The organism is Saccharothrix coeruleofusca (genome assembly GCF_014648515.1).
In the GTDB taxonomy this organism is placed as follows: domain Bacteria; phylum Actinomycetota; class Actinomycetes; order Mycobacteriales; family Pseudonocardiaceae; genus Actinosynnema; species Actinosynnema coeruleofuscum.
In genome coordinates this window covers 491,720-546,683 of record NZ_BMRG01000003.1, presented here as the reverse complement: position 1 = coordinate 546,683, position 54,964 = coordinate 491,720, and the positions used below count along the sequence as shown (strand labels likewise).

The 54,964-nt window shown below is 72.9% G+C and carries 57 protein-coding genes (1 of these 57 only partly in view); 17 read left to right on the top strand and 40 right to left on the bottom strand.

Annotated features, from left to right (window positions below; all coding sequences use genetic code 11):
• Positions 1-586, top strand: the 3' portion of a protein-coding gene (locus IEZ00_RS11145; RefSeq protein ID WP_189223102.1) for a LacI family DNA-binding transcriptional regulator. It extends 431 nt beyond the left edge of the window; the window shows 586 of its 1,017 coding nt (coding positions 432-1,017); the start codon falls outside the window, past its left edge; the stop codon is at positions 584-586.
• A gap of 162 nt (positions 587-748) precedes the next feature.
• Positions 749-2,623, top strand: coding sequence for a ricin-type beta-trefoil lectin domain protein (locus IEZ00_RS11140; protein WP_189223101.1), 1,875 nt, complete (start codon positions 749-751; stop codon positions 2,621-2,623).
• Positions 2,624-2,663: 40 nt separating this feature from the next.
• Here IEZ00_RS11140 and IEZ00_RS11135 read toward each other — a convergent pair whose 3' ends face one another.
• Positions 2,664-4,595 (bottom strand): sigma-70 family RNA polymerase sigma factor, encoded by a 1,932-nt coding sequence (locus IEZ00_RS11135; protein ID WP_189223100.1) that lies wholly within the window; start codon positions 4,593-4,595, stop codon positions 2,664-2,666.
• Positions 4,596-4,803: 208 nt separating this feature from the next.
• On the opposite strand from IEZ00_RS11135, the gene IEZ00_RS11130 reads away from it, so the two are divergent.
• Positions 4,804-6,192, top strand: coding sequence for an aminotransferase class V-fold PLP-dependent enzyme (locus IEZ00_RS11130; RefSeq protein WP_189223099.1), 1,389 nt, complete (start codon positions 4,804-4,806; stop codon positions 6,190-6,192).
• Between the two features lie 12 nt (positions 6,193-6,204).
• On the opposite strand, the gene IEZ00_RS11125 is transcribed toward IEZ00_RS11130, so the two are convergent.
• The gene (locus IEZ00_RS11125) at positions 6,205-6,786 is read right to left on the bottom strand and encodes a TetR/AcrR family transcriptional regulator (protein WP_189223098.1); all 582 of its coding nucleotides are present in this window, start codon (positions 6,784-6,786) and stop codon (positions 6,205-6,207) included.
• Positions 6,787-6,878: 92 nt separating this feature from the next.
• On the opposite strand from IEZ00_RS11125, the gene IEZ00_RS11120 reads away from it, so the two are divergent.
• Positions 6,879-7,580: an SDR family NAD(P)-dependent oxidoreductase gene (locus IEZ00_RS11120; protein WP_189223097.1), complete on the top strand. Its 702-nt coding sequence runs from the start codon at positions 6,879-6,881 to the stop codon at positions 7,578-7,580.
• A 2-nt stretch (positions 7,581-7,582) separates the two neighbouring features.
• On the opposite strand, the gene IEZ00_RS11115 is transcribed toward IEZ00_RS11120, so the two are convergent.
• Genes IEZ00_RS11115 through pyk form a run of 3 tightly spaced genes read right to left on the bottom strand, consistent with a single transcriptional unit; the run spans position 7,583 to position 10,540 of the window.
• Entirely contained in the window at positions 7,583-8,137 is a 555-nt protein-coding gene (locus IEZ00_RS11115) for a Uma2 family endonuclease (RefSeq protein ID WP_189223096.1), read from the bottom strand.
• Between the two features lie 43 nt (positions 8,138-8,180).
• Positions 8,181-9,107, bottom strand: coding sequence for an acyl-CoA thioesterase II (gene tesB / locus IEZ00_RS11110; RefSeq protein ID WP_189223095.1), 927 nt, complete (start codon positions 9,105-9,107; stop codon positions 8,181-8,183).
• Positions 9,108-9,115: 8 nt separating this feature from the next.
• On the bottom strand, positions 9,116-10,540 hold the full coding sequence (gene pyk, locus IEZ00_RS11105; RefSeq protein WP_189223094.1) for a pyruvate kinase: 1,425 nt from the start codon (positions 10,538-10,540) through the stop codon (positions 9,116-9,118).
• 82 nt (positions 10,541-10,622) lie between these two features.
• Here pyk and IEZ00_RS11100 point away from each other — a divergent pair, with 82 nt between their 5' ends.
• Complete coding sequence (locus IEZ00_RS11100; protein ID WP_189223093.1) at positions 10,623-10,964, top strand: VanZ family protein; 342 nt, start codon at positions 10,623-10,625, stop codon at positions 10,962-10,964.
• On the opposite strand, the gene IEZ00_RS11095 is transcribed toward IEZ00_RS11100, so the two are convergent.
• From IEZ00_RS11095 to IEZ00_RS11085, 3 genes are read right to left on the bottom strand one after another with little or no spacing between them, the layout of a single operon-like run.
• Positions 10,942-11,595: a DUF2461 domain-containing protein gene (locus IEZ00_RS11095; RefSeq protein WP_189223092.1), complete on the bottom strand. Its 654-nt coding sequence runs from the start codon at positions 11,593-11,595 to the stop codon at positions 10,942-10,944. The genes IEZ00_RS11100 and IEZ00_RS11095 overlap by 23 nt on opposite strands.
• A gap of 36 nt (positions 11,596-11,631) precedes the next feature.
• A complete protein-coding gene (locus IEZ00_RS11090; protein ID WP_189223091.1) occupies positions 11,632-11,811 on the bottom strand; it encodes a DUF397 domain-containing protein in 180 nt (59 codons plus the stop codon).
• A gap of 17 nt (positions 11,812-11,828) precedes the next feature.
• The gene (locus IEZ00_RS11085; RefSeq protein ID WP_189223090.1) at positions 11,829-12,689 is read right to left on the bottom strand and encodes a helix-turn-helix domain-containing protein; all 861 of its coding nucleotides are present in this window, start codon (positions 12,687-12,689) and stop codon (positions 11,829-11,831) included.
• A gap of 111 nt (positions 12,690-12,800) precedes the next feature.
• On the opposite strand from IEZ00_RS11085, the gene IEZ00_RS11080 reads away from it, so the two are divergent.
• Entirely contained in the window at positions 12,801-12,998 is a 198-nt protein-coding gene (locus tag IEZ00_RS11080; RefSeq protein WP_189223089.1) for a hypothetical protein, read from the top strand.
• Between the two features lie 119 nt (positions 12,999-13,117).
• On the opposite strand, the gene IEZ00_RS11075 is transcribed toward IEZ00_RS11080, so the two are convergent.
• A complete protein-coding gene (locus tag IEZ00_RS11075) occupies positions 13,118-13,426 on the bottom strand; it encodes a hypothetical protein (protein ID WP_189223088.1) in 309 nt (102 codons plus the stop codon).
• The gene (locus IEZ00_RS11070; protein ID WP_189223087.1) at positions 13,410-13,937 is read right to left on the bottom strand and encodes a hypothetical protein; all 528 of its coding nucleotides are present in this window, start codon (positions 13,935-13,937) and stop codon (positions 13,410-13,412) included. Before IEZ00_RS11070 ends, IEZ00_RS11075 begins: the two co-directional genes overlap by 17 nt.
• Positions 13,938-14,155: 218 nt before the next feature.
• Here IEZ00_RS11070 and IEZ00_RS11065 point away from each other — a divergent pair, with 218 nt between their 5' ends.
• Positions 14,156-15,061, top strand: a complete 906-nt coding sequence (locus IEZ00_RS11065; RefSeq protein WP_189223086.1) for an oxidoreductase — start codon at positions 14,156-14,158, stop codon at positions 15,059-15,061.
• 57 nt (positions 15,062-15,118) lie between these two features.
• Here the strand turns inward: IEZ00_RS11065 and IEZ00_RS11060 are convergent, their stop codons facing one another.
• The 3 genes from IEZ00_RS11060 to dctA form a co-directional block, all read right to left on the bottom strand.
• Positions 15,119-16,624, bottom strand: a complete 1,506-nt coding sequence (locus IEZ00_RS11060; protein ID WP_189223085.1) for a glutamate synthase subunit beta — start codon at positions 16,622-16,624, stop codon at positions 15,119-15,121.
• Entirely contained in the window at positions 16,617-21,155 is a 4,539-nt protein-coding gene (gene gltB / locus IEZ00_RS11055) for a glutamate synthase large subunit (RefSeq protein WP_189223084.1), read from the bottom strand. Before gltB ends, IEZ00_RS11060 begins: the two co-directional genes overlap by 8 nt.
• 390 nt (positions 21,156-21,545) lie before the next feature.
• Complete coding sequence (gene dctA, locus IEZ00_RS11050) at positions 21,546-22,898, bottom strand: C4-dicarboxylate transporter DctA (protein WP_189223083.1); 1,353 nt, start codon at positions 22,896-22,898, stop codon at positions 21,546-21,548.
• Positions 22,899-23,087: 189 nt separating this feature from the next.
• On the opposite strand from dctA, the gene IEZ00_RS11045 reads away from it, so the two are divergent.
• Positions 23,088-24,017: a TAXI family TRAP transporter solute-binding subunit gene (locus IEZ00_RS11045; protein ID WP_229795413.1), complete on the top strand. Its 930-nt coding sequence runs from the start codon at positions 23,088-23,090 to the stop codon at positions 24,015-24,017.
• Positions 24,018-24,062: 45 nt separating this feature from the next.
• On the opposite strand, the gene IEZ00_RS11040 is transcribed toward IEZ00_RS11045, so the two are convergent.
• The 9 genes from IEZ00_RS11040 to IEZ00_RS11000 all read right to left on the bottom strand — a co-directional run bounded on the left by IEZ00_RS11040 (position 24,063) and on the right by IEZ00_RS11000 (position 33,121).
• Positions 24,063-25,421 (bottom strand): sensor histidine kinase, encoded by a 1,359-nt coding sequence (locus IEZ00_RS11040; protein ID WP_189223082.1) that lies wholly within the window; start codon positions 25,419-25,421, stop codon positions 24,063-24,065.
• Between the two features lie 181 nt (positions 25,422-25,602).
• Positions 25,603-26,271, bottom strand: coding sequence for a response regulator transcription factor (locus tag IEZ00_RS11035; protein WP_189223081.1), 669 nt, complete (start codon positions 26,269-26,271; stop codon positions 25,603-25,605).
• 7 nt (positions 26,272-26,278) lie between these two features.
• On the bottom strand, positions 26,279-27,274 hold the full coding sequence (lgt, locus tag IEZ00_RS11030) for a prolipoprotein diacylglyceryl transferase (RefSeq protein ID WP_189223080.1): 996 nt from the start codon (positions 27,272-27,274) through the stop codon (positions 26,279-26,281).
• Positions 27,275-27,309: 35 nt separating this feature from the next.
• On the bottom strand, positions 27,310-27,816 hold the full coding sequence (locus tag IEZ00_RS11025; protein WP_189223079.1) for a Uma2 family endonuclease: 507 nt from the start codon (positions 27,814-27,816) through the stop codon (positions 27,310-27,312).
• A 104-nt stretch (positions 27,817-27,920) separates the two neighbouring features.
• Positions 27,921-28,706: a tryptophan synthase subunit alpha gene (gene trpA / locus IEZ00_RS11020; RefSeq protein ID WP_189223078.1), complete on the bottom strand. Its 786-nt coding sequence runs from the start codon at positions 28,704-28,706 to the stop codon at positions 27,921-27,923.
• Positions 28,703-29,935, bottom strand: coding sequence for a tryptophan synthase subunit beta (gene trpB, locus IEZ00_RS11015; protein WP_189223077.1), 1,233 nt, complete (start codon positions 29,933-29,935; stop codon positions 28,703-28,705). Before trpB ends, trpA begins: the two co-directional genes overlap by 4 nt.
• Before the next feature lie 10 nt (positions 29,936-29,945).
• On the bottom strand, positions 29,946-30,755 hold the full coding sequence (gene trpC / locus IEZ00_RS11010) for an indole-3-glycerol phosphate synthase TrpC (protein WP_189223076.1): 810 nt from the start codon (positions 30,753-30,755) through the stop codon (positions 29,946-29,948).
• Between the two features lie 181 nt (positions 30,756-30,936).
• Positions 30,937-31,539, bottom strand: a complete 603-nt coding sequence (locus IEZ00_RS11005) for a Trp biosynthesis-associated membrane protein (RefSeq protein WP_229795411.1) — start codon at positions 31,537-31,539, stop codon at positions 30,937-30,939.
• Positions 31,532-33,121: an anthranilate synthase component I gene (locus IEZ00_RS11000; RefSeq protein ID WP_189223075.1), complete on the bottom strand. Its 1,590-nt coding sequence runs from the start codon at positions 33,119-33,121 to the stop codon at positions 31,532-31,534. Before IEZ00_RS11000 ends, IEZ00_RS11005 begins: the two co-directional genes overlap by 8 nt.
• A 92-nt stretch (positions 33,122-33,213) precedes the next feature.
• Here IEZ00_RS11000 and IEZ00_RS10995 point away from each other — a divergent pair, with 92 nt between their 5' ends.
• Positions 33,214-33,849 (top strand): TetR/AcrR family transcriptional regulator, encoded by a 636-nt coding sequence (locus IEZ00_RS10995; RefSeq protein WP_189223074.1) that lies wholly within the window; start codon positions 33,214-33,216, stop codon positions 33,847-33,849.
• On the opposite strand, the gene hisI is transcribed toward IEZ00_RS10995, so the two are convergent.
• The 3 genes from hisI to hisF are packed head-to-tail and all read right to left on the bottom strand — an operon-like array spanning position 33,804 to position 35,298.
• Positions 33,804-34,157 carry a phosphoribosyl-AMP cyclohydrolase gene (gene hisI / locus IEZ00_RS10990; protein ID WP_189223073.1) on the bottom strand — a complete coding sequence of 118 codons (354 nt, stop codon included), beginning with the start codon at positions 34,155-34,157 and terminating at the stop codon, positions 33,804-33,806. The two genes, IEZ00_RS10995 and hisI, sit on opposite strands and share 46 nt — an antisense overlap.
• Positions 34,157-34,528 carry a hypothetical protein gene (locus IEZ00_RS10985; protein WP_189223072.1) on the bottom strand — a complete coding sequence of 124 codons (372 nt, stop codon included), beginning with the start codon at positions 34,526-34,528 and terminating at the stop codon, positions 34,157-34,159. Before IEZ00_RS10985 ends, hisI begins: the two co-directional genes overlap by 1 nt.
• Positions 34,525-35,298 (bottom strand): imidazole glycerol phosphate synthase subunit HisF, encoded by a 774-nt coding sequence (gene hisF / locus IEZ00_RS10980; protein ID WP_189223071.1) that lies wholly within the window; start codon positions 35,296-35,298, stop codon positions 34,525-34,527. The genes IEZ00_RS10985 and hisF overlap by 4 nt, the downstream gene beginning before the upstream one ends.
• 257 nt (positions 35,299-35,555) lie before the next feature.
• Between hisF and IEZ00_RS10975 the strand changes: the two genes are divergently transcribed.
• The 3 genes from IEZ00_RS10975 (at position 35,556) to IEZ00_RS10965 (ending at position 36,966) form a co-directional block, all read left to right on the top strand.
• Positions 35,556-35,759 carry a cold-shock protein gene (locus IEZ00_RS10975; protein WP_189223070.1) on the top strand — a complete coding sequence of 68 codons (204 nt, stop codon included), beginning with the start codon at positions 35,556-35,558 and terminating at the stop codon, positions 35,757-35,759.
• 71 nt (positions 35,760-35,830) lie between these two features.
• On the top strand, positions 35,831-36,205 hold the full coding sequence (locus tag IEZ00_RS10970) for a PPOX class F420-dependent oxidoreductase (protein ID WP_189223069.1): 375 nt from the start codon (positions 35,831-35,833) through the stop codon (positions 36,203-36,205).
• Positions 36,206-36,237: 32 nt separating this feature from the next.
• Positions 36,238-36,966, top strand: coding sequence for a Clp protease N-terminal domain-containing protein (locus IEZ00_RS10965; protein ID WP_189223068.1), 729 nt, complete (start codon positions 36,238-36,240; stop codon positions 36,964-36,966).
• Here IEZ00_RS10965 and priA read toward each other — a convergent pair.
• From priA to IEZ00_RS10940, 5 genes are all read right to left on the bottom strand, one after another.
• Positions 36,929-37,663, bottom strand: coding sequence for a bifunctional 1-(5-phosphoribosyl)-5-((5-phosphoribosylamino)methylideneamino)imidazole-4-carboxamide isomerase/phosphoribosylanthranilate isomerase PriA (priA, locus tag IEZ00_RS10960; RefSeq protein WP_189223067.1), 735 nt, complete (start codon positions 37,661-37,663; stop codon positions 36,929-36,931). The two genes, IEZ00_RS10965 and priA, sit on opposite strands and share 38 nt — an antisense overlap.
• Before the next feature lie 212 nt (positions 37,664-37,875).
• On the bottom strand, positions 37,876-38,508 hold the full coding sequence (hisH, locus tag IEZ00_RS10955) for an imidazole glycerol phosphate synthase subunit HisH (RefSeq protein ID WP_189223066.1): 633 nt from the start codon (positions 38,506-38,508) through the stop codon (positions 37,876-37,878).
• Positions 38,509-38,517: 9 nt separating this feature from the next.
• A complete protein-coding gene (locus IEZ00_RS10950) occupies positions 38,518-38,994 on the bottom strand; it encodes a hypothetical protein (RefSeq protein WP_189223065.1) in 477 nt (158 codons plus the stop codon).
• 130 nt (positions 38,995-39,124) lie between these two features.
• Complete coding sequence (locus IEZ00_RS10945; protein WP_209621747.1) at positions 39,125-40,000, bottom strand: transketolase family protein; 876 nt, start codon at positions 39,998-40,000, stop codon at positions 39,125-39,127.
• Entirely contained in the window at positions 39,997-40,686 is a 690-nt protein-coding gene (locus IEZ00_RS10940) for a thiamine pyrophosphate-binding protein (RefSeq protein WP_189223064.1), read from the bottom strand. Before IEZ00_RS10940 ends, IEZ00_RS10945 begins: the two co-directional genes overlap by 4 nt.
• 72 nt (positions 40,687-40,758) lie before the next feature.
• Here IEZ00_RS10940 and soxR point away from each other — a divergent pair, with 72 nt between their 5' ends.
• Positions 40,759-41,202 (top strand): redox-sensitive transcriptional activator SoxR, encoded by a 444-nt coding sequence (gene soxR, locus IEZ00_RS10935; RefSeq protein ID WP_244991775.1) that lies wholly within the window; start codon positions 40,759-40,761, stop codon positions 41,200-41,202.
• Positions 41,203-41,208: 6 nt separating this feature from the next.
• Here soxR and IEZ00_RS10930 read toward each other — a convergent pair whose 3' ends face one another.
• From IEZ00_RS10930 to hisD, 5 genes are read right to left on the bottom strand one after another with little or no spacing between them, the layout of a single operon-like run.
• Positions 41,209-41,769 carry a TetR/AcrR family transcriptional regulator gene (locus IEZ00_RS10930; protein ID WP_189223062.1) on the bottom strand — a complete coding sequence of 187 codons (561 nt, stop codon included), beginning with the start codon at positions 41,767-41,769 and terminating at the stop codon, positions 41,209-41,211.
• Positions 41,770-41,804: 35 nt separating this feature from the next.
• A complete protein-coding gene (locus IEZ00_RS10925; RefSeq protein ID WP_189223061.1) occupies positions 41,805-41,960 on the bottom strand; it encodes a CG2302 family histidine operon protein in 156 nt (51 codons plus the stop codon).
• The gene (gene hisB / locus IEZ00_RS10920) at positions 41,960-42,559 is read right to left on the bottom strand and encodes an imidazoleglycerol-phosphate dehydratase HisB (protein ID WP_189223060.1); all 600 of its coding nucleotides are present in this window, start codon (positions 42,557-42,559) and stop codon (positions 41,960-41,962) included. Before hisB ends, IEZ00_RS10925 begins: the two co-directional genes overlap by 1 nt.
• Complete coding sequence (locus IEZ00_RS10915; RefSeq protein WP_189223059.1) at positions 42,556-43,659, bottom strand: histidinol-phosphate transaminase; 1,104 nt, start codon at positions 43,657-43,659, stop codon at positions 42,556-42,558. The genes hisB and IEZ00_RS10915 overlap by 4 nt, the downstream gene beginning before the upstream one ends.
• Positions 43,656-44,972 carry a histidinol dehydrogenase gene (hisD, locus tag IEZ00_RS10910; protein WP_189223058.1) on the bottom strand — a complete coding sequence of 439 codons (1,317 nt, stop codon included), beginning with the start codon at positions 44,970-44,972 and terminating at the stop codon, positions 43,656-43,658. Before hisD ends, IEZ00_RS10915 begins: the two co-directional genes overlap by 4 nt.
• A gap of 151 nt (positions 44,973-45,123) precedes the next feature.
• On the opposite strand from hisD, the gene IEZ00_RS10905 reads away from it, so the two are divergent.
• Complete coding sequence (locus tag IEZ00_RS10905) at positions 45,124-46,437, top strand: M14 family metallopeptidase (RefSeq protein ID WP_189223057.1); 1,314 nt, start codon at positions 45,124-45,126, stop codon at positions 46,435-46,437.
• Here the strand turns inward: IEZ00_RS10905 and IEZ00_RS10900 are convergent.
• Both IEZ00_RS10900 and IEZ00_RS10895 read right to left on the bottom strand, forming a co-directional pair.
• Positions 46,418-47,593 carry an aminotransferase class V-fold PLP-dependent enzyme gene (locus IEZ00_RS10900; protein WP_189223056.1) on the bottom strand — a complete coding sequence of 392 codons (1,176 nt, stop codon included), beginning with the start codon at positions 47,591-47,593 and terminating at the stop codon, positions 46,418-46,420. The genes IEZ00_RS10905 and IEZ00_RS10900 overlap by 20 nt on opposite strands.
• Positions 47,594-47,603: 10 nt before the next feature.
• A complete protein-coding gene (locus tag IEZ00_RS10895; RefSeq protein ID WP_229795409.1) occupies positions 47,604-49,151 on the bottom strand; it encodes an ABC transporter substrate-binding protein in 1,548 nt (515 codons plus the stop codon).
• A 28-nt stretch (positions 49,152-49,179) separates the two neighbouring features.
• On the opposite strand from IEZ00_RS10895, the gene IEZ00_RS10890 reads away from it, so the two are divergent.
• Entirely contained in the window at positions 49,180-49,959 is a 780-nt protein-coding gene (locus IEZ00_RS10890; protein WP_189223054.1) for a carbon-nitrogen hydrolase family protein, read from the top strand.
• A 22-nt stretch (positions 49,960-49,981) separates the two neighbouring features.
• On the opposite strand, the gene nadC is transcribed toward IEZ00_RS10890, so the two are convergent.
• The 3 genes from nadC to nadA are packed head-to-tail and all read right to left on the bottom strand — an operon-like array spanning position 49,982 to position 53,453.
• Positions 49,982-50,818, bottom strand: a complete 837-nt coding sequence (gene nadC / locus IEZ00_RS10885) for a carboxylating nicotinate-nucleotide diphosphorylase (protein WP_189223053.1) — start codon at positions 50,816-50,818, stop codon at positions 49,982-49,984.
• A complete protein-coding gene (locus tag IEZ00_RS10880; RefSeq protein WP_189223052.1) occupies positions 50,815-52,437 on the bottom strand; it encodes an L-aspartate oxidase in 1,623 nt (540 codons plus the stop codon). The genes nadC and IEZ00_RS10880 overlap by 4 nt, the downstream gene beginning before the upstream one ends.
• On the bottom strand, positions 52,434-53,453 hold the full coding sequence (nadA, locus tag IEZ00_RS10875; RefSeq protein ID WP_189223051.1) for a quinolinate synthase NadA: 1,020 nt from the start codon (positions 53,451-53,453) through the stop codon (positions 52,434-52,436). The genes IEZ00_RS10880 and nadA overlap by 4 nt, the downstream gene beginning before the upstream one ends.
• A gap of 69 nt (positions 53,454-53,522) precedes the next feature.
• On the opposite strand from nadA, the gene IEZ00_RS10870 reads away from it, so the two are divergent.
• Together IEZ00_RS10870 and IEZ00_RS10865 are read left to right on the top strand one after the other, a co-directional pair.
• Positions 53,523-54,212, top strand: a complete 690-nt coding sequence (locus IEZ00_RS10870) for an NUDIX hydrolase (RefSeq protein WP_189223050.1) — start codon at positions 53,523-53,525, stop codon at positions 54,210-54,212.
• The gene (locus IEZ00_RS10865; protein ID WP_189223049.1) at positions 54,209-54,889 is read left to right on the top strand and encodes an LON peptidase substrate-binding domain-containing protein; all 681 of its coding nucleotides are present in this window, start codon (positions 54,209-54,211) and stop codon (positions 54,887-54,889) included. Before IEZ00_RS10870 ends, IEZ00_RS10865 begins: the two co-directional genes overlap by 4 nt.
• Positions 54,890-54,964: the final 75 nt, after the last annotated feature.

Below are 54,964 nucleotides of genomic sequence, written 5' to 3'. Positions count from 1 at the left end.
GTTCGTGGTGGTCGACCCGCGCACCGAGCTGCCGCGCGACGTGGCCTCGGTGTCCGCGGCGCACTTCGCGGGCGCGCGCAGGCTGATGGCGCACCTGGTGGAGCTGGGCCATCGGCGGGTGGGCGTGATCGGCGGGCCGGGCGACTGGCTGGCCAGCGACGGCAGGATGGCCGGGTACGCGGCGGCGCTGTCGGACGCGGGGGTGCTGCCCGCGCCGGAGCTGCTGCGCCACGTCGACGAGCCGACCACCGAGCTGGGCCACCGCGCCGCGCGCGAGCTGCTGGCGCTGGAGGACCGGCCGACGGCGCTGGTGGCGTTCAACGACAAGATGGCGGTCGGGGCCCTGCGCGCGGCGCGCGAACTGGGCCTGGAGGTGCCGGGGGACGTGTCCGTGGCGGGGTTCGACGACCTGGACCTGAGCCGGGCGACGCGGCCGGAGCTGACCACGGTCCGCCAGCCGCTGCAGGAGATGGGTCGGATGGCGGTCACCCTGCTGGTGCGGCTGCTGGAGCGGCACGAGCTGGAGGCGCTGCACGTGGAGCTGGCCACCGAACTGGTGGTGCGGGAGTCGACCGGACCCGCCTGAACCCCGGTGTTCCACAGCTTTTCAGCGCGTTTCCCGCGTCAGCGCGGCTCTTGACAGCCACCTGGGGGCATTGTTTCCTCTCTTCTGCGGGTTCGTTCCAGAAATGTTTCATTTGTTTCAGGACGACCATCCCTGTCCACACCGTCGTGAGAGGAGTCCGAGGTGTCCTCTGCCCACCGTCGGACCTTGATCAGCGCGGGCCTGGTCGCGGCGTGCGTCGCCGCGGCGGCGACCGCGCTGCCCCCGCCCACCGCCACCGCCGCGGGTGAGACCGTGAACGTCTGGCTCACCACCACGTCCGACCCCGGTGGCCGCACCGTCACCAGGGGGCTGCAGCAGCAGACGCCGGTGGCCTTCGGCACCGGTTCCGGCAACGCCGCCCACACCATCACCGTCGACGAGGGCACCACCTACCAGCGGTTCGAGGGCGGCGGCGCGTCGATCACCGACACCACCGCCTACCTGCTGCGCGGCGGCCCGGTCTCCGCCGCCACCCGCGACGCGGTGATGCGCGGGCTGTTCTCCCCCACCGAGGGCATCGGCCTGTCGTTCGTGCGCAACCCCATCGGCGCGTCCGACCTGTCGCGGCCGGGCCACGTGTCGCTGGACGACACCTGCTGCGACCTCGGCGACTTCGGCGCCAACGGCTACGACACCGACGTGCGGCTGCTGACCCAGCAGGCCAAGCGGCTCAACCCGGCCCTGCGGGTCAAGGGCGTGCCGTGGAGCGCGCCGGGCTGGATGAAGGACAACGGCCGGATGGACCAGATGGGCTGGCTGAAGTGGGAGCACTACCCCACCTACGCGCAGTACCTGGTCAAGTACGTGCAGAGCTACCAGGCGGCGGGCGTGCCGATCGACTACCTCTCGGTGCAGAACGAGCCCAACTGCTGCCAGGCGGCCAACCCCACCGCGATGGACTACCCCGGCATGAGCTGGAACCCGTCCGGGCTGGTGGAGTTCACCAAGAACCACGTCTACCCCGCCTTCCGCGCGGCGGGCATCACCACCAAGGTGCTCGTCCACGACTGGAACTACGGCGACTACGCCAACTTCGGCGCGGCGGTGCTGGCCGACCCTGGCGTGCGCGAGGACCCGCTGTTCGGCGGCATCGCCTGGCACGGCTACTTCGGCGACCCGGCGGTGGGCACCCAGGTGCGCGCCGCCTACCCGAACGTGCCGCAGTTCAGCACCGAGCACTCCGGCGGCACGTGGATCTCCAACCAGCACAACGAGGACATGGCCGACATCGTCAACTACGCCCGCAACTGGAGCGGCAGCCTGGTCAAGTGGAGCCTGGCGCTGAACCAGCACATGGGCCCGCACAACGGCGGCTGCGGCACGTGCACCGGGCTGATCACCGTGCAGGAGGGCGGTCCGAGGGCGGGCCAGGTCGACTACACCGTCGAGTACTACACCACCGGTCACCTGACCAAGTTCGTCAAGCCGGGCGCGCACCGGATCGACTCGACCGCCAACGGCGCCGTGCAGAACGTGGCCTACCGCAACCCGGACGGCTCCAAGGCGCTGATCGCCCACAACGGCGGCACCTCGGCGCAGTCGGTCAAGGTCGTCTGGGGCGGGCAGTCCTTCACCTACACCCTGCCCGCGCGCACCACGGCGACGTTCAGCTGGGCGGGCAACCCCGGCACCCCGACCGGCGGCGCGATCACCGGTCTGGCGGGCAAGTGCGTCGACGTGGCGGGCGGCAGCAGCGCCGACGGCACCCCCGTCCAGCTCCACACCTGCAACGGCAGCGCCGCCCAGCGGTGGACCCGGCCGGGCGACGGCACGCTGCGGGCGCTGGGCAAGTGCCTGGACGTCAAGGACCGGGCCACCGGCGACGGCGCGCAGCTGCAGCTGTGGACCTGCGGCGGCACCGCCAACCAGCAGTGGACCCGCACCGCCGGGCGCGACCTGGTGAACCCGGCGGCGGACAAGTGCCTCGACGTCACCGACCACAACAGCGTCGACGGGACGCGGTTGCAGATCTGGACCTGCACCGGCGCGGCCAACCAGAAGTGGGACGTGGCCTGAGCCCGGACGACCGGGGCCCCGCGCGGGGCCCCGGTCGCGCTCATCCCGTTGCCTTGTAAGCCTGTCCGGCCTGGTTGGGCGTTCCACCCGGCAGGTAGAGCCCGGTCCCCGGCTTGTCGGCGGGCAGCGCGAACCAGGCGTAGCGCTCCACGTAGGACAGACCTTCGAGCATCCGCGACGACTTGCCCGCGAAGTCCGCCAGCTCCGCGGCGCTGGGGTAGCGGACGCCACCGCCGGAGAAGTCCATCAGGGAGTACTCGGTGACCCAGATCGGCAGCCCGTACCGGGCGTGCACCGCGTCCAGGTAGTTCTTCAGGTGCCCCACCGCAGCCGGGCTGAAGTCCGAGCCGTACCAGTGCAGGGTGATGAAGTCGACCCGCAGGCCGCGCGCCCGCGCGCCGGACAGGAAGCGGTCGAGCCAGCCGCCCGGCTTGTCCCCGCTGTGCGCGACCGCCGGGCTGCCCAGGCGCATCCCCGTCGCCTGGAGCTGGGGCCACAGGTCCAGCGCCTGCTCCACGGTCATGTTCGACTGCTCGGCCAGGTCCGGCTCGTTGAAGCCGAGCAGGGTGGTGCCCTGCCCCTTGACCGCCCGCAGGTTCTCCGGGGTGACCGACTTGGCCCCCCAGATCATCGGCACGTACTCGACGCCGGGCGGCGCCTGGACGTTCTCGCGGGTGGCGGCCCAGTTGTAGAACCAGCCCGCGCCCACGTCGGACAGCGCGCGGTTCACGCCGTCGAAGTGCCAGGTGCTGACGCCCTTCTTCTTCGACCGCGCGGCGGGCGTCCGGGGTGCGGCGGCTTGCTGCTGCGTGGTCTGGACCGCCGTGGTGGTGGTCGTCGTCGGGACCGCGGTCGTCGTGGTGGTCGTGCTCGTCGTCGTGGTCGTGGCGCTGCTGGTGGGCGGGGCCGTGGTCGTCGTGGTGGTGGCCGCCGCCGCGATCGGCACGGGCTCGGGGGACCGGTCCTGCGGCAGGAACACCACCACGCCCGCCACGGTGCCCGCCACCGCGGCGACGGCGGCCGCGGCGACGAGCGGTTTGGCCGCCGCGTGCGCCCAGATCCCCTTCTTGACCACGGCCTGCTTCACAGCGGCCTGCTTCACAGCGGCGTTCTCCACAGCGGCGTTCTTCACGGCCGCGTTCTCCACGGCGTTCTCGGCCGCACCGGTCCGGTCCGGCAGCGCCGCGGTGGGCTCGGGCAGGGTGAGCAGACCGGCGGGCAGCGGCACCAGCGGCAGCCGCGCCACCAGCCCGTCTACGGCGGCCAGGTCTTCGAACCCGCGACCGCACCACGAGCACTCGCGCGCGTGCCGGACGATCCGCTTGCGCCACAACGCGCTGGGTTGGCCGTCCCAGTCCCGCACCACGGCGGCCAGCTCGCCGCAGCGGGGCGTGGCCGCCAGCACCCGGACCACCACGCGGGCCGCGTCCAGCTGGGCCTTCATCCGCTGCACGCGCACCGCGGTGTGCTGGGGGCTGAGCCCGACCGCCTCGGCGACCTCGGCGCGGGTCACCTGCCCCGCGGTCTCCATCCACCACAGCGACAGCAGCTCGCGCTCCTCGTCGCCCAGCCACCGGGTGGCCGCGACGACCTCGCGGCGCTGCCCGGTCAGGTGCAGCCGGGTGATGGCCAGGTCGACGAAGTCCGCGCCGGGGTCGGCCAGGTCGACCAGGTCCCGCTCGTCCACCGGCAGCGGCAGCTTGCGCCGGTGCCGCTCGCGGACCTGGTTCATGGCGATGACCAGCAGCCACGACCGGAACGCGGCCGGGTCGCGCAGGCCGCCCAGCCCGTCCAGGGCGCGCAGCATGGTCTCCTGGACCACGTCGTCGGTGTCGGAGTGGCCGCCGAGCGCGTGCCCGACGACGTTGTAGACCAGCGGCAGGTACCCCGCCACCAGCTCGTCCAGCGCTGACTGCTCGCCGCGCTGCGCGGCGAGCACCGTGGCGGCGCCCGGCTCCCGCGGTGTCCGCATCCCGATCCTCTCGGCCGTGTTGGGCTTCCCCACCGGAGACGGTTCGAAGGCCCGCACGATAACGAGAACCTCGGCATCGGCGAGCGCGGACTGGAGCGGGCACGTCGAGGCATCGCAGGCGGGCACCCACGGCGCGTGCCCGCCCACCCGTCGTGACCAGGGGCTACCGGCCCGCCGTCCGGTCCGCCCGCGCGGCTACATTGCCCGCATGACGCCAGAGGAGTTCCGCCGGATCGGCCACCAGGTGGTGGACTGGGTCGCCGACTACCGCTCGCGCATCGAGGACTTCCCGGTGCTGTCCCCGGTGGAGCCGGGCTGGGTCCGCGCGCAGCTGCCGGAGGAGCTGCCGGAGCGGCCATCGGACTTCGACGCGCTGCTGGCCGACGTGGACCGGGTGGTGCTGCCGGGCACCACGCACTGGCAGCACCCGTCGTTCTTCGGCTACTTCCCGTCCAACGCCTCGCTGCCCTCGGTGCTGGGCGACCTGCTGTCCACCGGCCTGGGCGTGCAGGGGATGCTGTGGGCCACCTCGCCCGCCGCCACCGAGCTGGAGCAGGCGCTGATGGACCAGCTGGCCACGGCGATGGGCCTGCCGGAGTCGTTCCGGGGCGGTGGCGTCATCCAGGACACCGCCTCGTCGGCCGCGCTGGTGGCGATGACCGCGGCGCTGCAGCGCGCGTCCGGCGGCAAGTGGCGCGACTCCGGGGTGGACGGGTCGGAGACCGTCTACGTCTCCTCGCAGACGCACTCCTCACTGGCCAAGGCGGCGCGGGTGGCCGGGCTGGGCGAGTCGGCGGTGCGGTCGGTCGCGGTGGACGCCGCCCAGGCCATGTCCGCCGACGACCTGGCCGCGCGGGTCCGCGCCGACCTGGACGCGGGCCGCCGCCCGGTGCTGGTGTGCGCGACGATCGGCACCACCGGCACGGGCGCGGTCGACCCGGTGCGCGAGATCGCCGCGATCTGCCGCGAGCACGGCATCTGGCTGCACGTGGACGCCGCCTGGGCGGGTCCGGTGGCGCTGTGCGAGGAGCACCGGGCGCTGTTCGACGGCGTGGAGCTGGCCGATTCGTTCGGGGCCAACGCGCACAAGTGGCTGCTGACCGCGTTCGACCTGTCGCTGTTCTGGACCGCGCACCCGGACGTGCTGGTGGACGCGCTGACGATCCTGCCGGAGTACCTGCGCAACGCGGCGTCGGAGTCCGGCGCGGTGGTGGACTACCGCGACTGGCAGATCCCGCTGGGCAGGCGGTTCCGGGCGCTGAAGCTGTGGTCGGTGCTGCGCTGGTACGGCCTGTCCGGGCTGCGCGAGCACCTGCGCGGCCACATCGCGCTGGCCGAGGCGCTGGAGGGCTGGGTGGCCGAGGACCCGCGCTGGGAGCTGGTGGTGCCCAGGTCGCTGTCGCTGGTCACCATCGCCGTGCGGGACGACGAGGAGGCCACCCGGCGGGCCATGGAGGTGGTCAACGCCAGCGGGTCGGCGTTCGTCACGCACACCTCGGTGAACGGCCGCTTCGCCATCCGCGTGGCCATCGGCGCGGAGGGCACGCGGGAGCGGCACGTGCGCGCCCTGTGGGACGCCCTGCGCGCGGCGGTGTAGCGGCGGCCGGGCTCAGGAGGGGATCGGCCGGGCGGCCTCGGCGCGCAGGCCGTCGAGGAAGAACGCCAGGCAGCGCCGCCACGCCAGGGGCGCCTCGTCCGCCGATTCCCTGATCACCTTGGACATCGCCCAGATCAGCGTGATGAAGTCCCGCTCCTCGAAGTCCGCGCGCAGCTGCCCGCTGTCCTTGGCGCGCGCGATGAGCCGCCGCGCGATCTCCAACCCGCCCCGGCAGGCCTCCGCCAGCCCGGCGGCTGTCGAGAAGCGCCCGCTCAGCGCGTCGTTGAGCCCGAAGTCCTCGGCCTGCAGGGCGAACACGCCCTCGACGAACCGGGTGAACCCGCGCCACGCGTCGTCGTCGGCCAGCGCCTGCGCGCCGATCCGCTCCAGCACCGCCACGCGCGCCGGGAAGATCGCGTCGATGAGCGCCTCGCGGGTCGGGAAGTGGTTGTAGAGGGTGCCGATGCTGACCCCGGCACGGCGGGCGATCTCCTCCAGCGGCGCGTCCAGCCCGCGTTCGCCGAACACCCGCGTGGCGGCGTCCAGCAGCTTGTCGCGGTTGCGCGCGGCGTCGGCGCGCAGTGGCTTGGGCATGGCTCCCCGATCGGAACTTGAGGGCGTCCTCGACCAATGCTAGCTTCGAAGAAGTTGAGGCATACCTCGACTTACTTCTCCCGGAGGAACCCATGAGCGGAACCGCTGTTGTCCTCGGCGTCGGCCCCGGCCTCGGCATGTCCATCGCCCACCGCTTCGGCCGCGAGGGCTACCGGGTGGCCCTGGTCTCGCGCAGCGCGACCAGGCACCCCGACTACCTCGCCGCCCTGGCCGCCGCCGGGGTCCAGGCCGGCTCCCACACCGCCGACGTGCGCGACGCGGGCAGCCTGCGCGCCGCGCTGGACGAGATCGGGCGGGTCGACGTGCTCTACTACGGCCCCGCGAGCGCGGACATCAGCCCGGTCCCGATCACCGAGACCTCCTCCGACGACGTGCGCGAGGCGATGAGCTGGGTCCTCCCGGCGGTCGACGCGGTGGGCGCGGTCCTGCCCGGCATGGTCGAGCGCGGGTCGGGCGGGCTGCTGTTCGCGGGCGGCCTGAGCGCCGTGGTCCCGATGCCCCCGCTGGGCAACCTGGCGGTCTCGTCGGCCGCGCTGCGCAACTACGCGCTGACCCTGAACGCGGCGCTGGCCGGCACGGGCGTCTACGCGGGCGCCCTGACCATCGGCGGGCTGATCGAGCGCGGGGACATCCACCGCATGATGACGGCGCAGCCGGAACTGCTGGGCGACCTGAGCGCGCACACGCTCGACCCCGACGGCATCGCCGACGCGGCCTGGGAGCTGTACACCAAGCGCGACCGCGCCGAAGAGGTCTTCAACGCCCTCGGCTGAGGTCAGTTGCGGATCAGCTCGGCGAGGTCGACGGTGATCGTGAAAGGGCTCAGGACCCGCACCTTCCCGCTGCCACCGGCCACGTGCTCGTAGTCGCCGTCGACGAGCGTGAAGGCGTCCAGCGAGGCGGGCGCGTCGAGGTCGACCAGCCAGTAGTGCGGGATGCCCGCGTCGGCGTACTCGGCGGGCTTGGTGACGCGATCGGTCCGCCCGGTGCCGGGCGACACGATCTCGACCGCCAGGAGCACCTCGTCCGCGGAGAAGCGAGCGGGGTACTCGTCGGTCGGCCTGCTCGGCACCACCACGACGTCGGGAGCGCGCAGCGTCGCGGGGTGGACCGGGTTGACCACGACCTCGACATCACCGAAAGCGGCGAACTCCTCCGGGAGGTGGGCCTCCAAGAGCCCGGTGAGCCGGTACGCCACCCGCTGGTGGATCGGCGCGGGGCGTGGAACGACCAGCGGAACCCCGCCGACCAGCTCACAGCGGTGCGATCCGCCCTTCGGGAGCGCGTCCCACTCCCCAAGGGTGAGCAAGCGCTCCGGCACTGCGATCATCACCTTCCACCAGCGGTCACCAGGGCGCCACAGCGTAGCGGGGTCAGTCCAGCACCCGGAGCAGTCCCTCCTGGACCACCGTGGCCACCAACTGGCCATCGGCCGAGAAGAACCGACCGGTCGCCAGGCCGCGCGCCCCCGACGCCGAGGGCGAGGCGCAGTCGTAGAGGAACCACTCGTCGGCGCGGAACCGGCGGTGGAACCACATCGCGTGGTCCAGGCTGGCCCCCAGCACCTTGTCGGTGCCCCAGTAGACGCCGTGCCGCACCAGCACCGAGTCCAGCAGCGTCATGTCCGAGGCGTAGGCCAGCACGCACACGTGCAGCAGGTCGTCGTCGGGGAGCTTGCCGTCGGCGCGCATCCACACCTGGCTGCGCGCCTCGGCGGGCCCGCCCTCGCGGGCCCGCCACGGCGGCTCGGTCACGTAGCGCACGTCGATCGGCCTGGGCAGTCGCGCCATGCCGACCTTGTCCAGGTACCCGGCGGCGGCCTGGGCGTAGGTGGGCAGCGACTCCGGCTCGGGCACGGCGGGCATCGGCTCCTGGTGGTCCAGGCCCGGCTCGTCGAGCTGGAACGACGCGGACAGCGAGAAGATCGCCTTGCCGCGCTGGACGGCCACCACGCGGCGGGTGGTGAACGAGCGGCCGTCGCGGATGCGGTCGACTTCGTAGACGATCGGGATCGTCGGGTCGCCGCCGCGGATGAAGTACGAGTGCAGCGAGTGGACCCGGCGCTCCGGCGGGACGGTCCGCCCCGCCGCCACCAGCGCCTGCCCCGCTACCTGCCCGCCGAACACCCGCACGGGCGACTCGGCGGGGGACACCCCTCGGAAGATGTTCTCCTCGATGCGCTCCAGGTCCAGCAGCGCCACGAGGCGGTCGAGCACGGGCTGCCCGTGCGGAACACCGTCGCTGTCCAGCGGAACGTCCTGGAGCGGGGCGGTCGCCGCGGCACGGGCAGCCTCTGTCACGTCATCTCCTAGGCGTGGTCTTCCTCCCCGAGCCGGTGGACCCGGATGAGGTTGGTCGAGCCGACGGTGCCGGGCGGGGAGCCCGCGACGACGACCATGAGGTCTCCCGGCTGGTAGCGGCCGATCGACAGCATGGAGGCGTCCACCTGGCGGACCATCTCGTCGGTGGAGTCCACCTTAGGCACCAGGAACGTCTCGGTGCCCCAGGTGAGAGCAAGCTGACTGCGCACGCTGGGCTCCGGGGTGAACGCCAGCAGCGGCAGGTGGGTGTGCAGGCGGGCCAGCCGCCGCACCGTGTCACCGGACTGGGTGAACGCCACCAGCGCCTTGGCGTTGAGCCGCTCGCCGATGTCGCGGGCCGCGTAGGAGATCACGCCGCGCTTGGTGCGCGGGACGTGGGTCAGCGGCGGCACCACCACCGACTCGGTCTCCACCGCCTCGATGATGCGGCCCATGGTCTTGACCGACTCGATCGCGTAGCGGCCCACGCTGGTCTCGCCGGAGAGCATCAGCGCGTCCGCGCCGTCGAGCACGGCGTTGGCCACGTCGGAGGTCTCCGCGCGGGTCGGGCGCGAGTTGGTGATCATCGAGTCGAGCATCTGGGTGGCCACGATCACCGGCTTGGCGTTCTCGCGGGCGATCTGGATGGCCCGCTTCTGCACCAGCGGCACGTGCTCCAGCGGCAGCTCCACGCCCAGGTCGCCGCGGGCGACCATGACGCCGTCGAAGGCCAGCACGATGGCTTCGAGGTTGTCGACCGCCTCGGGCTTCTCGATCTTGGCGATCACCGGCAGCCGTCCGCGACCGCTGCGGTCCATCACCTGGTGCACCAGGTCGATGTCGGCGGGCGAGCGCACGAAGGACAGCGCGATGAAGTCCACGCCCAGGCTGAGGGCGAACTCCAGGTCCTCGATGTCCTTCTCGGACAGCGCGGGCACGGACACGTCCATGCCGGGCAGCGACAGGCCCTTGTTGTTGCTGACCGGGCCGCCCTCGGTGACCTCGCAGACCACGTCCGGGCCCTCGATGTCGGTGACCACCAGGCCGACCTTGCCGTCGTCCACCAGCAGCCGGTCGCCGACCTTGGCGTCCTTGGCCAACTCCTTGTAGGTGGTGGAGACCCGGTCGTGGGTGCCCTCGACGTCCTCCACGGTGACCCGGACGATGTCGCCGGTGCGCCACTCGACGGGGCCGTGGGCGAACCGGCCGAGGCGGATCTTGGGGCCCTGCAGGTCGGCCAGGACGCCCACCGCGCGGCCCGACGCGTCCGCGGCGGCGCGGACGAGGTCGTAGACCTGCTTGTGGTCCGCGTGGCTGCCGTGGCTGAAGTTCATCCTCGCCACGTCCATCCCCGCCGCGACCAGCTCGTTGATCTTGTCAGCGGTGGCGGTGGCGGGGCCCAGGGTACAGACGATCTTCGCGCGTCGACTCACGTTCGGACAGAGTAGTCCTCTTCACTGGACCGATCAGGATGTACCCGGGGGTAATCTAGGGGAAACAGGCAAAATCGCTCCTGTGACCGCCAGATTCTTTCCTTTCGTGACCGCGGCGTTGCTCAGCGTTATCGTGCTGTTCACGCCCGAGTCGGGTGTCCCCAGCTCACCGCCCGGCACGGACAAGGTCGTCCACTGCCTGCTGTTCGCCCTGCTGGCGGGCACCGGCCTGTACGCCCGTCTCCCCCGCACCCCACTGCTGCTCACTCTTGTGGGTTACGCCGTCGCCTCGGAAGTGGTGCAGGAGTTGCTGACCGTGCTGGGTCGCAGCGGCGACCCGGTGGACGGGCTCACCGACGTCGTCGGGATCGCGCTGGGCTGGCTGGCGCACCGGCTGGTGTTCAGCGGAAGCCCTTCTCGGTGAGACCGACGTGGTCGGCGCACCACTCGTTGAGGGCGATCAGCTCGCGCCACCCCTGGCGCACCCGGTCCAGGCAGCCGGGCTCGTGCAGGGTGTCGTCGGGCTCCCACACCTTCGCCGCGTAGATCGCCTTGCGGCGCAGCAGGTCCAGCCGGGGGTGGTCGGGGTCGACGCCGCGCGGCGGGCGCTTGAGCTGCTCGCCGCGGATCTCCCAGCCCTTGCGGGCCAGCTTGGCGATGATCTTGACCAGCTCGCCGCCGCGCCGGTCGTCGGCGACCGACTCGCGGTAGCGGGCGAGCTGGTCCGACGCCATGGCGAACGACCCGCCCGCCACCATCAGACCCTCGGTGCCGACCTGCACGTAGTACCCGCCACCACCGCGGCCCAACTCCACCACGCCCCCGCAGTGGTCCTTGTAGGGCCGCTTGTCCTTGCTGAAGCGGACGTCGCGGTAGGGGCGGAACACCTTGCCCCGGCCGAACTCGGGTTCGAGCACGGCCAGCAGCGCCTCCATCGGGGCGCGCACGTCGTCGAGGTAGGTCTGCTTGTGGTCTTCCCAGTAGGCCTTGGTGTTGTCCACGACGAGGCCGTCGTAGAAGTCGATCGCGTACTCACCGAAGCCCTTGAACTCCATGGCCGGGCAGCTTAGGCGGCACCCCCGACAGCGCCGTCACGGCAGGTCGAAGCGCCCCCGCCGAGCAGCGGCGACGAACCGGCCGAACCCGGCGGGCGTCACGCCGAACCGGCACTCCGGTGCCTTGCTGTCGCGCACCGCCACCCCGACACCGGTGCGCGCCACCTCGACGCAGTTGTTGCCGCTCTCCGTGCTGTAGCTCGACCTGCGGAACATTCGCGCCTCCGGTTGCCTCAGCTGTAGTCGCCGGCAACCTTACGCAGAAATCGGCGGGTCTCCTCGAATCCCAGGGCCACCCCGGTCAGCCGGGCCCACACGGCGTCGAGCTTGTCCACGACCTTCTTGTCGTCCAGGTAGCGGAGTTCGGCCTCGTTCTCGGTGTAGGCGAACTCCAGCGGACCCGCCACGCCGGGCGACGGGATGCGCAGGAGCACGAAGCGGTCGCCGATCCAGCCGCTCTGCACCCTGGTCTTGAACGGCAGCACCTGCAGGCGGACGTTCGGCAGTCTCGACAGCTTGATCATGTAATTGATCTGCTCCCGCATGACCTCCGGCGGCCCGAACTGACGGCGCAGCGACGACTCCGAGATCACGAACGCGACGTGCGGCGGATCGGGCTTGTGGAAGATCTCCTGCCTGACCAGCCGGGCCTTGACGTGCTCCTCCAGGTCATCGCCGAAATTCCCGTGCGAGTACAGGGCTCGGACGAAGGACTCGCACTGGAGCAGTCCGGGGGGCACCTCGGACTCGACCGTGCGGATCAGGTCGCAGTTCTCCTCCAGGTCGACCATCGTGCGGAACTGCTCGCTGTACTTGGCCCGGACGCCGTTCCACCTGCCGCGCTGGTGGTTGTTGCGGCGCAGTTCGAGCAGCGCTTGCACGTGGTCCTCGTCGGCGACGCCGAAGCCCTTGAGCAGCAGGATGAGGTCGCCCGGCGTGATGCTGGACTGCCCGGCCTCCAGGTCGGCCATGCGGCTCTGGCTCTTCTCGACGATCGCGGCGGCCTGCGCCTGGGACATCCCGGCCCGCTCGCGCAAGTGCGCGATTTCCTTGCCCAGCAAAAGCTTCTTGGTCGTGGGCGTGATCTTCGCCATGGGCGCAACGCTACCGCCGGAACACTCGCCATTACATCACTCGATCAGGGAAATGTGTGCCTCCGATTATCCGGCTACCGTCCTCGCCATCCCAATTCAGAGGAGGAAGTCATGAGCAACGGCGTGCACCTGGAGTCGTGGGTGAAGATCGAGGGCGGGTGCCCGATCGCGGTCCAGGTCGTGGGCACCGAGACCCAGTTGCGCCTGGGCGGCCGAACGGACGGCCTCGACCTGGTGCTCACCTCGGAAGCGCTGCACAACCTGCTGGAGAAGTGCACCGAAGCCGCCCAACTCGTCTCCGCCGACTAGCCCCCATCGCGAATTCCGCGTTCAGACACCACGAACTGAGCGTTCGGGCACTGCGAACTGAGCGTTCGGGCACCGACCGGATACCCGAACGCTCAATTCAGGGTGCGCGAACGCGGAATTCACGATGTCCGCACGTGCGCTTCCCACCAGGGCACGCCCGCGCGCGCCGGTTCCGGCAGCAGCAGCCGCCGGAACCGGCGGTCGATCTCCGCCAGACGCTCCAGGCACCAGGCGGGCACGTCCGACTCCGCCAGACGTCGTTCGATCACGCCCCGAACAGCGATGTCGTGCCGGTACTCGTCGATGCCGAGCCAGTAGCCGTCCTCGACGGTGCCCACCACGCCGTCCCACGCGTCGAGGAGACGGCTCATCGCCACCGTCTCGCCCACCTCTGACACGACGCGGAATCCGTCACCGGTCGCGTCCACGGCTCTCCTCTTCCGCGACAAGTCTGGCCCAACCCCGTTCGCGCACGGCGGCGTACCGGTTCTCCCGGCCCTTGACCTCCGCCAGGGTCGGGTCGTCGAGCGCGCGGGCGACCGCCTCCAGCGCGAACCTCGGCTGCATTGTCGAGTCACCGTTGTGGTCGGCGAGTTCCAGCAAGCGCCGCAATAGTCCACTGTGGACGTTCTCGCGCAGGTACTCGCCGCTGGCCGAGATGGCGATCAGCCGCACGTCCCCCAGGTGGTCCCACTCGACCTCGCCCAGGAAGCGCTCCAACTGGTCGGTGTACCGATCCGCGAAACCCCAGAACGTGCAGAGGGTCTGCAACGCCAGCCTGGCCAGCATCGGGTCTTCCTCGTGGTCCAGGTAGCTCGCGACGAGCTGCTCGTATTGCGTGGCCGATGCCCTGGCGATGACGTAGAGCCAGTCGTAGGCGCGCTGGCCGCGTTCGTCGGGCAGCATCCGCGCCACCGCGTCCACCTCGCGCTGCGTCACCGTTCCCTCTTTGGCGCGGCGAACGACGTCGACGAGTTTCATGATCGGCCCCCCGACCTGCCGGGTAGTGGTCACCGGCCCGCGTGGAGGCGCCGGGTAGTACTCGCAGGCGCAGCTTAGGGGGTGGGTTTCGCAGACCCAGGTGGGCGGGGACGACCGAGCGGGGCTCGATCGCTCTTAGCGTCGGCTGCGACGTACCGACCCCACAGGAGCAGCAGATGACCGGATGGACCGCCGACCGCATCCCCGACCAGCGCGGTCGGGTCGCCGTGGTGACCGGCGCGAACTCGGGCCTCGGCCTGATCACCGCCACCGAGCTGGCCCGCCGCGGGGCCCGCGTCGTGCTCGCCGTCCGCGACACCGCCGCGGGCGAGGAGGCCGCCCGCCGGATCGGCGGGGACGTCGAGGTGCGCGAGCTGGACCTGGCGCGCCTCGACTCGGTGCGCGCGTTCGCCGCGAAGCTGGCCGCCGACCACCCGGCGATCGACCTGCTGGTCAACAACGCGGGTGCGGTCCTGCTCGGCCCGCGCCGCACCTCCGCCGACGGCTTCGAGCTGCAGCTCGCCACCAACGTGCTGGGGCACTTCGCACTGACCGGCCTGTTGCTGGACAACCTGGCGGCGGCGCGGGCGGCCCGCGTGGTCAGCCTCAGCTCGATCACGCACAAGACGGCGCACCTGGACTTCGACGACCTGATGTTCGAGCGCGGCTACCGGGGCTCCACCGCCTACGGCCGGTCCAAGCTCGCCGCCACGGTCTTCGGCGTGGAGCTGGACCGCCGCCTGCGCGCCGCCGGGTCGCCGGTCACCAGCGTGCTGGCCCATCCCGGCATGACCCGCACCAACCTGACCCCGCGAGCCTGGGAGCACCTCGGCCGGTGGGGGCGGGTGATCTCGTGGTTCGGGCTGCTGGTCACGCAGCCGGTGGAGCGGGGCGCGCTGCCGCAGCTGCGCGCCGCGACCGATCCGGACGTGCGGGGCGGCCAGTTCTTCGGGCCCGCCGGGCTCGGGGAGATGCGCGGCCGGGTCACCGAGGCCCGGCTCAGCCGGGAGGCGGCCGACCCGGCCGTCGGCAGGCGGCTGTGGGCGGCGGCCGAGGAGCTGACCGGCGTCCGCTACCTGTGAGCACGAGAAAGCCGCCCCCGGCGTCGTTGGCGGGGGCGGCCTGGTCAGGGGAACCGGTCAGACCACCGCGAGCGGCAGCTGGTTGGGGATGACCGGCGAGGGCAGGTCCGACGAGCCGGTGAGGTAGGTGTCCACGGCGTTGGCCACCGAGCGGCCCTCCGCGATGGCCCACACCACCAGCGACGCGCCGCGGTGGGCGTCGCCGCAGACGAACACGCCGGGCGCGGTGGTCTGCCAGTCCGAGCCGCACGAGATGGTGCCGCGCGAGGTCAGCGGGATGCCCAGGCCGTCGAGCAGCGGCATGTGCTCCACGCCCTCGAAGCCGATCGCCAGCAGCACCAGGTCCGCGGGCAGCAGCTCGACCTCCTCGGACATGGGCACCACCTTGCGGCGGCCCGAGGCGTCCTTCTCCACGCGCACCTTGCGCAGCTTGATCTGCCGCACGTGGCCGTCCTCGTCGCCGACGAACTCCTCCACCGCCACGGCGAAGCGGCGCTCGCCCGCCTCCTCGTGGGCCGGGTAGGTGCGCAGCACCCACGGCCACACCGGCCACGGGGACCGCGCGTCGTCGCGCTGCGACGGCGGCTGCGGGTACTGGTCGAGCTGCACGATCGACGCCGCGCCCTGGCGGGCGGCGGTGCCGTAGCAGTCCGCGCCGGTGTCGCCGCCGCCGATGATCACCACGTGCTTGCCCGCCGCGTCGATCCCGGCGGGGCCGTCGCCCTCGCAGGCGCGGTTGGCGGGCACCAGGTGCTCCATCGCCAGGTGGACGCCCTTCAGCGACCGCCCCGGCGTGGTGGTGTCGTCCCGGCCGCGCAGCGCGCCGACCGCCAGCACCACCGCGTCGAACCGCTCGCGCAACTGCTCCACGGTCAGGTCCACGCCGACCTCGCAGCCGGTGACGAACTTGGTGCCCTCCTTGCGGAGCTGCGCCAGCCGCCGGTCCAGGACCTTCTTCTCCATCTTGAACTCGGGGATGCCGTAGCGCAGCAGCCCGCCGAGGCGGTCGTCGCGCTCGAACACCGTGACCTCGTGGCCCGCGCGGGTCAGCTGCTGCGCCGCCGCCAGGCCCGCCGGGCCGGAGCCGACCACGGCGACCTTGCGGCCCGAGGACACCTGCGCCTGGGTGGGCCGCACGAGCCCCTGCTCCCAGGACACGTCCGCGATGGTCTGCTCGACCCGCTTGATCGCGACCGCGCCCCCGGCGTCCGGCGTGATGGCCAGCACGCACGCCGCCTCGCACGGCGCGGGGCACAGCCTGCCGGTGAACTCGGGGAAGTTGTTGGTCGCGTGCAAGCGCTCGCTGGCCAGCTCCCAGTCGCCGCGGCGCACCAGGTCGTTCCACTCCGGGATCAGGTTGCCCAGCGGGCAACCGGCGGAACCGGAGTGGCAGAACGGGATGCCGCAGTCCATGCAGCGGGTGGCCTGGGTGCGCACCTCGCTGTCGCGGGTCTGCTGGTCGAGGTCGAGGTAGACCTCGTTCCAGTCGGCGACCCGCTCGGCGACCGGGCGCTTCTTGGCCTCGGCGCGGGTGTGCTTGAGGAAACCGTACGGGTCAGCCACGAGAAGCCTCCATGATCGCCTGGTCGACGTCCCTGCCTTCCGCGCGGGCGAGCCTCATCGCTTCGAGCACGCGCTGGTAGTCACCGGGCATGACCTTGGTGAACGCGGCGGAACGCCGGGGCCAGTCGCCGAGCAGCGACGCGGCCACCGCCGATCCGGTGAGCTGGTGGTGGCGCTCCACCACCTCGCGCAGCCAGCGCAGGTCTTCCGCGCTGGGCCGCTGCAGCTGGACCATGTCCTGGTTGACCGAGGACGGGTCCAGGTCGAGCACGTACGCGATGCCGCCGGACATGCCCGCGGCGAGGTTGCGACCGGTCGGCCCGAGCACCACGGCGCGACCGCCGGTCATGTACTCGAAGGCGTGGTCGCCGACGCCCTCGGCCACGGCCAGCGCGCCGGAGTTGCGCACGCAGAACCGCTCGCCGACCCGGCCGCGCAGGAAGATCTCCCCGCCGGTCGCGCCGTAGCCGATGACGTTGCCCGCGATGACCTGCCGCTCGGCCGCGAACGGCGCGTCGGGGTGCGGGCGCACCACGATCCGGCCGCCGGACAGGCCCTTGCCGACGTAGTCGTTGGCGTCGCCGATCATCTCCAGCGTGATGCCGCGGGGCACGAACGCGCCCAGCGACTGCCCGGCCGAGCCGGTCAGCGTCACGTGGATGGTGTCGTCGGGCAGGCCGTCACCGCCGAAGCGGCGGGTGACCTCCGCGCCCAGCAGCGTGCCCACGGTGCGGTTGACGTTGCGCACCGGCAGTTCCAGCCGCAGCGGGTGGGCGTCCTCCAGCGCCGCCTCGGCGAGCTGGATGAGCGTGCGGTCCAGGGCCTGCTCCAGGCCGTGCTCCTGGTCGCGGACCTTGCGCTTGGCCGTGGGGTAGGGCGTCTCGGGCACGGTGAACACCGGCGTCAGGTCCAGCCCGCCCGCCTTCCAGTGCTCGATCGCGGTGTCGGTCTCCAGCAGCTCCGCGTGCCCGACGGCCTCGTCGATGGAGCGGAAACCCAGCTGCGCCAGCAGCTCCCGGACCTCCTGCGCGACGAACTCGAAGAAGTTCACCACGTGCTCGGCCTGGCCGGTGTAGCGCTTGCGCAGCTCCGGGTTCTGCGTGGCCACGCCCACCGGGCAGGTGTCCAGGTGGCAGACCCGCATCATCACGCAGCCCGCGACGATCAGCGGCGCGGTGGCGAAGCCGAACTCCTCCGCGCCCAGCAGCGCGGCCACCACCACGTCGCGGCCGGTGCGCAGCGCGCCGTCGACCTGCACGGTGATGCGGTCGCGCAACCCGTTGAGCAGCAGCGTCTGCTGGGTCTCGGCCAGGCCGATCTCCCACGGCGTGCCCGCGTGCTTGAGCGAGTTGAGCGGGGAGGCGCCGGTGCCGCCGTCGTGGCCGGAGATCAGCACCACGTCCGCGTGCGCCTTGGCCACGCCCGCCGCGACCGTGCCGACGCCGACCTCGCTGACCAGCTTGACGTGCACGCGGGCCTGCTCGTTGGCGTTCTTCAGGTCGTGGATGAGCTGCGCCAGGTCCTCGATCGAGTAGATGTCGTGGTGCGGCGGCGGCGAGATCAGGCCGACGCCCGGCGTGGAGTGCCGGGTGCGCGCGATCCACGGGTAGACCTTGTAGCCGGGCAGCTGGCCGCCCTCGCCGGGCTTGGCGCCCTGCGCCATCTTGATCTGGATGTCGCTGGCGTTGACCAGGTACTCGCTGGTGACGCCGAACCGGCCGGAGGCGACCTGCTTGACCGCGGAGCGGCGCTGCGGGTCGTACAGGCGCTCGGGGTCCTCGCCGCCCTCGCCGCTGTTGGACCGGCCGCCCAGCCGGTTCATCGCGATGGCCAGGGTCTCGTGCGCCTCGGCCGAGATCGAGCCGTAGGACATGGCGCCGGTGTTGAACCGCTTGACGATCGAGCTGACCGGCTCGACCTCCTCGACCGGGATCGGCGCGCGGCCCTCGGTGCGGAAGGAGAACAGGCCGCGCAGCGTGCCGCCCTGCCTGGCCAGCCGCTCCACCTCGTCGGTGTAGCGCTTGTAGACCTCGGCCTTGCGGGTGCGGGAGGCGTGCTGGAGCAGGAACACCGTCTCCGGGGTGAACAGGTGCAGCTCACCCTCGCGGCGGTAGGCGTACTCGCCGCCGACCTCCAGCCGCCGGTGCACGCGGTCGGTCGGGTTGTCCGGGTGCGCGCGGCGGTGCCGCAGCGCGACCTCCTCGGCCAGCACGTCCAGCCCGGCGCCGCCGAGCTTGGACACGGTGCCGGTGAAGTACTCGTCCAGCAGCTCCTTGGACAGGCCGACGGCCTCGAAGACCTGGGCGGCGGTGTAGGCGCCGACCGTGGAGATGCCCATCTTGGACATGATCTTCAGCACGCCCTTGACCAGGGCGGTGACGTAGTTGCGGATCGCCTTGCGCGGCTCGATGCCGGTGATCGCGCCCTGGCTGATCAGGTCCTCGATGGTCTCGAAGGCCAGGTAGGGGTTCACCGCGGCGGCGCCGTAGCTCAGCAGCGCGGCCACGTGGTGCACCTCGCGGGCGTCACCGGTCTCCACCACCAGCGCCACACGCAGCCGCTCCTTGGTGCGCACCAGGTGGTGGTGCACCGCGGAGACCAGCAGCAGCGACGGGATCGGCGCCATGCGGTGATCGGAGTCGCGGTCGGAGAGCACCAGCGTGCGCGCGCCCGCCGCGATGGCCTCGGAGGCCTCGCGGCGCACCCGCTCGATCGCCTCGGCCAGCGCCGCGCCGCCACCGTCCACCTCGTACAGTCCACTCAGGACGGTGCAGGCGAAGCCGGGCAGGTCGCCGTCGTCGTTGATGTGGATGAGCTTGGCCAGCTCGTCGTTGTCGATGACCGGGTAGGTCAGCTTGATGTGCCTGCACGAGGCGGCACCTGGCTCCAGCAGGTTCTGCTCCGGCCCCATCACGCGCGAGACGGAGGTGACGATCTCCTCGCGGATCGCGTCCAGCGGCGGGTTGGTCACCTGCGCGAAGGTCTGCGCGAAGTAGTCGTAGAGCAGCCGGGAGCGCTGCGACAGCGCGGCCACCGGGGTGTCGGTGCCCATGGAGCCCAGCGGCTCCGCGCCGTTGACCGCCATCGGCCCGAGCAGGACGCGCAGCTCCTCCTCGGTGTAGCCGAAGGTGAGCTGGCGGCGCACCACCGAGGCGTGGCTCTGCACCACGTGCTCGCGGTCGGCCAGGTCGGCCAGCTCCAGCAGGCCCGCGTGCAGCCACTCGTCGTAGGGCAGCTCGCCCGCGAGCTGGGACTTGATCTCCTCGTCGTCGATGATCCGCCCCTCGGCGGTGTCGACCAGGAACATCCGGCCCGGCGTGAGGCGGCCCTTGGCCACCACCTGGTCCGGCGGCACGTCCAGCACGCCGGTCTCGCTGGCCAGCACCACGCGGCCGTCGGCGGTCTGCCACCAGCGGGCCGGGCGCAGGCCGTTGCGGTCCAGCACCGCGCCGACCAGGGAGCCGTCGGTGAAGGTGACGCAGGCCGGGCCGTCCCACGGCTCCATCAGGCTGGCGTGGAACTCGTAGAACGCGCGGCGCTTGGGGTCCATCGAGGCGTGGTTCTCCCACGCCTCGGGGATCATCATCAGCACCGCGTGCGGCAGGCTGCGCCCGCCCAGGTGCAGCAGCTCCAGCACCTCGTCGAAGGAGGCCGAGTCCGAGCCGTCCGGGTCGCAGATGGGGAACAGCCGGGTCAGGTCGCCGGGGATGACCTTCGAGGCCAGCAGCGCCTCGCGGGCGCGCATCCGGTTGCGGTTGCCGCGCACGGTGTTGATCTCGCCGTTGTGCGCGACGAACCGGAACGGGTGCGCCAGCGGCCACGACGGGAAGGTGTTGGTGGAGAACCGGGAGTGCACCAGGGCGATGGCGCTGGCCAGCCGCTGGTCGCGCAGGTCGGGGAAGAACGCGGGCAGCTGGCCGGTGGTCAGCATCCCCTTGTAGACCAGGGTGCGCGCGGACAGCGACGGGAAGTACGTGCCCGCGCCCGCGGCCGTGCTCTCCCGCTCGACCCGCTTGCGCAGGCAGAACACCACGCGGTCCAGGTCGAGGCCGGTCTCGCCGCGCTCGCCCGCGACGAACAGCATGGCGAAGTGCGGCATGACCGAGCGGGCGGTGGGGCCGATGTCCGCGCCGTCGGGGTCGACCGGCACGTCGCGCCAGCCCAGCACCCGCAGGCCCTCCTCGGCGGCCACGCGCTCGGCCAGCTCGACGGCCTTGGCGCGCTCCTGCGGCTCGGCGGGCAGGAAGGCGATGCCCGCCGCGTACCCGTCGCGCTCCGGCAGGTCGAACCCGACGACGCCCCGGAGGAACTCGTCGGGCAGCTGCAGCAGGATTCCGGCGCCATCGCCGCTGGTCGGCTCCGCACCGGCGGCGCCGCGGTGTTCCAAGTTCGCCAACGCGGTCAGCGCGTCCACCACGATCGAGTGGGAGCGGCGGCCCTGGATGTCGGCGACCATCGCCACACCGCAGGCATCGCGCTCCGCACGCGGGTCGTAGAGCCCCTGCGGGGACGGGATGGCGGAGAAGATCACTGCGCAGACCTCCTTCGTCGTCCTCCGAGAGAACGAGTCCTCGTGCTCAGTGCTGAGTTTCCGGCTTCTGGGCACGGGACGACGGTGGCCCGCGTGTTGACGCGACTTTAACAGTCGCGAAACCAGGAGACACCATCCAATGGGTGATCCAGGTCATGGAAGCGTAACGATTGGGGGAGCTGGAGCGACATTGCGCCTGACGTTGTTACGCGTTGTTAAGCATAACCGAGCGACGGCCGGTGCGCGCTCCGGTGAGAGCTTGGCGACAGCCGTCGGCACCGGCTGCGTCGCAGGTCACACGGCTGGGCCCCGCCCCCGGCCGCGGTGTGCGGCGGGGAGCGGGGCCCAGGGTCGGGTCACCCCGACTGAGGTACCCGTACGGGTGAATTTTTAGCGAGCGCCCGCCCCCACGGCTTCCCGCTCGACGTCCTCCGGGTCGTCACCGTGCTGGCGGTCCAGCAGGTGGTCGACGTCGACGCTGTCCGGGTCGTCCAGGACCTCCCGCAGCCGCTCCCGGTCCAGCTGGCCCTGCCAGCGGGCCACCACCAGCGAGCCGACGCCGTTGCCGATGACGTTGGTGATGGCCCGCGCCTCGGACATGAACCGGTCGATGCCCACGATCAGCGCGATGCCGACCGCCGGGATGGCGCTGTTGGCCTCGAACGCCTGCAGCGAGGCGGCCAGGGTGACCAGGCCGGCGCCGGTCACGCCCGCCGCGCCCTTGCTGGCCAGCAGCATGAACAGCAGCAGCCCCACCTGGGTGGCCAGGCTGACGTCGTGGCCGGTGGCCTGGGCGATGAAGATCGCGCCCATGGTCAGGTAGATGCAGGTGCCGTCGAGGTTGAACGAGTAGCCGGTCGGGATGGTCAGGCCCACCACCGACTTGCCCGCGCCCGCGGCCTCCAGCTTGACCAGCATCCTGGGCAGCACCGACTCGCTGGAGGAGGTGCCCAGCACGATCAGCAGCTCGTCCTTGATGTAGCGCAGGAACTTCAGGATGTTGAACCCGGCGTAGAGCGCCACGCCGCCCAGCACCACGAAGACGAACAGCAGGCAGGTCGCGTAGAACGAGCCCATCAGCCAGGCCAGCTTGCCCAGGATCGAGCCGCCGAACTTGCCGATGGTGTAGGCGATGCCGCCGAACGCGCCGATCGGCGCCGCGTACATGACGATCTTGATGACGCCGAACATCACCTTGGCCACGGTGTCCAGCGCGGACACCACGCGCTCGCCGCGCTTGCCCATGCCCGCCACGGCCACCGCGACCAGGATGGCCACCACGAGCACCTGGATCAGCTGCCCGTCGGTGAAGGCGCTGAGGAAGGACTTGGGCACCAGGCTCAGGATGAAGCCGGTGACGCCGGTCTCCGCCGTCTTGGCGTCGGCCAGCGTCTTCTCCGCGGCGTCGTCGTTGATCGGGATGCTCGGGCCCTGGTGGCCCGGCTGCACCAGGTTGACCACGATCAGGCCGATGGCCAGCGCCAACGTGGTCATCGCGGTGAAGTACAGGATGGTCCGCAGCGCCAGGCCGCCCGCCTTGGCCAGATTGCCCAGGCCCGCGATGCCGACCACGACGGTGCAGAAGATGGTCGGCGCGATGACCACCTTGACCAGGTTCACGAACAGGTCGGCGAGCCACTTCATCCCCGACGCCTGCGCCGGGAACACGTAGCCCACCACGACGCCGAGCACGATCGACACCAGCACCCAGAAGTAGAGGTGCTTGTAGATCGGTTTGCGCACACGCGTTTCCGCGGTGACCACGTCTCCTCCTAGGGGCCGCGACGGTGGGGTTGCCGGGGTGAGCTTGAGCACGGCGCGCGTCCCGGACAAGCCGGGCGGCGGAAACTTCAGATCCCTCTGACGTAACGCCGCGTTCACGGGCGGGTCACCCCGCCCGCTCGGCCGGGTTCACCGGATTACCCTGCGCTGGTGGACCTGAGCAGGCGTGCGGTGCTGCTCGCCGCGCTCGCGGCGGGGGTACCCGGCTGCACCGGCGGCGACCCGCCCGCCCCCGCGGAGCTGGTGCTGGCCACCGGACCCGACGGCGCGGTGTTCCGGGAGATCGGCGCGGCGCTGGCCTCGGCGCTGGCCGACCAGCTGCCCGAGACCCGCGTGGTGACCAGGCAGACCGGAGCCTCGGTGGAGAACGCCAGGCTGCTGCAGGAAGGGCAGGTCCACTTGGGACTGTCCTCGCTGGACCCGCTGGCGGGCGCGCTGCTCAGCGCCGAGGACCCCGGCGGCATCAGCGCCGTCGGCAGGCTCTACGACAGCTTCCTGCACGTGGTGGTCCCGTCCGGGTCGCCGGTGCGGCGGCTGGCCGACCTGGCCGGGCTGCGGGTGTCGCTCGGGCCGGTGGAGTCCGGCACCGAGTTCACCGCCACCCGGCTGCTGGACCTGCTGGGCGTGCGGGTCCAAGCGCTGCGCATGGCGCACGCGGAGGCCGCCCGGCAGCTCGCGGCGGGCTCGATCGACGCACTGCTGGCGCTGACCGGCATCCCCACCCCGGCGGTCAGCGACCTGCTCGGGCCGACCCCGCCCCGGCTGGTCGACCTGCCCCAGGAGGCCGAGGCGCTGGCCGACGCCTATCCCGGCCTGTACGTGCCCGCGACCATCCCGGCCACCACCTACCGGCCGCTGCCCCCGTGCCGCACCTTCGCCGTGCCCAACCTGCTGCTGGCCCGCTCCGCGCTGGACCCGGCCGTGGTGGAGGTGGTGACCAGGACGGTGTTCACCGAGTCCGCCCGCATCGCCGCGCGGCACCAGGAGGCCAGCCGGATCAACGTGCGCACCGGCATCGCCACCGGTCAGGTGCCCCTGCACAAGGGCGCCGAGCGCTGGTTCCGCTCGGTGAAGCGCTGAGACCGGAAGCGCTGAGACCGGAAGCGCTGAGGTCGGGTGCCCGCGTCAGGTGTTCAGGCGGACCACCGCGTCCACGCCGTGCGGCCGCGCCGGGCGCAGCTCCAGCTCCCCACCCGCCGAGGCGACCAGCTCGGCGCAGATGGCCAGGCCCAGCCCGGTGCCGGGGGTGTTCTGGTGCCGGGGGGACCGCCAGAACCGGCGCAGCGCCTCCACCCGCTCGTGCTCGTCCAGCCCCACGCCGTCGTCGGTCACGTGCAGCTCGACCACACCGCCCTCCCCGGCGCGCCCCCACACCCGCACGCGGGTCGCCCCGGACAGCCGGACCGCGTTGCCCACCAGCTCGTCGAGCACGCTGCCCAGCCCGCCCGGCGGCGCCAGCACGCGCAGCCCCGGCGGCACCTCGACCTCCAGCGCGATCCCGCCCGCCAGCGCCCGCCAGCCGGGCGCGTGCGCGGCCAGCAGGCCGTTCAGCTCCACCGGCTCGGCCGCCGACGCGCTGTCCAGCCGGGTCGCGGCCAGCAGCGCGTCGAGCACCCGGCCCATCTCCTCGGCCTCGTCCGCGGCGATCCGCTGCGCCTCCCGGCCCAGCTCGCCGGACACGTGCGGGGCCAGGTTGTCCACCGCCAGCCGCAGGCTGGCCAGCGGGTTGCGCAGCTGGTGGGAGGCGTCCGCGACGAACTCCCGCTGCCTGCGCAGCGCCCGGCCCACCACGTCCACCATGGCGTTGAACGACGCGGCCAACCTGCGCAGCTCCGGCGGACCGCCCACCTCGTCGGCCCGCGCGTCCAGCTCGCCCTGCGCGACCGCCGCGGTCGCCTCGTCCAGGGTGCGCACCGGCCGCAGCACCCAGCGCGACATCGGCCAGGCCACGGCCACCACGCCCAGCAGCGGCACCAGGCCCAGCAGCGCCAGCACGCCCCACTGCCGCACCACCTCCGCGCGCAGCCGCTCGGTCGGCGAGATGGTGACCACCGCGGCCACCACCTCGCTGTCCCGCCCCACCGGCTCGACCACCACCATGTCGACGTCCTCCCACGGCCACACCGCGGGCGTGTGGTCGCCCCGGTAGCCGCCGAACGCCGCGTCCAGGCCCCGCCGCACCGCGTCCTCGCCCAGCTCGAACTCCTGCCGCGACCCGGCCACCACCCGCCCGTCGGTGCCGATCAGCGCGGCGGCGATGCCGTAGAGCCGGTCGTAGCGCACCAGCTCGTCGGCCAGCGCGGTCAGCCTGCCCGAGGCCAGCGCGTTCTCCGCCAGCGAGGCGAACCGGGCCGCGTCGCCCAGCCGGTCCAGGTAGGTCTGCTGGCTCTCCCGCTGCACCACCGCGAACGCCAGCGGCACGCCCAGCGCCGCCACCAGCGTCACCAGCAGCGGCACGAACAGGACCAGCAGTCTGCGGAGCACGGCAACCTCGCCGGGGTGGGGCGTGTCCCCACTGCGCGGACCGGACCCGCGCGGACAGGGGTTCGACGATGATGACACGCGGGAGCGCCCCGGACCGGACGGGTCGAGGTGACCGGTTGCCGGACGTTCCGGCAGGTCGCCCCGTGGCGGGCGTGCCCCACCCCCGGTGAGCCGATCCGCGTCAGGCCCCGGCCGCCACCCGGTAGCCCACGCCGCGGATGGTCTCGATCCGCACCGCGTCGCCGAGCTTGCCGCGCAGCGCGGCGATGTGGGTGTCCAGGGTGCGCGACGGCGCCTCCCAGTGCGCCTGCCACACCTGGTCCACGATCAGGTCACGGCTGACCACTGCGCCCGCCCGCCGCACCAGCAGGGCGAGCAGGTCGAACTCCTTGCGGGTCAGCGCCACCGGGACGCCGTCGACGCGCGCTTCGCGGGTGGCCTCGTCCAGCTCCAGCGGCCCCAGCGACAGGGTCTCCCCCGCGCCGGTGCCCGCGCGGGCGTTGCGGGTGCGCCGCAGCACGGCCTCGATGCGGGCCAGCAGCTCCGCGGTGCCGAACGGCTTGACCACGTAGTCGTCCGCGCCCGCGCGCAGGCCCAGCACCCGCTCCCGCTCCTCGCCCCGCGCGGTCACCGCGATCACCGCGGTGCCCGGCCGGTGGCGCAGCTCGCGCAGCACGTCCAAGCCGTCCTTGTCGGGCAGGCCCAGGTCCAGCAGCACGACGTCGGCGGCCGGGGCGGTCAGCGCGGCAGCGGCCGTGCCGACCCGGTGGACCTCGTAGCCCGCGTGCCGGAGGGCGATGAGCAGACCACGCGCCACCCGGTCGTCATCTTCGACGACGAGGATGCGCACGGCGGGCTCACTCGTCCGGCTTGTCGCCGACCTCGGTGCCGGTCCGCTCGGCCTTCACCTCGGCCGCCGGGACGGTGGTGGTGTCCCGCTCGGCCCCCGCCGACTCCCCTTCCGACTCCGCGTCCGACTCCGACTCCGGCTTCGCGGGCGGCTCGATGACCTCCCGCTCGCCCCGGCGCGCGGCCAGCACGAAGTACACGACCGCGCCGAGGAAGACCACTACCGAGGTGATGACGTTGATCCGCAGCCCGAACACCTGGGTGGCCGGGTCGGTGCGCATCAGCTCGATCCAGAACCGGCCCGCGGTGTACCCGGCGACGTAGAGCGCGAAGACCCGTCCGTGCCCGAGCCGGAACTTCCGGTCGGCCCAGACGATCAGCAGCGCCACGCCCAGGTTCCACAGCAGCTCGTAGAGGAACGTGGGGTGCACGATCGCGATCGGCGTGTGGTCCAGCGCCACGCCCGCCAGGTCGTCCTTGAGGCCGGTGGCCGGGTCGACCCGCTCGTAGATCTCCAGGCCCCACGGCAGCGTGGTGGGACCGCCGTAGAGCTCCTGGTTGAAGTAGTTGCCCAGGCGGCCGATGGCCTGCGCGGTGACGATGCCCGGCGCCAGCGCGTCGGCCATCGCGGGCAGCGGGATGCCGCGGCGGCGGCAGCCGATCCACGCGCCCACGCCACCCAGCGCGATGGCGCCCCAGATGCCGAGGCCGCCGTTCCAGATGGCCAGCGCGTCCAGCGGGTCGCGCCCGGCCCCGAAGTACTTGTCGTAGTCCGTGGCCACGTGGTAGAGCCTGCCGCCGACCAGGCCGAACGGCACCGCGAAGACGGCGATGTCGGTGACCGCCCCCTTCTCGCCGCCGCGCGCCACCCAGCGGCGCTCGCCCCACCAGATCGCCACGATGATGCCCGCGATGATGCACAGCGCGTAGGCCCGCAGCGGGACCGGGCCCAGCTGCCACACGCCCTGGTCCGGACTGGGGATCGTCGCGAGGTAAGTCGTCACCACGGCATCCACCGTAGTGGGTGGGCGGGAGCGGGCTAAGGCGACAGCTCGATTGTTACCGGGAAGGGTCGCGGGAGCTCGATGACACCACCCTCACCGCGCGCGATCTCGACGTACTCGGCCGCCTCCAGCTCGAACAGCGCCGCCGCGACCTCGGCTTCGGACGGGTCGACGACCAGGTGGTACGGCACCCCGGCCGCGGCGTAGAGCGGGTGCTTGAGGGTGCGGTCGACGACCTGCGTGTCCGGGGACAGCACTTCGCCCGCCAGCACCACGTCCTCCGCGGCGAGCGCGGTGCCGTCCCCGGCGAGGCGGTTGACGGTGAAATCGGGGATGACCAGCCTGCCGGGCGCGAGGTGGACGCCGACCGCGACCAGGGCCTCCCAACCCGGTGGGCAGGCGGCGCGCAGTGCCGCGGCGCAGCGCAGGAGCAGTCGCTGGTGGCCGGTGGTGCCGAGGGCTCTCACGACGAGCGTCCCGTCGACGCACTCGACCCGCTGCGAGCGGTACCTGGTCATGATGTCGTGCACGAGCTGGTTCATGCGGCCAGCTTCGCGATCACCACCGACAGTTCCGGGGGTTCGAGCGGCCCTGCGGCCACCAGTTCACCTGATCGAGTCGACCGGGGGGGCGACTCGCGGGTGGGTCAGGCGGGGGTGGGGACGGCGCGGACGCCCTGGGCCAGCTCCTCGGTCAGCGCGGCCACCGAGTCGGTGTCGACGGCCGAGACGAACGCCGAGCCGACGATCACCCCGTCGGCGAACGCGGCCAGCTCGGCCGCCTGCGCCCCGTTGCGCACGCCCAGCCCCACGCCCACCGGCATGTCGGTGTGCTCGCGCACCCGCCGCACCAGCGCGGGGGCCGCGGTGGAGACCACGTCCCGCGCCCCGGTCACGCCCATCACCGAGGTCGCGTAGAGGAACCCGCGCGAGGACCGCGCGGTCAGGTCGATCCGCTCCTCGGTCGAGGACGGCGCGACCAGGAAGATCCGGTCCAGATCGTGCGCCTCGGATGCGGAGATCCACTCCAGCGCCTCGTCCGGCACCAGGTCCGGGGTGATCAGCCCGAGCCCGCCCGCCGCGGCCAGGTCGCGCGCGAACGCGTCCACGCCGTAGCGCAGCACCGGGTTCCAGTACGTCATCACCACGGCCTTGCCGCCCGCCTCGGCCACCGACTCCACCACGCCGAACAGGTCCCGGACCCGGAACCCGCCGCGCAGCGCCCGCTCGGCGGCCCGCTGGATGGTCGGCCCGTCCATCACCGGGTCGGAGAACGGCAGCCCGACCTCCACCACGTCGCAGCCCGCCTCGACCATGGTGCGCAGGACGTCCTTGGAGCCCTCCACGGTGGGGAACCCGGCGGGCAGGTAGCCGATCAGCGCCGCCCGCGACTCCTCGCGGCAGCGCGCGAACACGCCTTCCAGCCTGCTCATGCCCGATCCTCCCGAACGCCGAGCCCGAACCAGTTGATCGCGGTGTCCATGTCCTTGTCGCCGCGACCGGACAGGTTGACCACGATCAGCCCCTCCGGCCCCAGCTCGCGCCCGATCTTGAGCGCGCCCGCGAGCGCGTGCGAGGACTCGATCGCCGGGATGATGCCCTCGGTGCGCGACAGCAGCGCGAACGCCTCCATCGCCTCCGCGTCGGTGGCGGGCCAGTACTCGGCGCGGCCGGTGTCCTTCAGGTGCGAGTGCTCCGGGCCGACGCCGGGGTAGTCCAGGCCCGCCGAGATGGAGTGCGCCTCGGTGACCTGGCCGTCCTCGTCCTGCAGCAGGTAGGACATCGCGCCGTGCAGCGAACCGGGCGTGCCCGCGGTCAGCGTCGCGCCGTGGCGCCCGCTGTCCAGGCCGTCGCCGCCGGGCTCGATGCCCACCAGGCGCACCGACGGGTCGTCGATGAAGCCGTGGAAGATGCCGATGGCGTTGGACCCGCCGCCCACGCACGCGACGACCACGTCCGGCAGCCGCCCGGCCTGCTCCAGGAGCTGCTGCCGGGCCTCCACCCCGATGACCCGGTGGAAGTCGCGCACCAGCACCGGGAACGGGTGCGGCCCGGCCGCGGTGCCCAGCAGGTAGTGGGTGTCCTCGACGTTGGCCACCCAGTCCCGCAGCGCCTCGTTGATCGCGTCCTTGAGCGTGCGCGCCCCGGTGGTCACCGGGATGACCTCGGCGCCCAGCAGCCGCATCCGGGCCACGTTGAGCGCCTGCCGCTGGGTGTCGACCTCGCCCATGTAGATGACGCAGTCCAGGCCCATCAGCGCGCACGCGGTGGCCGTGGCCACGCCGTGCTGGCCCGCGCCGGTCTCGGCGATGACCCGCTTCTTGCCCATCCGCTTGGTCAGCAGCGCCTGGCCCAGCACGTTGTTGATCTTGTGCGAGCCGGTGTGGTTGAGGTCCTCGCGCTTGAGGAACACCCGCGCGCCGCCCGCGTGCTCGGCGAACTTCTTCGCCTCGGTGAGCAGCGACGGGCGGCCCGCGTAGTCGCGCAGCAGCCGGGAGAACTCGTCGAGGAAGTCCGGGTCGACGCGCGCCTTCTCGTAGAAGGCGGCCAGCTCGTCCACCGCGGCGATGAGCGCTTCCGGCATGAACCGGCCACCCCACGGCCCGAAGTGACCCCGATCGTCGGGGTCGTGGGGCGTCGGAGCCAACTGGCCGCGCGACATGGCGCTCTCCTTACCGACTCGGCCGGGGGCACGCGGGGTGCGACCCCGCCGTCACCAGCTTGTTCACCGCGACCTTGGGGTCGCCGCTCGTGACCAGGCTCTCGCCGACCAGCACCGCGTCCGCGCCCGCCCCCGCGTACGCCATCAGGTCGCCCGGCCCGGACACCCCGGACTCGGCGATCTTGATGGTGTCGAAGGGCAGTCCGGGCGCGATGCGGCCGAACACGTCCTTGTCCACTTCCAGGGTGTGCAGGTTGCGGGCGTTCACCCCGATGACGCTCGCCCCGGCCTCCAGCGCCCGGTCGGCCTCCTCGGCCGTGTGCACCTCGACCAGCGCCGTCATGCCCAGCGACTCGACCCGGTCCAGCAGCGAGACCAGGGCGTTCTGCTCCAGCGCCGCCACGATCAGCAGCACCATGTCCGCGCCGTGCAGGCGCGCCTCGTGCACCTGGTACGGGCTGACGATGAAGTCCTTGCGCAGCAGCGGGACGCTCACCGCCGCGCGCACCGCGTCGAAGTCCGCCAGCGACCCGCCGAAGCGGCGCTGCTCGGTCAGCACGCTGATCACCCGCGCGCCGCCCGCCTCGTAGGCCGCCGCCAGCTCCGCGGGCTCCGGGATGTCCGCCAACTGCCCCTTCGACGGGCTGCGCCGCTTGACCTCGGCGATCACCCCGACCCCCGGCCCGCGCAGGATCGACAGCACGTCCTGCGGCGGGGGCACCTTCGCCGCCCGCTCCCTGAGCGCCTCGAAAGGCAACTGCGCCTCGCGCGCGGCGAGGTCCTCACGAACGCCTTCGATGATCGACTCGAGAACGGTCATCCGAACACCTCGCCCGTGTCCGCGGCCCTTCCTGGTTCGGTCGCAAGCTCCCGCACGTCATGCTCCCCTTCCCGCCACGAGGATGCTAACCCCGCAGGCACCCCGTCCCGGCCACCGGGTGGTGGCGTCCGCGCTGATGATCGGGGCCCTCTCGAGCCGACGTGCGCAAACGTGCGGCACGTCAGTCCCCCTCCGTGGGATCGTCCCCGCGCTCCAGCGCGTTCCACAGCTCCCGGTCGGGATCGGCGGACCGCTTGGCCGCGCCGGGCGTCTGGTAGCCGCCGCCCAGCTTCGGCATGGCCGCGCCGCGGACCACCAGCAGCCCACCCGCGCCGAGCACGAGCAGCGCGCCCAGCAGCGCCACGCCGCGCGCCGCGAGCGCGCCCTCGGCGCCGAGGGTCACCGCGGCGGTGGCCGCGCCCGCGCCCAGCACCACCACGCCCAGCAGCCGCCGGACCCAGCCGCCCAGCGCCACCACGGCGGCGATGGCGGCGGCGCACAGCAGCGCCAGCGGCACCAGCGCGGGCGCCGCCTGCCCGCCGGTCAGCGCGGCGGTGGACGACGGCCGCCCGTCCGCGCCGCGCACCCAGGTCATCGCGGAGGCGCCCCACAGCGCGACCGCCCCGAGGAGCAGCAGGCAGACCACGATCCACAGCGGACGCCGCCGCGCGCGCCGGTCGCGCTCGGCAGGCGAGTCCTCAGGCACGTCGGGGGGCACGTCCGGTGGCACCGGAGCGGGCGCGGACTCGGCTTCGGGACGAGCTTCGGGTTCCCGGTCAGACACGGGCCGAGCCCACCCCCGAGTCCACTGCCGAATCCGCTGCCGAATCCGCTGCCGAACGCGCGGCCGGGGCCATGGTCTGCGCGGTCGCGATCGCCGAGAGCACCGCGCCCGCCTTGTTCAGGCACTCGTTGTCCTCGGCCAGCGGGTCCGAGTCGGCCACGATGCCGCCGCCTGCCTGGACGTAGGCCACGCCGTCGCGCACCAGTGCGGTGCGGATGGCGATGGCGGTGTCCGCGTCGCCCGCGAAGTCCAGGTAGCCCACCACACCGCCGTAGAGGCCGCGCCGGGTCGGCTCCAGCTCCTCGATCAGCTCCATCGCGCGCGGTTTGGGCGCGCCGGACAGCGTGCCCGCCGGGAAGCACGCGGCCACCGCGTCGAACGCGGTGCGGCCCTCGGCCAGCTCGCCGCTGACCGTGGACACGATGTGCATCACGTGGCTGTACCGCTCGACCTTGAAGAAGTCGACCACGGTCACCGAGCCCGGCTTGCACACCCGGCCCAGGTCGTTGCGCCCCAGGTCGACCAGCATCAGGTGCTCGGCGCGCTCCTTGTGGTCGGCCAGCAGGTCCTTCTCCAGCAGGGCGTCTTCCTCGTCGTCCACGCCGCGCCACCGGGTGCCCGCGATCGGGTGCGTGGTGGCCTTGCCGTCCCGCACGGTCACCAGCGACTCGGGGCTGCACCCGACGATGTCGAAGCCGTCCAGCCGCAGCAGGTACATGTACGGGCTGGGGTTGGAGGTGCGCAGCACGCGGTAGATGTCCAGCGGGTCCGCGGCGTTGGGCATCTCGAACCGCTGCGAGAGCACGACCTGGAACGCCTCGCCCGCGCGGATGGCCTCCTTGGCCTTCTCCACCGCCGCGGTGTGCTCCTGCCGCGAGCGGCGGCGGACGAAGCGCGGCTCGGGCCGGGAGAACACGGCCACGGTGGGCGGCGCCGGGTTGTCCAGGTCCGCGGCCATCCGGTCCAGCCTGGCCACCGCGTCGTCGTAGGCGGCGTCCACCCGCTCCGCCGAGTCGTCCCAGTTGATCGCGTTGGCGATCAGCGTGACGGTGCCCTCGTGGTGGTCCAGCGCGGCCAGGTCCACGGCCAGCATCATCACCAGCTCGGGCACGCCCAGGTCGTCCTCGGCCAGCGAGGGCAGCCGCTCCAGCCTGCGCACCGCGTCGTAGCCGATGTAGCCGACCATGCCGCCGGTGAGCGGGGGCAGGCCGGGCAGCGGGTCGGTGCGCAGCACCTCGATGGTCTCGCGCAGCGCCGCCAGCGGGTCGCCGCCCTCGGGCAGGCCCACCGGGTGCGCGCCGGTCCAGTACGCCTCGCCGCCGGTGGCGGTCAGCGAGCCCGCGCACCGCACGCCCACGAACGACCAGCGCGACCAGGAGCGGCCGTTCTCGGCCGACTCCAGCAGGAACGTGCCCGGCCGGTCCGCGGCCAGCTTCCGGTACAGACCGACCGGCGTCTCCTCGTCCGCGAGCAGCCTGCGCACCACCGGGATCACCCGCCGCTGCGCGGCGAGTTCGCGGAACTCCTCGCGCGTCGGGCTGACCTCGCCCAGCCCCGCACCTGCACCGATCACGCTCACCATGCGGCCATTGTGCCCGGCTGCCCTCGGCGACTCCCAACCGCCGGTTTTCAGCGTCTGTTGGAATTTTTTCGCGTGGTGCTCATCATGGTGGGGTGGAGCACAGCACCGAACGAGCCGCGCCCAAGCGCCGAGGACGTCGCGCGGGCGGCGAGGACACCAAGGCGGCACTGCTGGAGGCGGCGCGGGAGGTGTTCGTCGAACGCGGCTACGACGGCGCCACCGTGCGGGTCATCGCCGCGCGCGCGGGCGTGGACGCGGCCATGGTCAACCACTGGTTCGGCGGCAAGGAGGGGCTGTTCGCCAAGGCCGTGCTGCAGTTCCCGGTCGACCCCGGCGAGCTGGTCGAGCGGGTGCTGGACGGGCCGCGCGAGCAGCTCGGCGAGCGGATCGCGCGGATGTTCCTCACGGTGTGGGACACCAGCGGCGGCGGCAGCTTCGCCGCCCTGGTGCGCAGCGTCACCGCCCACGAGCAGGTGGCGCGGGTGCTCCGGGAGCTGTTCCTGCAGGTGGTGCTCAAGCGGGTGGTCGGCACCCTGGACGTGGACCGGCCCGAGCTGCGCGCCGCGCTGTGCGCCAGCCAGATCGTGGGCATGGGCATGGTGCGCTACGTGGTCTCGTTCGAGCCGCTGGTCTCCGCCGAGGTGGAGACCCTGGTGGCCGCGGTGGGCCCCACCCTCCAGCGCTACTTGACCGGGGACATCAGCACGGTGCCGTCGAAGCAGGTGTGATCGCCGGTGTGGCAGGCGGCGCCGGTCTGGTCGACCACCAGCAGCAGCGTGTCGCCGTCGCAGTCCAGCCGCACCTCGTGCACGTACTGGGTGTGCCCGGAGGTCTCGCCCTTGACCCACAGCCGCTGCCTGCTGCGCGAGAAGTAGGTCGCGCGGCGGGTGCTCAGCGTGCGGTGCAGCGCCTCGTCGTCCATCCAGGCCACCATCAGCACCTCACCGGTGCCGCGCTGCTGCGCCACCGCGCACACCAGCCCGTCGGCGTTGCGCTTGAGCTTGGCGGCGATCGCCGGGTCCAGCGCGTCGCTCATCATCGTCCTCCGAAGTGCTCGCGGGCGGGCTTGGTGTTGAGCAGCACGACCACGAAGACGTGCAGGGCCGACAGCAGCGCGGCCACCACGCGCAGCCACACCGGCCCCTGGCCCAGCACGGTCAGCAGGTGGGCCAGCGCGCCCAGCGCGAACACCGCCAGGCCCGCGGGCCTGGCCTGGCGCACACCGGTGGCCAGGCCCGCGACCACCAGCAGCTCCAGCACCGCCACCAGCGCCGGGAACCGGATCCACGAGCTGTCCGACTCGACCTGCCACTGCACCACGCCGACCAGCAGGAAACCCGTCGCGCACAGCGCCCCGAGCAGGCAGGCCAGGTGGATCTCGGGGGTGTCCTTGGCGCGCGGCCTCAACGGACCTCCACGCCCGCGTCGCGCAGGCACTTCTTGACCTCGCCGATGCGCAGCGTGCCGAAGTGGAACACGCTGGCGGCCAGCACCGCGTCCGCGCCCTCGGCCACCGCGGGCGGGAAGTGCTCCACCGCGCCCGCGCCGCCGCTGGCGATCAGCGGCACGTCCACCACCGCGCGGACCCGGCGGATCAGCTCCAGGTCGAACCCGACCTTGGTGCCGTCGGCGTCCATCGAGTTGAGCAGGATCTCGCCGACGCCCAGCTCCTGACCCCTGGCGGCCCACTCGACCGCGTCGATGCCGGTGCCCCTGCGCCCGCCGTGCGTGGTCACCTCGAAGCCGCTGGCCGTGGGCCGCTCGCCCGCCGGAACCCGGCGGGCGTCCACCGACAGCACGATGCACTGCGCGCCGAACCGCCGGGACAGCTCGCCCAGCAGCTCCGGGCGGGCGATCGCGGCGGTGTTGACGCTGACCTTGTCCGCGCCCGAGCGCAGCAGCTTGTCCACGTCCTCCGCGGTGCGCACGCCGCCGCCCACGGTCAGCGGGATGAACACCTGCTCGGCGGTGCGGCGGACCACGTCGAAGGTCGTCTCGCGGTCGCTGGAGGAAGCGGTGACGTCCAGGAAGGTCAGCTCGTCGGCGCCCTCGGCGTCGTAGAGCTTGGCCAGCTCCACCGGGTCGCCCGCGTCCACCAGGTTGGTGAAGTTGACCCCCTTGACCACCCGGCCCCGGTCCACGTCCAGGCAGGGGATCACGCGCACCGCTACTGACATGCGGCCAAGCCTACGGAACCGCTGGCCGAAGCCCTCCGGCAGGCGGTTCTCGGCGACCTCCGACCGGTCCGTTTGGCGATCGCGGCCGGATGTGGTTAGCTAGTCGTGGTCGTTAGGTTTTGTGTTCGTGTCATCCACGCTCGCGAAACGTGTTTCGAGCGTGTGGTTTCTCCTCCAGGTTCGCCGGTGGAGTCCCCGACTTGGGCCGGCCGCAGTGGGCGCACCCGCTCCCACCAGAACCCGTTAGAGGAGAAAAAATGGCTCAGGGCACCGTGAAGTGGTTCAACTCGGAGAAGGGCTTCGGCTTCATCTCCCCCGAGGGTGGCGGCGCGGACGTGTTCGTGCACTACTCGGAGATCCAGAGCGGCGGCTACCGCAGCCTGGAGGAGAACCAGCGCGTGAGCTTCGACATCGGCCAGGGCCAGAAGGGCCCGCAGGCCACCAACGTGTCGGTCATCTGACACGTCCTCGTCGTCGAAGGGCCCCGCTCCCCGGAGCGGGGCCCTTCGCCTTTTCCGGCTAGCGTTCCGGCATGAGCTTGGGAGAGGGCAAGTACCTGCTGCTGACCACGTTCCGCAAGAACGGCGACGCCGTGCCCACCCCGGTGTGGGTGGTCGCCGAGGGCGGAACCCTCTACGCCTGGTCGGCCACCGGGGCGGGCAAGGTCAAGCGCATCCGGCGCAGCGGCGAGGTGCTGGTCGGGCCGTGCGACCTCCGGGGCAACCCGACCGGGGAGCAGGTGCCCGCGCGGGCGCGACTGCTCGACGAGGCCGGCAGCGACCGGGTGCGCGGGCTGATCGCCCGCAAGTACGGCGTCGTGGGCCGGGTGACGCTGCTGGGCAGCAGGCTGCGCCGCGGCAGGAACGGGTCGATCGGCATCGAGATCGTGCCGTCAACCCAGGGTTGACCCGCCGTCATTCGTCAACCTAGGGTTGACGAATGGTCACCGCGCCGGTCCAGCTCACCGACCTCATCGTCACCGTCGCCGTCGAGCGGCCCGACGTGCTGGGCAGGCTGAGCGCGGCGGTGGAGCTGAGCGCGCAGCTCGGCGAGCTCGGCGACCACCTGATCGGCCACTTCGTCGACGAAGCCCGCCGCGCCGGGGCGTCGTGGACCGACATCGGCGAGAGCATCGGCGTGACCAAGCAGGCCGCGCAGAAGCGGTTCGTCCCCCGCGAGTCACCCGATCTGGGGAAACCTTCGCTGGACCGCTACACCGAACGCGCGCGCCGCGTCGTCGTCCTGGCCCGCCACCACGCGCGGTTCAGCGAGCGCATCGGCACCGAGCACCTGCTGCTCGGCGTGCTCGACGAGTCCGGCGGCCTGGGTGCCAGGACGATCGCCGCGCTGGAAGCCGCCGAGGGCACCACCCGGCTGGCGCTGCTGCACGAGCTGGACACCACCAGCAAGCAGCGCCCCGACCCCCAGCCGTTCAGCGCGCACTGCAAGAAGGCGCTGGAACTGGCGGTGCGCGAGGCGCTGCGGCTGGGCCACCGGTTCGTCGGCACCGAGCACGTCCTGCTGGGCCTGCTGGCCGAGAGCGAGGGCACCGCGGCTCGGGTGCTGGCCGCCACCGGCGTCACCCACCCGGCCGCCGAGGCCCACGTCGTGGCCGAGATCTCCGCGGCGATCAGCCGCGCACCGCGGCCAGCGCTTCCGGGAGCGTGAAAGCGCCCGCGTACAGGGCCTTGCCCACGATCGCGCCCTCCACGCCGTCACGCGCCAGCGCGGCCAGCGCCACCAGGTCGGCCACGCTCGACACCCCGCCGGAGGCGATCACCGGCGCGTCGGTGCGGGCGCACACCTCGCGCAGCAGCTCCACGTTCGGACCCCGCAGCGTGCCGTCCTTGCTCACGTCGGTGACCACGTAGCGGGCGCAGCCGTCGCGGTCCAACCGCTCCAGCACCTCCCACAGGTCGCCGCCGTCCTGCGTCCAGCCGCGCGCGGCCAGCCGGTGGCCCTGCTCGGTGATCCGCACGTCCAGCCCGACCGCGATCTTGTCGCCGTGCTCGGCCACCACCTTCGCGCACCACGCCGGGTCCTCCAGCGCTGCGGTGCCGAGGTTGACCCGCGCGCAGCCGGTGGCCAGCGCGGCGGCCAGCGACTCGTCGTCGCGGATGCCGCCGGACAGCTCGACCTGGACGTCCAGCCGCCCGACCACCTCGGCCAGCAGCTCGCGGTTGCTGCCGCGACCGAAAGCGGCGTCCAGGTCCACCAGGTGGACCCAGTCGGCGCCGTCGCGCTGCCAGGCCAGCGCCGCGTCCAGCGGGGCGCCGTAGGAGGTCTCGGTACCGGCCTCGCCCTGCACGAGCCGGACGGCCTTGCCATCGGCCACGTCAACGGCCGGGAGCAGCGTGAAAGTCACGCCTTCAGCCTAGTGGACGGGGCCGGGAAGACCGGTAACCACCACCCGACGCGGCCCCCACAATGCGTCGGCAAGTACTACCCGACGGGGTCGACAGGGCCGGTAACTACTACCCGAGGTGGCCGAACACGGGGTCGGGGTGCGCGCACGCTCGGTTCGTGGTGTCCGAACGCGCGACTCGCGGGGCGACCGGCCCATGGGCGGGTGGCGGGTCAGAAGCTCTTGAGCCAGTTCTCCAGCAGGTGGGCACCGGCGTCGCCGGACTTCTCCGGGTGGAACTGGGTGGCCCACAGGGGACCGTTCTCCACCGCCGCGACGAACCGGTCGCCCGCGTGCTCGGACCAGGTGACCAGCGGGGGCCGGATGTGCGAGGACTCCTCCAGCTCCCACCGGCGCACCCCGTAGGAGTGCACGAAGTAGAACCGGGTGTCGGCGGGCAGGCCCGCGAACAGCCTCGACCCCTCGGGCACCTGGACGGTGTTCCAGCCCATGTGCGGCACGATCGGCGCGTCCAGCCGCTCGACCGTGCCCGGCCACTCGCCGCAGCCCTCGGTGAGCACGCCGTGCTCGATGCCGCGCTCGAACAGGATCTGCATCCCGACGCAGATGCCCAGCACCGGCCGCCCGCCCGCCAGGCGCTCGCCGATGACCCGGCCGCCCTTGACCTCGTTCAGGCCCGCCATGCAGGCCGCGTAGGCGCCCACGCCGGGCACCAGCAGGCCGTCCGCCTCCAGCGCCGCACGGTGGTCGGCGGTCACCTCCACGTCCGCGCCGACCCGCTGGAGCGCGCGTTCGGCGGAGCGGAGGTTGCCTGATCCGTAGTCCAGTACGACGACTCGTGCCACCCCACCAGGTTAGGCCAACGGAGCCCCGCCCTGCGTCACCGGGACGACGGGCAGCACGGTGTTGATCGGGTGAGCGGTGCCCCTGGGCAGCGCGCCGACCCAGGTGTCCGCCCGGCCCTCGTCCACCAGGTCCTTCACCTCGCACGCGTCGCGGGGCAGCTCGTGGGGGCGTTCGACGGGCTTGAGCCGCCACCAGGTGGTCAGCGGGGCCAGCCGCCGGGCCGGGCCGCGGCGGCCTGCGCGCTCGCCGTCGGTCCACAGCTCGGCGGCGTGGTTCCAGCGCAGCACGACGGCCGCGTCGCCGACCTGCCTGCACTGCTCGGCCAGGCGGGTGGCGGCGGAGAACGCGATGCCGCGGCGCGGCAGCAGGACGGTGCCCGAGGTCACCGGGACCAGGGCGGCGGGACCCGCCTGGGCCCGGTGCAGGGCCAGCTGCAACTCCGCGGTGGGCGCTGAGGTCCAGATCAGGGTTCTGGGCACGGTCACGGGCGCATCATGCCCTGGGACACCGGGGGGCCGCCGGACCGGGGGCGGGCCAGGCACCGGACAGGGGGACGCCTGTGGGGTTCGCCTCGCGCGTTCGCGGGCCGAACGCGCGAGGCGGGTGAGGGCGGCGTCAGAGCCGGAAGTGCCCGCGGGCGGCGGTGGCGATGCCGACGACGTCGAGCTCGTGCGCGGAGTCGTGGTCCTCCGCGGTGCCGTAGGCGCGCAGCTCGGCCTCGCGCCGCACGCCCAGGGCGCGCAGCCGGTGCGGGAGGTCGACCAGCGCCTCGGCGACCAGGTGGCTGGAGGTGCCCTCCAGGTACGGCTCGACCAGCAGCACGTCACCGGTGTCGCCCAGGCCCGCCCGCAGGCCGCGCGCGTCGAACGGGCGGATCGTGGTCGCGTACAGCACCCGCAGGTCCATCCCGGCGGTCGCCTCCAGCACCGCGGTCAGCACCGGGCCGACCGCCAGCACGACGCCGCGCCTGCCGGACCGCACCTCGGTGAACCCCTCGACCACCGGGTGCGGTCCGGCGTTCTCGCGCAGCGAGAGCCGGATGTAGGTCCGGTCCCGCCTGGCCAGCGCCGCGCGCACGATCGGCCCGACCTCGTCGCGGTGCCCCGGCACGTGGACCACCCATCCGGGCAGGGTGTCCAGCAGCGCCACGTCGCCGGGCGCCTGGTGCGTCCTGCCCAGCGCCGGGTCGTCGTAGGAGGCGCCGACGCTGACCAGCACGCCGCCCACGTCCTGGTGGCCGAAGTCGAGCTTGATCTGCTCGAACGGCCGCTCCACCAGGAACGGCGCGTAGGTGTGCAGCACCGGTCGCAGACCGCTCAGCGCCAGGCCGCTGCCCACGCCGACCATCGCCTGCTCCCGGATGCCCACGTTGATCACGCGGTCGGACGGGGCGAAGGCGTCCCTGGAGATCTCCGCCAGCACCACCGCGACCCGCGGGTCCGTCCGCATCACGTCCTGCACGGTGTCCGCGAACACCTGCCGCATCGTCATCGGTCCACCACCTTCGCCACCACCGCCATCGGCTTGCCGGGGTGCGGCGTCGTGAACGCCTCGTACAGCGCCGCTTGATCCCGTCCGTCCACTGTGGACGTCTGCCAGCCCTCGACGGCGAAGCGGGACGCCACGCCGCCGGGCCAGCCGTGCGTGCCGGACTCGTTGTCCACCACCACGACCGTGAAGTTGTCCAGCCCGAACCTGCCCGCCAGCGCGATGGCCTCGTGGTTGCTGCCCTCGTCCAACTCCGCGTCGCCCACCAGCACCACCACGCGGGGCTTGTGGCGCCCCTGCAGGCGCAACCCCATCGCCACGCCGACACCGATCGGCATCCCGTGCCCCAGCGAGCCGCTGCCGATCTCGACACCGGGCACCAGAACCCGGTCCGGGTGCCACCCCAGGGGCGAGTCCCAGCCCGTCCAGCCGTCCAAAGTGGACGGCGGGAAGAACCCCTTCGCCGCCAGCACCGCGTAGTAGGCCATCGGCCCGTGCCCCTTGGACAGCAGGAACCGGTCCCGGTCCGGGTCGCTCACCCGGTCCGGCGACACGTCCAGCACCCGGTCGTAGAGCACCCACAGCACCTGCAGGGTCGACGCGGCCGCCCACTCGTGCTTCTCGTCCCCGGCCATCCGCCGGAACAGCGCGGGGAGGTCCGCGTACCCCAGTTCGCTCTTCACCGCCATGGCACCACGAAACAACCTCGACTTAACTGGAGGTCAAGCGCTAGGCTCGGCCGGGTGAGCAAGCTGCCGGAGATGTTGACCATCGGACAGGTCGCCGAGCGCAGCGGGGTGCCGCACACCGCCCTGCGGTTCTACGAGGAGCGCGGGCTCATCGCCTCCGAGCGGACCGCGGGCAACCAGCGCCGCTACCCCCGGCACGTGCTGCGCAGGCTGGCGTTCATCCGCACCGCGCAGCGGGTCGGCCTGAGCCTGGAGGACGTGCACGCCGCGCTGGCCACCCTGCCGGACAACCGCACGCCCACCAAGGCGGACTGGAGCAGGCTCTCGCAGAGCTGGCAGGCCGAGCTGGACGCGCGCATCGACGCGCTGCACAGGTTGCGGGACCGGCTCACCTCCTGCATCGGCTGCGGCTGCCTGTCGCTGCGCAGCTGCCTGCTGCACAACCTCGACGACCAGCAGGCCGCCGACGGGCCCGGCGCGCCCAAGCTCAAACCCGCCGTCGAAGGGGGGACGTGAAGCCCCTCAGCCCAGGACCCGGTGCGCCAGCCAGGTGAGGGCGCCCGCCACCTCCTCCGCCGCCAGGCCGCGCACCTTGCGCTGGTACTCGTAGACCTCCGGGGCCAGCGGCGCGATCAGCGGGTCCACCACCGCCGAGGGCGCGGCCACCCCCGAAGCCTCCAGCAGCACCTCCACGTGCCTGCGCCAGAAGGCGTAACCGCCCGCGCGGAACCGGGTCCGCCCGGTCTCCGCGCCCAGCACCAGGTGCAGGTGCCGCTCCAGCAGCTCCACCATCGCCCGGTAGAACGCCGCCAGCCGGTCCGGCGGCGGGGCGCCGGGCCCCAGCGGCGGGGCGCCGCGCAGGATGCGCTCCTTCAGCTCGCCCTCGTGGGTGTCCAGCAACGCCTGCGCCACGGAGGTGGTGTCGGGGTAGCGGCGGTAGAGCGTGGCCCGGCCCACGCCCGCCTCCCGCGCGATGTCCTCCATGGTGACCGCCAGCGCATTGCCCCTGGCGAACAACACCTCCGCGGCGGCGAGCACCTTCGCCCGGTTGCGCGCCGCGTCCGCGCGTTCACGGGTCGTCATGCCCCAACGATACGCAGGGGTCTACTGCGCTGGGACTACTGCAACCAGGCGATCGCGCCACCGATGGCCAGCAGGGTCAGCACGCCGAGGACGACCGAGAGCCCCCTGGCCGTCCTCCACGTGCTGTAGACCCCGCCGATCAGGAAGCCCGCGAGCGCGAGCAGCCCGATGACCACGTACTCCTTGGGCATCAGAGGACGCCCTTGGTCGACGGGACGCCGCCGACCCTCGGGTCCGGCTCCACCGCCGCGCGCAGCGCTCGCCCGATCGCCTTGTACTGGGCCTCGGCGATGTGGTGCGGGTCGCGGCCGTACTCCACCCGCACGTGCAGCGCGATGGCGGCGTGGAAGGCCAGCGAGTCGAACACGTGCCGGTTGAGCACGAACGGGTAGTTGCCGCCGATGGTGAAGGTGTTGAACTCGGCGGGCTCGCCCACGTGCACGCAGTACGGCCTGCCGGACACGTCGACCGCCGCGTGCGCCAGCGTCTCGTCCATGGGGATCCAGCAGTCGCCGAACCGGCGGATGCCCGCCTTGTCGCCCAGCGCCTGCCGCAGCGCCTGGCCGAGCACGATGGCCACGTCCTCCACGGTGTGGTGGGCGTCGATGTCGACGTCGCCGGTCGCGCGCACCACCAGGTCCAGCGAGCCGTGCACGCCGAACGCGGTGAGCATGTGGTTGTAGAACGGCACCCCCGTGTCGATCTCGACCCTGCCCGTGCCGTCGAGGTCCACCTCGACCAGCACCGAGGACTCCTTGGTGGTCCGCTCCACCCTGCCGACCCGGCTCACCGGCCTACCTCCTTGCTCGCCGCGAGGAACGCGTCGTTCTCCTCCGGCGTCCCGATGGTCACCCGCAGGTGCCCGGTGATGCCGACGTCCCGGATCAGCACCCCGCGCTCCAGGTACGAACGCCACGCCGCGCGCGCGTCCTCGAACCAGCCGAACAGCACGAAGTTCGCGTCGCTGGGCACCACGTCGAAGCCGAGGCCCGCCAACTCCGCCATCACCCGGTCGCGCTCGGCGGCCAGCTTCGCCACCGAGGCCAGCGTCTCGTCGGCGTGCCGCAGCGCGGCCCGCGCGGCGGCCTGGGTGAGCACCGACAGGTGGTAGGGCAGCCGGACCAGCAGCAGCGCGTCCACCACGGCGGGCGCCGCGGCCAGGTAGCCCAGCCTGCCGCCCGCGAAGGCGAACGCCTTGCTCATGGTGCGGCTGACGATCAGCTTCTCCGGGTAGTCGCCGATCAGCCCGACCGCGCTGGGTCGGGAGGAGAACTCGGCGTACGCCTCGTCCACCACCACCACGCCGGGCGCGGCCTCGATCAGCGGGCGCAGGTCCTCGGTCGGCACGCTCTGCCCGGTGGGGTTGTTCGGGCTGGTCACGAACACCACGTCGGGCCGCCGCTCGGCGACCACCGCCGCCGCGCGCCCGGTGTCCAGCGAGAAGTCCGCGCGCCGGGGCGCGGGCGCCCACTCGGTGCGGGTGCCCGCCGCGATGATCGGGTGCATGGAGTACGACGGCTCGAAGCCCAGCGCCGTGCGGCCCGGACCGCCGAACGCCTGGAGCACCTGCTGGAGGATCTCGTTGGACCCGTTGGCGGCCCACAGGTTCCGCCCGGTCAGCGGCACCCCGGTGGCGTCGGCCAGGTAGGCGGCCAGGTCCTCGCGCAGCGCCACCGCGTCGCGGTCGGGGTAGCGGTGCAACTGCTCCGCCGCCAGCGCCACCTCGCGCGCCACCTCGGCCACCAGCGCGGGGGTGGGCGGGTACGGGTTCTCGTTGGTGTTGAGCCGGACCGGCACGTCCAGCTGCGGGGCGCCGTAGGGGGTGCGCCCGCGCAGGTCCTCGCGCAGCGGGAGGTCGGCCAGCTCCACCCGGTCGCCCAGCGGCTTCACCGGCGGAACCTCGCCGTCACGGCCTGGCCGTGCGCGGGCAGGTCCTCGGCGTTGGCCAGCGCCACCACCTGGTCCGCCACCTCGCGCAGGGCGTCCTCGCTGTAGTCCACCACGTGGATGCCGCGCAGGAACGTCTGCACCGACAGGCCCGAGGAGTGCCGCGCGCAGCCGCCGGTGGGCAGCACGTGGTTGGAGCCCGCGCAGTAGTCGCCCAGCGACACCGGCGAGTGCGCGCCGACGAAGACCGCGCCCGCGGCCCGGACCCGCGCCGCGACCTCGCGGGCGCGCTCGGTCTGGATCTCCAGGTGCTCGGCCGCGTACGCGTCGACCACTCGCAGACCTTCGTCCACAGTGGACACAAGAACGGCGCCGGACTGCTTGCCGCCCAACGCGGTGCGGATGCGCTCGGTGTGCTTGGTCGCGCCCACCTGGCGCTCCAGCTCGGCGTCCACCGCGTCGGCCAGCTCCTCGGAGGTGGTGACCAGGACGCTGGCCGCCAGCGTGTCGTGCTCGGCCTGGCTGATCAGGTCGGCGGCCACGTGCACCGGGTCGGCGGTGTGGTCGGCCAGCACCGCGATCTCGGTCGGCCCGGCCTCCGAGTCGATGCCGATCAGCCCGCGCAGCAGCCGCTTGGCCGCGGTCAGGTAGATGTTGCCCGGCCCGGTCACCATGTCGACCGGGACCAGCTCCGAGCCGTCGGTGTCCACCGCGCCGTAGGCAAGCAGCGCGACCGCCTGCGCGCCGCCGACCGCCCACACCTCGGTGACGCCCAGCAGCGCCGCGGCGGCCAGGATCGTCGGGTGCGGCAGTCCGCCGAACTCCGCCTGCGGCGGCGAGCACACCACCAGCGACTCGACCCCGGCGGTCTGCGCCGGGACCACGTTCATCACCACGCTGGACGGGTAGACCGCCAGCCCGCCCGGCGCGTACAGGCCGACCCGCGCCACCGGCACCCACCGCTCGGTCACCGTGCCGCCCGGCACGACCTGGGTGGTGACGTCGGAGCGCCGCTGGTCGGCGTGCACCCTGCGGGCGCGGGCGATGGACTCCTCCAGCGCCGCGCGGACCGCCGGGTCCAGCTCGGCCAGCGCCCGGTCCAGCTCGGCCGCGGGCACGCGGACCCGCTCCGGGCGCACGCCGTCGAACCGCTCGGTGGCCTCGAACGCGGCCGCCACGCCGCGCTCCCGCACGGCTTCCACGATCGGGCGCACGTGATGCAGCACCGCGTCCACGTCGACTTCGGCGCGCGGCAGCACGGCGCGCAGTTCGGCCGGTGACGGGACTCGACCTCGCAGGTCGACGCGGTTGAGCATGGCTCAAGGATAGGTCGTCGGCAATTCCGTCAACTGTCAGCCCACCCCGCGATCCGGGAAGCCGACCAAAGGGGCTACCCCGATCGGTGATCGTCGGGCCACGCTGCGTAGGCAACGCTCCGTCGCAAACCCTGCTGATGATGGAGGCACCATGCCCACCAAGCGACGCGGCCTCGTGGCCGTCGCGCTCGGCGCCTGCCTGACCCTGGCACTCCCCCTGCACACCGGTTCGGCGCGGCCGGACCCCCAGTCAGCTCCCGATCGGGTGGTCTTCGAGATCACCGCGCCCACCCCGCACGAGCGGACCAGGGTGGCCGCGACCGGCGTCGACGTGCTCGGGCAGACCGGTGACAAGCTCACCGTCATCGCCGAGCGGCGCCAGCAGTGGTCCCTGCGGGCCACCGGGCTGCCGATGAGGTCACTGGGCGACGCGGACGCCCAGCTCGCCGCGCTGGGCGAGGTCGACTTCACCGACCCCGAGGTCGGCGCGCAGGACTTCCCCTCCGGCTACACCGGCTACCACAACTACGCGGAGATGGTCGCCGAGCTCAACCAGACCGTCACCGACCACTCGAACCTGGTCCGGCTGTCCAGCATCGGCAAGTCCTACCAGAACCGCGACCTGTGGATGATCAAGGTCAGCGACAACCCCGGCGCCGACGAGGCCGAGCCCGAGGTGCTGTTCACCTGCAACCAGCACGCGCGGGAGCACCTGACCGTGGAGATGTGCCTGCACATCGTCAAGCGGTTCACCGACGGCTACGCCACCAACTCCTCGATCAGGAACCTGGTCGACTCCAGGGAGATCTGGATCATCCCCAGCGTCAACCCCGACGGCTCGGAGTACGACATCGCCACCGGCTCGTTCCGGGCGTGGCGCAAGAACCGGCAGCCCAACTCCACCTCCACCGGCACCGACCCCAACCGCAACTGGGGCTGGCAGTGGGGCTGCTGCGGCGGCTCCAGCTCCAGCGGGTCCAGCGAGACCTACCGCGGCACGGCGGCGTTCTCCGCGCCGGAGACCGCCAGGGTGCGCGACTTCGTCAACACCCGCGTGGTCGGCGGCGTCCAGCAGATCAAGACGCACATCGACTGGCACACCTTCTCCGAGCTGATCCTGTGGCCGTACGGCTACACCTACAACGACACCGCGCCGGGTCTGGACGCCACGCAGGCGCAGGTGTTCTCCACGCTGGGCAGGCAGATGGCCGCGCTCAACGGCTACACCCCGCAGCAGGCCAGCGACCTCTACATCACCGACGGGTCGGTGGACGACTGGATGTGGGGCCAGCACAAGATCTGGAGCTACACCTTCGAGATGTACCCGGCCTCGGCCAGCGGCACCAGCGGCTTCTACCCGCGTGACAGCGTCATCGCGGCGCAGACCTCGCGCAACGACTCCGCGGTCGACCTGTTCCTGAACTACTCCGACTGCCCGCCCAGGATCATCGGCCGCACCTGCTGACGACCTCCACGGCCCGCTCCACCTGCGCGGGCTCGATGAAGTAGTGCGGCGAGGCCCGCACCACCTCGTCGAGCCCGCGCCGGGCCATGTCCAGCACCGCGGACGAGGCGTAGGTGGACGTGACCGTGACGCCCTCGGCGGCCAGCCGGTCGCGCACCAGGTCGGCGGGCAGCCCGTCGACGGTGAAGGTGACGATGCCCGACTGCCGCTCGCCGATGTCGCGGACGGTGACGCCGGGCAGCGCCGACAGCCCCTCGCGCAGCCGCCGGGCGCGGTCGGCGACCTCGGCGGCGATGGCCGCCACGCCCAGCTCCAGCGCGTACCGGGCGGCGGCGATCAGCCCCAGCCGGTCGGCGATGCTGGTCTCCCACAGCTCGAACACGCGCGCGTCCTCGCGCAGCTCGATCTCGTTCGGCCCCACCCACGAGCCGCTGTGCAGGTCCACCAGCCGGGGTCGCAGCCGGTGCGCCGCCGACCGGCGCACCACCAGCACCCCCGTGCCTCGGGGACCGCGCAGCCACTTGCGGCCGGTCCCGGAGATCAGGTCCGCGCCCAGCTCGTCGGCCCGCACCGGCAGCTGGCCCATCGACTGGCAGGCGTCCAGCAGCACCAGCGCGCCCGCCTCGTGCGCGGCGTCGACCACCTCTCGGACCGGGTTGACCAGGCCGCTGTTGGTCGGCACGTGCACCAGCGAGACCAGCCGCACCCGCTCGTCGAGCAGCTCGCGCAGCGCGGCCACGTCCACCTGCCCGGCCGCGTCGGACGGCACGACCTCCACCGACGCGCCGACCTCACGGGCGCGGTGCAGGATGGGCACCGCGTTGCCCGCGTACTCGACCTCGGTGATCAGGACGCGGTCGCCGCGCCCCAGCGGCACCGCGTCGAACGCGGCCAGCCAGGAGCGAGTGGCGCTGTCGGTGAACGCGATCTCGTCCGGCTCGGCGCCCAGCAGCTCGGCGAACACGCCGTAACCGGCTTCCAGGTCCTCGGCCCGCTCGCGGGCGGCGAGGTAGCCGCCGATCTCGGCCTCGCGCCGCAGGTGGCCGACGACCTCATCGAGCACCTGCCTCGGCGGCAGCGAGGAGCCCGCCGAGTCCAGGAACACGCCGCTAGCCGCCGCCGGGGTGTCCGCCCGCACCTTGTCCAGGTCGATCAACGCGCCTCCACTACTTCGGCGTCCACTTCTCCAGGTTCCACCACGGCCCCCACGACAGGGCGCCGTGCCCGTGCGGGTCGACGACCTCCTGGTAGCCGTTCCAGTTGTCCCGCACCACGTAGGTGTGCTGCACCGCGGCCAGCACGACCATGCCGGGGTTGGCCGCGTAGGCGCGCTGGAACTGCTTGTACGCCGCCGCCCGCTGGGCCGGGTCCAGCAGGGTGCGGCCCGCGTCCAGCGCCGCGTCCACGGCCGCGTCGGAGTAGCCCCACGGGTTGCCCGAGTGCAGCGCCCGGTAGGCGCTCAGGTCCGGGTCGACCGGGGTGCCGCCGCCGTGCAGCAGCGCGTCCTGGCCCAGCCTGGGCTCGATGGCCTCCCAGCTCAGCCCCGCCAGCTGCACGTCGATCCCGACCGCCTTGGCCTCGGCGACGAACGCGGTGGCCAGGTCGGTGCGCACCACGTCGCCGGTCGGGTACATCAGGGTGAACCGGGCGGGCACGCCGTCGCGCGAGCGCGTCCCGTCCGCGCCTCGGGCCCAGCCCGCCTGCTCCAGCACGTGCTCGGCGTGCGCCTCGTCGTGGCGCAGCGACGCCTCGGGGTCGACGAACTCGGGCATCGCGTCCGGGATCGGCGTGCCGGCCGGGCTGCCCTTGCCGCCCAGCAGGTTCTCCACCAGGCCCGCGCGGTCCAGCGCGTGGTTGAGCGCGAGCCGGATCGCCGGGTCGCCGGTCACCTGGCCGGACGCGGGCATGGTGACCGCGCGCAGGTCGGCGCTGCGGTGGGTGATCACGCGCATCCCGCCCGCGCCCGCGAAGGACTGCGCCAGCCGGGGCGGCAGCACCGCGCCGTCGAAGTCGCCCGCCTGCATCCGCTGCGCGCGGGTGTTGTCGTCGGGCACGAACACCACGGTCAGCTTGCGGATCTTCGGCTCGCCGCCGAAGTGGGCCGGGTTGGCCTCCAGCACCATCCGCTCGCCCTTGCGCCAGTCCTGCAGCTTGTACGGGCCGGTGCCGATCGGCGGCACCTCGGCCAGCGGCGCGCCCAGCACCTCGCTGGGCAGCACGCCCAGCACGAGCAGGTGCGGGAAGGCCGCCCACGGCTTGTCCAGGGTGAAGCGGACGGTGCGGGTGTCCAGCTGCTCCACGCCGGTCAGCCCGGCGAAGGCGGCGCGCTCGGTGGCCCCCTTGGCCGGGTCGAGCAGGGCCCGGTAGGTGGCCACCACGTCCTCGGGGCCGAAGGCGCTGCCGTCGGTGAACTTCACGTCGTCGCGCAGCCGCACGGTCCAGGACAGCCCGTCCGGGGCGGGCTCGGGCAGCTCGGTGGCCAGCCGGGGCTGCAGTGAGCGGTCCGCGCGGTGCTCGACCAGGCCGTCGTAGATCTTGGAGAAGCCGTCGCGGCCGTAGCCCAGCAGCGGGTTCAGCGTGCGCGGTTCCTCGGCGTCGGCCAGCACGATCGAGCTGCCGTCCGCGTTGCCCTCGGCGTTGGGGGGCGGCGACCCGGTGCACCCCGCCGCGACGAGCAGGGCGGCCAGGGCGAACGGGGGCAGGAGGGAGCGCACGGGACCCGACACTACCTAGAGTGTGCGCATGCGTGTCGCGCTCTGCCAGATCAGCTCGACCACCGACCCGGCGGCCAACCTCGACCTGGTGCGCTCGCACGTGGCCGCCGCGGCGGCGGGCGGTGCGCGCCTGGTGGTGTTCCCCGAGGCGACGATGTGCCGGTTCGGGGTGCCGCTGAAACCGGTCGCCGAGCCGCTGGACGGGCCGTGGGCGGCCGGGGTGCGCGCGGTGGCCGACGAGCACGGCGTGGTGGTGGTCGCGGGGATGTTCACGCCGTCACCGGACGGCCGGGTGGCGAACACGCTGCTGGTCACCGGCGGCGGGACGCACGTGGGCTACGACAAGATCCACCTGTTCGACGCCTTCGGCTTCGCCGAGTCGCGGACCGTCGCGCCGGGGGCCGAGCCCGTGGTGGTCGAGGTGGACGGCGTGTCGCTGGGCCTGGCGACCTGCTACGACGTGCGGTTCCCGGAGCTGTTCCGGGCGCTGGCGGACCGGGGTGCGGCGGCGGTGGTGCTGGCCGCGTCGTGGGGCGCCGGGCCGGGCAAGCGGGAGCAGTGGGAGCTGCTGGTGCGGGCGCGGGCGCTGGACAGCACCTCGTGGGTGCTGGCGTGCGCGCAGGCCGACCCCGGCGAGGACCTGGGCAGCGCGCCGACGGGCATCGGCCGCAGCGCCGTGGTGACGCCGCTGGGCGAGGTGCACGCCCGGCTCGGGGCCGAGCCGGGCGTGCTGAACGTCGACTTCGACCCCGCCTCGGTGGCCGAGGTCCGCCGCACCCTCCCCGTCCTGGCCAACCGCCGTCTCTGACCCCGCGCGCGCCGGGCCGGGTTCAGCGCAGGTCCATGCCCAGGTCCAGGGCCGGGGACGAGTGGGTCAGCCCGCCGACGGCCAGGTAGTCCACGCCGGTCTCGGCGTAGGCCCGCGCCACCTCCAGCCGCAGCCCGCCGGACGCCTCCAGCCGCACGCCACCGGCCCGCCGCACGGCCTCGGCGCACTGCTCGACGGTGAAGTTGTCCAGCAGCACCAGCTCCGCGCCCTCGGCGACGGCCTCGTCGAGCTGCTCCAGCGAGTCCACCTCGACCTCGCACGGCAGGTGCGGCGCGTGCGCCCGGACCGCAGCCATGGCCGCGCGGACCGAGCCCGCCGCCTGGACGTGGTTGTCCTTGATGAGCACCGCGTCGCCCAGACCGAGCCGGTGGTTGACGCCGCCGCCGCAGCGCACCGCGTACTTCTCCAGCAGCCGCAGCCCCGGCAGGGTCTTGCGGGAGTCCCGCACCGCCGCGCCGGTGCCCGCCACCTCGGCGACCCAGGCCGCCGTGGTGGTGGCCACGCCGGACAGGTGGCACAGCAGGTTCAACGCGGTCCGCTCGGCGGTGAGCAGGCCGCGCACCGGCCCGCGCAGCACCAGCGCGGGTTCGCCGGGCACCGCCTTGTCGCCGTCCTCGCGGCGGGCGAGCACCTCGAACTCGTCCAGCACCGCCTCGAACACCGCCAGCGCCACCGGGACGCCCGCCAGCACGCCCGCCGCGCGGGGTGTCAGCTCCGCCACGGCCACCGCGTCGGCGGGCACGGTCGCCTCGGTGGTCGCGTCCGGCCCGTAGCGCAGGTCCTCCTCCAGCGCGGTGGCGACCACCCGCCGCACGTCGTCCAGGTCCAGCCCGCTCATGCCGCTCCCCTCGCCGCGATCGGGTCGGCCAGCACCGGCTGGCCGGTCGGGGTGAGCCGGACGACCTGGCTGCGCCGCCAGTTGGCGTCGTCCCGCTCGGTGAAGTCGGTGCGCACGTGGCAGCCGCGCGACTCGGTGCGCTCGGCCGCCGCCGCGATCAGCGCCCGCGCGGCCACCGTGAGCGCCGCGTCCTCCACCAGCTGCCTGGTGTCCAGCACGCGGTCCGCGGTGGACAGGTCGAGCACCGAGCCGACCACGGCCAGGCCCTCGGCGTCGCGGCCGATCGCCGCGTACCGGCTCATCACCCGCTGCAGCGAGTCGCGGTCGGCCACCGGGGCCACCGGCAGCGCCGCGGAGGCGCAGCCGCCGCCGCGCGCCAGCACGCCCATCGCCAGGTCGGCCGCGACCGCCTCGGCGGTGCGGGTGCCGACCACCAGCCCTTCGAGCAAGCTGTTGGACGCCAACCGGTTCGCGCCGTGCAGCCCGGTCCGGGCCACCTCGCCCGCCGCGTACAGGCCGGTCACCCCGGTACGACCGTCCACATCGGACACCACGCCGCCGCAGGCGAAGTGCGCCGCCGGGGCGACCGGGATCGGCTGCGCCGACGGGTCAACGCCCGCCGCGAGGCAGGCCGCGTGCACGGTCGGGAACCGCGTGGCGAGGTCGGGGATGCCGGTGGCGTCGAGGAAGACGTGGTCGTCGACACCGCCGGGGGCATCCGCCAGGTGCCGGGTGATGGCCGCCGAGACCACGTCGCGGGGGGCCAGGTCCTCCAGCGGGTGCACGCCGCGCATCACCCGCGCGCCGGTCGCGTCGACCAGCACGGCGCCCTCGCCGCGCACCGCCTCGGTGACCAGCGGGCACCGGCCGCGCGCGCCGCGCCCGGTGTAGAGCACGGTGGGGTGGAACTGGACGAACTCCACGTCCGCCGCCGCCGCGCCCGCCCGCAGCGCCAGCGCCAGCCCGTCGCCGGTGGCCACCTCCGGGTTGGACGTGGCCTGGTAGAGCTGCCCGAGGCCGCCGCTGGCCAGCAGCACCGCGGACGCGCCGAGCACCCCCGGCACGCCGTTGCCGTCCAGCACCAGCAGGCCGCACACCGCGCCCAGCGGGGTGCGCACCGCGTCGACCGCGATGTGCCCCTCCAGCACCGGGACGCGGCTGTCCGAAGCGGCCGCGACCAGCGCCCGCTCGACCTCGGCGCCGGTGGCGTCACCGCCCGCGTGCACCACGCGGAACGCGCTGTGCCCGCCTTCGCGGGTGCGCGCCAGGCCACCGCCGGGGGCCGGGTCGAACACCGCGCCGCGTTCGCGCAGCCTGCGCACCGCCTCCGGTCCACCCGCGATGATCGCCGCCACGGCGTCCTCGTCGCACAGGCCCGCGCCCGCGACGAGGGTGTCCCGGACGTGCGCCTCCACCGAGTCGCCCGCGTCGTGCTCGCCGGGCAGCACCACCGCGACGCCGCCCTGCGCCCACCGGGTGTTGCCGTCGCCGATCGCGGCCTTGGTCACCACCAGGACCCGCAGGCCCAGTTCCCGCGCGCGCAGCGCCGCCGTCAGCCCCGCCACGCCCGTGCCGACCACCACCAGGTCGGCGCGGGCCTCCCACAGGGGCGTGCTCACTCGCCGCCGCCGGGCTGGCCGATCTCGATCATGCGCTGCACCGCGCCCTGCGCCCGCGTGGCGGTCTCCAGGTCCACGTGCACCTCGTCCTTGCCCTCGCGCAGGCAGCGCAGCAGGGCGGCCGGGGTGATCATCTTCATGTAGCGGCAGGACGCCCGGTCGTTGACCGCGCGGAAGTCGATGCCCGGCGCGGCCTTGCGCAGCTGGTGCAGCATCCCGACCTCGGTGGCCACCAGCACCGACTTCGCCTTGGTCGCCCTGGCCTGCGCGACCATGTCACCGGTGGACAGGATCTTGACCTTCTCCGCCGGGACGGTGCCCTCGCCCGCCAGGTACAGCGCCGAGGTCGCGCACCCGCACTCGGGGTGGATGAACAGGTCCGCCTCCGGGTCGGCCGCCGCGCGCTCCGCCAACTCGGGGCCGTTGATGCCCGCGTGCACGTGGCACTCCCCCGCCCAGATGTGCAGGTTCTCCCGCCCGGTCTCGCGCTTGACGTGCGCGCCCAGGAACTGGTCCGGGCAGAACAGCACCTCCCGGTCGGCCGGGATCGAGGCCACCACGTCCACCGCGTTGGACGAGGTGCAGCAGATGTCGGTCTCCGCCTTCACCTCCGCCGTGGTGTTCACGTAGGACACCACCACCGCGCCGGGGTGCTCGGCCTTCCACTCGCGCAGCTGCGCGGCCGTGATCGAATCGGCCAACGAGCACCCCGCGCGCTCGTCCGGGATCAGCACGGTCTTGTGCGGCGCCAGGATCTTCGCCGTCTCGGCCATGAAGTGCACACCGCAGAACACGATCGTCGAGGCGTCACTGGCCGCCGCGATGCGGCTCAACGCCAACGAGTCCCCGGTGTGATGCGCGATGTCCTGGATCTCGGGCAACTGGTAGTTGTGCGCGAGGATCACCGCGTCCCGCTTCCGCGCCAGGTCCAGCACCTCGTCGCGCCAGTCCGCGTCCGGCGCGATGCCGTCGTACGCGCCGTCCGAGGCTCGCTCCAGGTAGGCGGTAGCGACCATCAGTGGTCCTCCTCAGGTCCTCACCAGTTTTCGCCTAAGGGTCGAAAACGTGGCCGATAGTATCAGCCAATGGGCCTCGCGGGACATGAGGTGTTGGCCGCAGTGCTTCAGGTGAGGGCGGGATCACTCCAGGTCATGCTGTGGCAGCGCGCCCGGGAACCGCACGCTCACCGCTGGTCACTGCCCGGCGGCGGACTGGGGGCCGAAGAGGACGTGGAGGCGTCGATCCGCCGCCAGCTGGCCGAGAAGGTCGACGTGCGCCAGCTGTCCCACGTGGAGCAGCTGGCGGTGTTCAGCGCGCCCGGCCGGGTTCCGGGGATGCGCGTGGTGGCAACCGCCTTCCTCGGCCTGGTGCCCTCCGACATCGATCCGGTGGTGCCCTCGGACACCGCGTGGCACCCGGTGGACGCGCTGCCCGCCACCGCCTTCGACCACCAGGCGATCATCCACAAAGCCCGCGGCAGGCTGGCGTCCAAGCTGTCCTACACCAACCTCGGCTTCGCGCTGGCCCCGCCGCAGTTCACCATCTCGGCGCTGCGCGAGCTGTACTCCGCGGCGCTGGGCTACCCGGTCTCCGCGACCAACCTGCAGCGCGTGCTGTCCCGCCGCGGCCTGCTCGAACCCACCGGCGACACCGCGCCGCCCGGCCCGGCGGGAGGCCGCCCCGCCGCGCTGTTCCGCTTCGCCTCCAGGGGGATGCGGGTCACCGATCCGTTCGCCGTGCTGCGCCCGCCGACAGGTCGTAGCGTGGTGCCGTGACCTCGACGCTCCCCCTGTTCCCGTTGGGCACCGTGCTGCTTCCAGGGGCGTCGCTGCCACTGCACGTGTTCGAGCCGCGCTACCGGCAGCTGACCGTGGACCTGGTGACCGGGGCGGTGCCCGACCGCAGCTTCGGCGTGGTGGCCATCCGGCAGGGCTGGGAGGTCGGCGCGGAGAACGTCGAGTCGCTGCACGAGGTCGGCTGCTCGGCGGTGCTGGAGGAGGCGCGCAGGCTGCCCGACGGCCGGTTCGACCTGACCACCCTCGGCGGACGCCGGTTCCGCCTGCTGTCGGTGACCGAGGACAGCGCCCCCTACCTGGTCGGCGAGGTGGAGTGGCTGCCGGACAGCGCCTCGCCCGCCGCCGTGCGCGACGTGCTGCCGCTGCTGGCCGACAGCGCGCGAGCCGCGCACGGCCGCTACCGCGAAGCCGCCTGGGAGGGCGACGACTGGAGCCCGCCCGCTCCCGACACCGCTTACGAGGACCTGGCCTACGCCCTGGCGGACGACTGCCTGCTGACCCTGGAGGACCGGCAGCGCCTGCTGGAGGAGACCGACCCGGCCCGCCGCCTGCGCCTGGTGCGCCGGATGCTGCACCGCGAGGCGGGCCTGCTGCGCGCCCTGCGCGCCGTCCCCGCCCCCCTGTCCGAACTGGGCCAACTCCCCCACCGCAACTAACCCCTCCCTCCAGACCCCCGAGTACACCCCCCAGGACCACCACGCCCACCCTCAGCGTCACCCACCCATGGGCGT

What these genes read in the sequence shown, in the direction of transcription:
- IEZ00_RS11135 (WP_189223100.1), bottom strand. Translation starts at nt 4,595, where the DNA reads ATGCGGACACCGCGGGAGCCGGGCGCCGCCACGGTGCTCGCCGCGCAG.
- IEZ00_RS11130 (WP_189223099.1), top strand. Translation starts at nt 4,804, where the DNA reads ATGACGCCAGAGGAGTTCCGCCGGATCGGCCACCAGGTGGTGGACTGG.
- IEZ00_RS11125 (WP_189223098.1), bottom strand. Translation starts at nt 6,786, where the DNA reads ATGCCCAAGCCACTGCGCGCCGACGCCGCGCGCAACCGCGACAAGCTG.
- IEZ00_RS11120 (WP_189223097.1), top strand. Translation starts at nt 6,879, where the DNA reads ATGAGCGGAACCGCTGTTGTCCTCGGCGTCGGCCCCGGCCTCGGCATG.
- IEZ00_RS11115 (WP_189223096.1), bottom strand. Translation starts at nt 8,137, where the DNA reads ATGATCGCAGTGCCGGAGCGCTTGCTCACCCTTGGGGAGTGGGACGCG.
- IEZ00_RS11095 (WP_189223092.1), bottom strand. Translation starts at nt 11,595, where the DNA reads ATGGAGTTCAAGGGCTTCGGTGAGTACGCGATCGACTTCTACGACGGC.
- IEZ00_RS11090 (WP_189223091.1), bottom strand. Translation starts at nt 11,811, where the DNA reads ATGTTCCGCAGGTCGAGCTACAGCACGGAGAGCGGCAACAACTGCGTC.
- IEZ00_RS11085 (WP_189223090.1), bottom strand. Translation starts at nt 12,689, where the DNA reads ATGGCGAAGATCACGCCCACGACCAAGAAGCTTTTGCTGGGCAAGGAA.
- IEZ00_RS11080 (WP_189223089.1), top strand. Translation starts at nt 12,801, where the DNA reads ATGAGCAACGGCGTGCACCTGGAGTCGTGGGTGAAGATCGAGGGCGGG.
- IEZ00_RS11065 (WP_189223086.1), top strand. Translation starts at nt 14,156, where the DNA reads ATGACCGGATGGACCGCCGACCGCATCCCCGACCAGCGCGGTCGGGTC.
- IEZ00_RS11025 (WP_189223079.1), bottom strand. Translation starts at nt 27,816, where the DNA reads ATGAACCAGCTCGTGCACGACATCATGACCAGGTACCGCTCGCAGCGG.
- trpA (WP_189223078.1), bottom strand. Translation starts at nt 28,706, where the DNA reads ATGAGCAGGCTGGAAGGCGTGTTCGCGCGCTGCCGCGAGGAGTCGCGG.
- trpB (WP_189223077.1), bottom strand. Translation starts at nt 29,935, where the DNA reads ATGTCGCGCGGCCAGTTGGCTCCGACGCCCCACGACCCCGACGATCGG.
- trpC (WP_189223076.1), bottom strand. Translation starts at nt 30,755, where the DNA reads ATGACCGTTCTCGAGTCGATCATCGAAGGCGTTCGTGAGGACCTCGCC.
- IEZ00_RS11000 (WP_189223075.1), bottom strand. Translation starts at nt 33,121, where the DNA reads ATGGTGAGCGTGATCGGTGCAGGTGCGGGGCTGGGCGAGGTCAGCCCG.
- hisI (WP_189223073.1), bottom strand. Translation starts at nt 34,157, where the DNA reads ATGAGCGACGCGCTGGACCCGGCGATCGCCGCCAAGCTCAAGCGCAAC.
- hisF (WP_189223071.1), bottom strand. Translation starts at nt 35,298, where the DNA reads ATGTCAGTAGCGGTGCGCGTGATCCCCTGCCTGGACGTGGACCGGGGC.
- IEZ00_RS10975 (WP_189223070.1), top strand. Translation starts at nt 35,556, where the DNA reads ATGGCTCAGGGCACCGTGAAGTGGTTCAACTCGGAGAAGGGCTTCGGC.
- IEZ00_RS10970 (WP_189223069.1), top strand. Translation starts at nt 35,831, where the DNA reads ATGAGCTTGGGAGAGGGCAAGTACCTGCTGCTGACCACGTTCCGCAAG.
- IEZ00_RS10965 (WP_189223068.1), top strand. Translation starts at nt 36,238, where the DNA reads ATGGTCACCGCGCCGGTCCAGCTCACCGACCTCATCGTCACCGTCGCC.
- IEZ00_RS10945 (WP_209621747.1), bottom strand. Translation starts at nt 40,000, where the DNA reads ATGACGATGCGGCAGGTGTTCGCGGACACCGTGCAGGACGTGATGCGG.
- IEZ00_RS10940 (WP_189223064.1), bottom strand. Translation starts at nt 40,686, where the DNA reads ATGGCGGTGAAGAGCGAACTGGGGTACGCGGACCTCCCCGCGCTGTTC.
- soxR (WP_244991775.1), top strand. Translation starts at nt 40,759, where the DNA reads ATGTTGACCATCGGACAGGTCGCCGAGCGCAGCGGGGTGCCGCACACC.
- IEZ00_RS10930 (WP_189223062.1), bottom strand. Translation starts at nt 41,769, where the DNA reads ATGACGACCCGTGAACGCGCGGACGCGGCGCGCAACCGGGCGAAGGTG.
- IEZ00_RS10925 (WP_189223061.1), bottom strand. Translation starts at nt 41,960, where the DNA reads ATGCCCAAGGAGTACGTGGTCATCGGGCTGCTCGCGCTCGCGGGCTTC.
- hisD (WP_189223058.1), bottom strand. Translation starts at nt 44,972, where the DNA reads ATGCTCAACCGCGTCGACCTGCGAGGTCGAGTCCCGTCACCGGCCGAA.
- IEZ00_RS10905 (WP_189223057.1), top strand. Translation starts at nt 45,124, where the DNA reads ATGCCCACCAAGCGACGCGGCCTCGTGGCCGTCGCGCTCGGCGCCTGC.
- IEZ00_RS10890 (WP_189223054.1), top strand. Translation starts at nt 49,180, where the DNA reads ATGCGTGTCGCGCTCTGCCAGATCAGCTCGACCACCGACCCGGCGGCC.
- nadC (WP_189223053.1), bottom strand. Translation starts at nt 50,818, where the DNA reads ATGAGCGGGCTGGACCTGGACGACGTGCGGCGGGTGGTCGCCACCGCG.
- nadA (WP_189223051.1), bottom strand. Translation starts at nt 53,453, where the DNA reads ATGGTCGCTACCGCCTACCTGGAGCGAGCCTCGGACGGCGCGTACGAC.
- IEZ00_RS10870 (WP_189223050.1), top strand. Translation starts at nt 53,523, where the DNA reads ATGGGCCTCGCGGGACATGAGGTGTTGGCCGCAGTGCTTCAGGTGAGG.